Genomic DNA, 55,255 nt, shown 5'->3' on the forward strand with positions numbered 1-55,255 from the left:
CCCGGCCGGGCGGCTTGTGCGGGTGGTGGACGCCGCCGCGACGCGGCACCTGGCATCCGTCCGCCCGCGGCGCGTTGGATGTTCTGGCCCTACATGATAAGGGCGGGACGCCAGCCCGAAGCCAGCGTCCCGCCCAGCGGTCCCCTGTGTGGCCTGTGGCTACATCGCCATCGTGGTGGTCTGCACGTAGGCGCGGGTGGCGTACTCGCGGTCGAGGTTGAAGAGGCCGCGGGGGTCGTTGCCGAAGAGCTCGTAGTCCTTGATCATGTCGGAGGCGTTGGTCTCCTCCTCGCCCTGCTCCTTGATGAACCAGTCGAGCAGATTCATGGTGCGGTAGTCGTGGAGCTTGTGGGCGGCGGCGAAGCAGTCGTTGATCGATGCGGTGATGAACTGTTCGTGGCCGAGGCCAGCCTTGAGTACGCTGAGGTCGTCGGTGAGGGCCACGTCGGGCTTGGCGATGGTCTCCATGGTGGGGACGAAGTCGTTGTCGAGCAGGTAGCGGCGGAGGATCCTGGCGTGGTCGAGCTCCTCCTGGGACTGGATGACGTACCAGTTGGCATAGCCTTTGAGGCCGCGGTCCTCGAAGAAGTCGGCGAAGGTCATGTAGAGGTAGGCGGAGTAGAGCTCCTTGTTGATCTGCTCGTTGAGGCTGCTGGTGACGCTGGAATCGAGTGCCATGTGGTTCTTCCTTTCGAAGGGGCCTGCGTGTCGGTGCGGGCGACCGAGTCGGGGTCTCGCCCGCGCTGGCGTCTTGCGTACGTATGGCTTATACCCAAAGGGTGGGTGGCCTTGGTCGCTTGGCCGATTGACACGAAAACTCTTCCCGAGGAGGGGCCATGGGAGCGCGCGGCGACACCCCTGCGAGCACGCTGGTGGGAAGCGAGAGGCGCCTTGCGCCCCTGAGCTGGGGGGCCTGTCTTGGGGCATTGGCCCTCTCGGCCGCACTGCTGTGGAGGGCGGCGTGCGCGCCCGCAGACGCGCCTGGCCTCGCCTCCGGGCCTGCGTCCGCCGGTCTGGCGTCGCGCGCGGGGCTCTTCGCCTGCGTGCTCGCGACGTTGCTTCCCCAGCTGTGGAACCTCGTGGCGCTCGCCGCCGACCGGGGCAGGGCGAGCTTCGGCATGATTCCCTGGGCGCTCGCGTCGCTTGCCCCCGCCGGCCTGGCGTACCTCCTCGCCGGCGCACGCGGCGGATGGTGCCTCGTCGCCCTCGCGTCGCTCGCGCTGGGCGGGGCAGTCGGGCTCTTCCTGCTGGCGGGCCTCGCGGCGCTGCGTGCGGCGTACCGCTCCCGACCGGACGTCACCGGCATCCGTGCCGCCATAGTGCTGGGCGCCGGCGTGCGCGACGGTCGTCCCGGACGGACGCTCGAGCTCCGCCTCGCCCGCGCGCTCGGGCTCTGGCGCGCGCATCCCGAGCTGCTGCTGGTCTGCACGGGAGGCGCGGGGGAGGGTGGCCGGAGCGAGGCCTCGGTGATGGCGGATTGGCTGGGCGAGAGGGGCGTGCCCGCGTCGTCGCTGCTCGTGGAGGACGAGGCGGCCAACACCCGCCAGAACCTCGAGCTCTCGCTCGCGCTGCTGCGTCGGAGGGGCTGCGGCTTGGGAGAGCGCGTCTGCGTCGTGTCGAGCGACTGCCACCTGTTCCGCGCCCTGCGCGAGGCGCGAAGGCTGGGGGCCGACTGCGTGGGCGTCCCCGCCGCCACGCCCCTCGCGAGCCTGCCCCAGCAGTGGGCCCGCGAGCTTCTCACCCTGGCGCTTGGGCGCTGAGGCCCCGCCATCGCGCTCCTGGCGGCCCGTCGTCCGCTGCGATTGACGCCGCCGCTCGTGCCGTTCGCGTCGCCCGACGCCGCCGCCCGCGCCGCTCAGGCTCGTCCCAGCGCGACTCCGACCAGGGCCCGCTCGAGCCTCGGATGCTCGTGCAGGTAGCGCTTCGCCAGCGCCTCGACCTCCGATCTGAGCTTCGCCTCCTCGGCGGGCGTGAGGTAGCGGCCCATCACGCCCAGGAGCTCGCGATAGCTTCTGTGGCCCGTCTCCTCGCTCGCGTAGTCATAGAGCCGCTCTCCGTGCGCGCAGGTGTTGCGCACGGCCACGAGCTCCTCGAGGTCGTGGAAGACCCCCTTGCGGGTGAGCGGGCTCGTGCCCCCGCGCTCGCAGGCCTCCCAGAGCCTGCCGGTGGCCTCCTCCTGCTCCTCTCGCCTCATGAGGGCGTAGAAGTACTTGAGGTTGCCAAAGGTGAGCTCGTTGAAGAGCACCCAGAGGGGCACGCCGTCGTGGTTCTGCTGATAGTGGGCGACGCGCGCGTCCGGCCTGGCGTCACGTCGCTCCGGGCTGGCGGTCGCGCCCGCCCCTCCCTGCGCCTCCACGCCGCGGGCGTGGTGCTCGAGCGTGTTGATCATCCACTCGAGGTCTCCCTCGAAGCTCGCCTCCCCGCGCAGGTAGTCGCGCTGGCGGCTGTAGCTCTGGGGCCTGAGGTAGGCCTCGGTCTGCCGGTGGCGGTTGCAGAAGACGTACGAGAGCACCGATCGCATGAGGCCCTCGATGGACATCAGGCGGAAGAAGGTCGCCGCGCGGAGTTCGCGGTCGAAGCAGAAGAGGGCGTGGACGTCGTCCAGGCTGGTGCCGGGCAGGAAGCGGTCGTCGCCTGCCCTGCCGCTGGCCGCAGGGTCGAGAAAGGGCAGCCTGTAGCCGTTGACGACGGCGTAGTAGCCCTCGCGCAGGAGGAGGAGCTGGGCATGGGATCCGCAGCCCATGCCGCGTCTCCGTAGGAGCTCGACCTGCTCGTCCAGCGTTTTGAAGGGTTTGTCCATGCTCGTCCGCCCTTTTCCTGACCTTGCCCTCGGGGCCGCCCGTCCTTGCGGGCGTCGCTCGTGCCGCGGCCCCGCTCTGTTGGCATTATGCCGCGACGACCAGCGTGAATGCCAGGCCCGGGCCTTTTGCGGGGCCGCGGCTTTAAAAGCCCCCGAAGCCCTCGTATAGTGGTGGGTGTCTGATGAGTCCGGACTCACCGGGAGCTGCCATGCGTGCCACGTATTGCCCCAACTGCGCCTCTCCGCTCGACGATGGGGACGAGCGCTGCCCCTCCTGCGGCATCGTGCTCGCGGAGTGGCTGAGGCCGGAGCTGCTTGACGAGCCGGACGACCAGGCCCTTCAGGGCACGGCGTCGCTGAGGAGGCTCGAGGTGGACGAGCTCGCGGCGGATGCAGGGGCGCCTGCGGACGAAGGTGGGGCCACGGATGGCGTTGCGGAGGCGGTCGGCGAGCCAACGGCGGACGAGCTTCCGGAGGAGGGCGATGTCCTGGCCGAGGGCAACGCCCCGGCCGAGGATGACGCTCCTGCTGCGGGCGACGTCCCGGCTGAGGGCGAGGTACCAGACAAGGACGACGCCCCAGCTGAGGGCGAGGTGCCAGAGGAAGACGAGGCGCCAGAGGAAGACGAGGCCGTTCTCCCCCTTGACGAGGTGCTCACCAAGGAGGCGCCACTCTCCGTCCGTTACGCGCGGCGCGAGGAGGACGAGCCGGACGGCTGGAGCAGCGACCACAACCTGCCCCTGGGAATCCTTGTCGGCATGGTCGTGGTGCTCCTCCTGGTGCTCCTGGCGATGAGCCGTTGCGGCAACCGCTTCGTCGACCCCTACGCGCCCAGGATGGGCCAGCAGGCCTCCGGGCAGGCGACATCCCCGTCTGGCGACTCCGAGGCTGGCTCTCCGACGCAGGAGGGAGGCTCTGACGCCGACGGCTCGCAGGCGGCTTCCTCGGGCGGCTCGCAGGCGACTGCCTCGGGCAACCCCGTCGCAGACGGCGAGGACGAGCGAAGGCTTCGCCAGACCCTGGTCGAGCGCCAGTTCGAGCTCAAGAGCCTCGCCCAGAAGGTCGATGCCAGCGAGCGGGCCTTCGACGACGGCTACGCAGATCGCTGGGTCGAGCGCAACGCGCACGCGGCGGACGCCAACGCCCTCCTTGAGCAGGTCAAGTCTGCCTATCAGGATCTCTCGTCCCAGCAGGTGGAGGCGGACTCCAGCCTGCGGGGCCAGTACCTTCTCCTCCTGCGCTGCCATGCCGACCTCGTGGACCGCATGCAGATCGTGAGCGAGCTCTGGGAGCGCGACCTCTGGTACGACTACCCGCAGTACGAGCAGAAGACCATCCTCGAGCCCCGCACGAGCAAGACGGATGCGGACGGGAGGCTCGCGCCCAAGGCGGACTACGACGAGGCTCTGTCGCAGATCAGCCTCTAGCCGGCGCAGGGCGACCAGACTACTATCATCCTTGTTGACCAAACTGCGCGGGTGACGGGTGCCTGCGCGATGGGGGAGAGGTGCGGGCATGCCGGGCAAGCGATCTGACGTCATCTCGTGGGACGAGTTCTTCATGCGTGTCGCCTTCGCGGCGAGCCTCAGGAGCAAGGACCCCAAGACCCAGGTCGGGGCCTGCATAGCCGACGTCAACAACCGCATCCTCTCGGTGGGCTACAACGGCACGCCCATGGGCATCGGCGATGACGAGTTCCCCTGGGGCTCCCCCGAGGACGACCCGCTGCACGACAAGCACAGCTACGTGGTGCACGCCGAGGCCAACGCAATCCTCAACTATCGCGGATCGCTCAAGGACATGCAGGGCGCGACGATATACGTGACCCTCTTCCCCTGCCAGGAGTGCGCCAAGATGCTGGTGCAGGCGGGCATCGGCAAGGTGGTCTACCTGGACGACAAGTACCACGACACCCTGGGCGCGCAGATTTCTCGCACCGCGCTGGACAGCTGCGGCGTGAGCTACCGCCAGGTGCTCCTGCCGGAGGACGCCCTGCGCTAAAGCCATCGTGGCCGCCCTACAGCGCCTCGCGGCGCCCCCGCCGCGTCCGCGACTCTCCGCTCCGCCTCCGGTGCGTTCGCCACGCCACGTCCCGTGCTGCTTCTCGTTTCGTTCTCTATGCATTTCTCTGAAGTCAGGTCGACAAAAGGCCAGTTGAGAGACTTGCGATTTCAGAGATTGGCATAGAGAACGCCCCGACGGTTCAGGAGATGGCATAGAGAACGAGGTTGGGGGAGTTGCCGCGTCGTGCGCATGATGTGGCGTGCGTACGATGCGGCATGTACACCGCATGCGTGCGGCATGCATGTGGCATGTACGTGGCGCGCACGCGACGCAGGCGTGGACTGTAGCGTGCACGAATCGGACGCATGGTTGAAATCTAAGCGTCGATGCATGAGATTTTCTGACTTCTACGGTTTATGAGCCGCGCGTGGGGGTAGATTCTCTCCTGTATGAAAAAGCGATGCGCCACGTCGCCCGCCGCCAACGGCCTGACCCACCGGCTCGGTCCATCGGTCCGTCACCGGTCCACAGGTCCGTCGTCGGCCCGGTTCGCCACCGGTCCACAGGCTCGCCGCCATGCCCTGCCGCATGGGGCGGCCCCACGGCCGTTGCCGCAGCGGCGTCGCCATCGTCCGCCCACGACACGAAGGGAAGCCGTCCCCAATGAAGCAGTTCAAGACCGAGAGCAAGAAGCTCCTGGACCTCATGATCAACTCGATCTACACCAACCGCGAGATCTTCCTGCGCGAGCTCATCTCGAACGCCTCCGACGCCATCGACAAGCTCAGCTTCAAGAGCCTGACCGACCCCAGCGTGAAGCTGGACGCGGACTCCCTGGCGATTCGCCTCTCCTTCGACAAGGACGCGCGTACCATCACCGTGAGCGACAACGGCATCGGCATGACCCAGGAGGAGCTCGACCGCAACCTGGGCACCATCGCGCACTCCGGCTCCGAGCAGTTCAAGGAGGAGAACGCCGCCCACCAGGGAGACGAGATCGACATCATCGGCCAGTTTGGCGTGGGCTTCTACAGCGCCTTCATGGTGGCCGACCGCGTGCGCGTGGTGAGCCGCGCCTTCGGCTCCGACCAGGCCTACGCCTGGGAGTCCGACGGCGTCAAGGGCTACAGCATCGAGCCTGCGGCGGAGGGGGAGCGCTCGGGCGAGGACGACCACGGCACCGACGTCACGCTGTACCTGCGCGAGGCGGACTCCGACGACCCCGAGGCCGGGGAGTCCCCGGACCGCTTCCTGAGCGAGTGGGGCCTGCGCGACCTGGTGAGCCGCTACTCCAACTACGTGCGGCATCCGGTCCAGATGATGGTGAGCAAGAGTCGCGAGCTGCCGCGTCCGGAGGACGCCGGCGACGACTACAAGCCCCAGTACGAGGAGTACCAGGAGCTCGAGACGATCAACTCCATCACGCCCATCTGGAAGAAGCGCTCGAGCGAGGTCGAGCAGAAGGACTACGACGAGTTCTACCGCTCCGCCTTCCATGACTGGGTGGACCCCGCGCGCACCATCAGCTTCCACGCGGAGGGCTCGCTGAGCTACGACGCCCTGCTCTTCATCCCGGGACAGGCGCCCTTCGACCTCTACAGCAAGGACTACGAGAAGGGCCTGTCGCTCTACTCCTCCAACGTGCTCATCCAGGAGAAGTGCGCCGACCTCCTGCCCGACCACTACAACTTCGTGCGCGGCGTGGTAGACAGCCCTGACGTCACGCTGAACATCAGCCGCGAGACGCTGCAGCAGAACTCCCAGCTGCGCGCCATCGCCCGTCGCGTGGAGAAGAAGGTCACCTCGGAGCTCAAGGGCATGCTGCGTGACGACCGAGAGGCGTACGAGAAGTTCTTCGACAACTTTGGTCGCGGCCTCAAGTTTGGGATCTACAACTCCTACGGCTCGAAGGCCTCGGAGCTGGCCGACCTCCTGCTCTTCTGGTCGGCCCGCGAGGGGAAGATGCTGACCTTCGCCGAGTACGCCGAGGGCATGGCCGAGGGGCAGGACAAGGTCTACTACGCGGCGGGGGACTCCCGAGAGCGGCTCCAGAAGTCGCCCGTGGTGAAGAGTGCCGTGGACCACGGCTTTGACGTGCTGCTCTGCACCCAGGACGTGGACGAGTTCATGTTCCAGGCCATGCGCAGCTGGCACCAGGACGCGGTCGCGGGGGACTCCGAGCACAAGGGCACGGATGCGCGCGACCTCGAGCTGGTCAACGTGTCCACCGCCGACCTCGACCTCGCGACGGAGGACGAGAAGAAGGCCGCCGAGGAGGCGACCAGCGAGCACAAGGGCCTCTTCGACGAGCTCAAGGACGCCCTGGGCGAGAAGGTCACGGGCGTTCGCGCCGCAGCGGGCCTGGGCGAGGCGCCGGCGACCATCGCCGCGGAGGGTCCCGTCTCGCTCGAGATGGAGCGCGTCATCGCGCGGGGTCCCGAGGGCGAGATGGCTCCCAAGGCCCAGCGCGTGCTGCAGCTCAACGCCGCGCACCCCGTGTTCGGGAAGCTCGTGGCCGCCGAGGAGGCAGGCGACAAGGACCGCCTCAAGCTCTACGGCGACATCCTCTACGACCAGGCCCTGCTGGTGGAGGGGCTTCCCATCGACGACCCCGTGCAGTTCGCGAAGAACGTCACCGAGCTGATGTAGGTCCCTTGATGTAGGTCCCTTGATGTAGGTCCCTCTCGCCTCAGGGCATGTCCTCGCCCTGATTGGGCCCGGTAGCCACCTCGCGTGGTGCCGGGCCCTCTTCGTGGGGAGGCGCCCGTCGGCGCCGGGCCCAGCACCGTTCGCAGAATCTTGCCAGAATGCGAGCGTGGCCGACGTTTGGCCTGTTGAGGGAGCGATCCTCTCGTACGAACGGCGAATCATGCGAGAACGGCAGGGCATGCTACGAGGGGCCGCGCGGGCAGGCGCAGGGGCATCGTGGTGGGCCAAAACACGCAGCTTGACCTGTAATCCGGGTACATTTAACGACACTTATGAATAGCTTATTACGCGTCGAACCCATGACCTGCGCTTTTGTTCTATCCTATAAACGCAAGGCGTACGCGCGCCAGAAATGGTTGCATCGACGATTGGATTCACATGCGCAAGGTCAAGACGTTCGGCGGCAAGAGGCACACCTACGACACCGAGAAGGCCGAGCAGCTCGGTACCCGCAGCTTTGGCGAGTTCGGCGACCCCGCCGGCTATGAGGAGACCCTCTACAAGACCAAGCAGGGCCTCTACTTCGTGGTCGGCAAGGGCGGCGACCAGTCTCCCTACGCCAAGGGCGAGGACATCAAGCCCGTCTCTGCCGACGAGGCCAAGGCCTGGTAAACGGCCTGGGGATTCTGTCCTAGCACTACGCATTCTCGACCCCGTCACCTGCTGTGACCCTGCAGGCGGCGGGGTCTTGCCTTGTTTCGCGCAGGTGGACGTCGCCGGCGAACGCCTGACTACTCGCCAGTGACCGCCCGGCTACTCGGCGAACATGTTCCTCTCGGCGAACTCCGCCTGGACGGTGCGGAACATGAGGTCGACGTCCTCGAGCCCCAGGTGCTTCTCCTTCTCCGACGCCTTGAGCGTGCCGCGCCGTCGGGCCCAGCTCTCCAGCGCCGCCGGACGGGAGTCGTGAGGGAGCATCTTGTACTCGGGGTCGACCCTGCGGCAGATGTCACGCGTGTCTATGGGCACAATACGTCCCGCCTTGCGCGCCTCCGCATAGCCATCCAGCTGCAGCATGAACCAGGAGTCCTCGAATGCGGCGTTGTGCGCCATGTAGGGAAAGGCCTCCATGGCGGCGAGCAGCGCCTCCTGCATCTTGCGGTCCTGGCGGAAGGGCTTCCTGCCCTCGAGCTGCGCCCAGCCGATGTGGTGCACGAAGCTCAGGGGCACGCCCTTCTCGCGATACAGGTCGGGCAGGCCGCAGTAGCCCATGAAGGGCTTCTGGGGCTTCGCCTTGGGTGTGAGCTCCATGAACTCGAGGCCCACGTTGATGATGTAGCCACGGCTTGGGTCGCGGTCGGTGGTCTCGATGTCGATGCCCAGGATCGTGCCCGAGACGGGCGCCTCCACGTAGGCGGTGGCGAGGTCCCGCGCGTCCGGGCCGGCGCTGCGCGCGACCTCGTCGAAGCTGCGGTGCTGGAGCGCCGCAACGGAACGAATCAGGTCCTCGTCGCTGAGCTTGCGCGAAAGCGAGGTGGGCGGAAGGTCGCGTAGGAGCTCGGTGCCATAGCTGTCGCAGGTCGTGCGGTTGCGGTCTGCCAGGTTCCTCACGAGGTCGAAGGAGAAGGGCTCCGCCCCCGGCGCGCTCGTCCTCCATGCGTCCATGAGGAGCTGGATGGCCTCCTCGTTCTTCTGGCGCTCGGCGTTGAGCGCCTCGGCGTCGGTGAGGAAGCCGGGGAAGACGAAGGCGTTTGCGTGCTCTAGGGCCTGGCTGAGGTTCATGTGCCACCACTTCGCTCGCGATTGGGACTGACCCCCCAGTGTACACTGTGGCGGGCGCACCAAGGTCGCCACCATCGAACAGGAGGAGGACGCATGACAGACGCTGAGGTATCCGGCGAGCTCGTCGACTTCGTCGCGAGCAGCCCGAGCATGTTCCACAGTGCTCGCACCATCGCGAGGTACCTGGACGAGGCGGGGTTCGCCTTCCTGCCCGAGGGTTCGCGCTGGGAGCTCGAGCCGGGAGGGAGCTATTACACGACGCGAAACAACTCCAGCGTCGTGGCGTTTCGCGTGGGGGAGGAGCTCGACGGCTACCACTTTCAGCTGGCCGCGTCGCACTCCGACTCTCCCAGCTTCAAGGTGAAGAGCGTGCCCGAGCTCGAGGGTCCCGGCCCCTACCTCCGCCTCAACGTCGAAGGCTACGGTGGGATGATCGACTACAGCTGGCTCGACCGCCCCCTCTCGCTCGCCGGCCGCGTCATGGTGCAGGAGGGAGACTCCGTGCGCAGCGAGCTCTTCGCGCCGGACCGCGACCTGCTGCTCATCCCCAGCGTCCCCGTGCACATGAACCGCGACGTGAATGACGGCTACGCCTTCAACCACCAGGTCGACCTCTGCCCGCTGGCCTCCGCGGGCGAGCTTGGGGCGGGGTGGCTCGACCAGCTGGTCGCGGACGAGCTTGGCGTCGACGTCGGACAGGTCCTCGCGCGCGACCTCTTCCTCACGAACCGCGTGGAGGGGCGCGTGTGGGGTGCGACGGGGGAGTTCGTCTCGGCCGGGCACCTCGACGACCTCCAGTGCGCCTTCGCCTCGCTCAAGGGCTTCCTCGCCAGCGCCAACCCCCACGACGTGAGCGTCTACGCCTGCCTTGACAACGAGGAGGTGGGCTCCAACACCAAGCAGGGCGCGCTCTCCACCCTCCTGCGCGACGTGCTCGTGCGGGTGAACGCCGGCCTGGGCAGGGACGGGGAGGAGCTCGCGCGTGCGCTGGCGCGCTCCTTCATGGTGAGCTGCGACAACGCGCACGCCGTGCACCCCAACCACCCGGAGAAGTGCGACGAGGCAAACCGCAGCTGGCTCAACGGGGGCATCGTGGTGAAGGAGGCGGCGAACCAGAGCTACACCACGGATGCCTTCTCGCGCGCGGCCTTCCTCGCCATCTGTCGCCGTGCCGGCGTGCCCGTGCAGTGCTTCGCCAACCGCAGCGACAGCAGGGGTGGGTCAACCCTGGGCAACCTCTCCAACATGCAGGTCAGCATGCATGCCGTGGACGTGGGGCTGCCCCAGCTGGCCATGCACTCGGCCTACGAGACCGCGGGCGTCCGCGACACCGTCCACGCTATCCGCGCGCTCGAGGCCTTCTACTCCTGCGACCTCAGGATCGACGGGGCGGACGGCTTCACCCTGTCCTAGGCACGATGGGGGCGAGAGGGACGCCGCATTCTACGCCGAACGCGGCAGGGGCGGCTGCGGCCTGGTCATAACCGAGATCTGCTCCGTCAACGCGAGGCACGGCAGGGGAGACGCGCGCAACCTCCTGCTCGACTCCGACGACAAGATCCCCAGCTTCAGGAGGATGGTGGATGCCGTCCACGAGACCGGCGCCAAGTTCGCGCTCGAGATCTACCACCCGGGTTGTCAGGGCGTGCCCGCGCTCTGCGAGGACGGCATGCTGGTGAGCCCCTCGGGACAGGAGTCGAAGCTCCTGCACGCGCCGACCCGCGCCCTCTCGGCCGAGGAGGTGGAGGGCGTCGTCGAGGACTTCGTGAGCGCGGGCGTCCGCAGCTGGGAGGCCGGCTTCGACGCCGTCGAGCTGCACTGCGCCCACGGTTACCTGCTCTGCCAGTTCCTCTCGCCCTACACCAACCACCGTGACGACGAGTTTGGCGGCACGCCCGAGAGGAACGCCGAGGTCGTGCGTCGCATCATCAGGGGCATCCGCGAGCGCACGGCACCCGACTTCCCCATTCTGGTGCGCCTGACGGCCGACGAGTACCTGCGTGAGGTGGGCATCGACGACGGCATCACGCTGCCTCTCGCCATCGAGTACTGCCGGATGTTCGAGTCCTGGGGCGCCGACGCGATCGACGTCTCGGCCGGCAACTACGAGACCATGAACTGGGCCTGGGAGCCCGTGGGCTTCGACGAGGGCTGGAAGTCCGCCAACGGCAAGGCCATCGCGCGCGAGCTGGGCATCCCCGTGATCGCCTGCTCCGTCGTGCGCCATCCCGAGACGGCCATGGACCTGGTGGAGGGCGGCGTCTCCATGGTGGGCTCCGCCCGCCAGTTCTTCGCCGACCCGGAATGGGGCAACAAGGTGCGTGACGGCCGCGCCGACAGGATTCGCCCCTGCATCAGCTGCATGCGCTGCATCGAGAGCCTGATGGCCGCCCACGAGGACCCCTACACGCCCATGGTCTGCTCGGTGAACCCCGAGGCCGGGCGCGAGTGCGAGCTCGCCGCAATCGGGCGCGACGGGGAGGGGCGGCGCGCCGTGGTGGTTGGCGCCGGCCCGGCCGGGCTCGAGGCCGCCCGGGTGCTCGCCCTGCGCGGGTTCGAGACGACGCTGGTGGAGCGGGAGGGGCGCCTGGGCGGCCAGCTGGTCCTCGCGGAGCGCCCGCCTAAGAAGTGGCGCCTGGGCTGGCTCGTCGACTACTACCGCAACGTCCTGGGCAACCTGGGCGTCGGGCTGAGGCTCGGCTGCGAGGCGGCACCCGAACTCATGGACGAGCTCTCTCCCTCTGCCGTGGTGTGGGCGGCCGGGTCGGTGCCCGTGCTGCCCGCGAGCATCCCGGGCCTCGACCTTCCCTGCGTGCTCACGGCGCCGGACGCCATCATGGCTGACCCGGCCCTGCGTGACCAGCGCGTGTGCGTGGTGGGCTCGGGCATGACGGGCATCGAGTGCGCCGAGATGCTCGCCGAACAGGGCAACGAGGTGGGGCTGTACGAGATGGTCGACCAGATCGGCCCCGGCATCTTCTTCCAGAACATGATCGACATCATGGGCAGGCTGGACAAGACCAGCACGAAGCTCTTCCCCGGCCATAGGCTCGTCTCGGTCGAGGACGGTCGGGCGCGCTTCCAGAAGGTCGACGGGAGCGAGGTCGTGGCCGAGTTCGACCGCCTAGTCCTCTCGCTTGGGATCAAGGGCGTGCCAGTGCCGGAGTGGCTCGAGGGCCGCGGCTGCGAGCTGAGGGTGGCGGGTGACGCCCTGGGCATCGGGCGCATACAGGAGGCGGTGCGCACGGGCTACGACGCAGCCCGCTCCATCGCATAGCGTCCAGGGGAGAGTCGCGCCACGATCCCGGGCGGCTGGCCTGGGCCTGTCGGGGAAGGGGTTCGCAAAAGGTGCCCGTCCGAGCCTCGCGCTCGCGGCGGGCCCCTTGCATGTGGCGCCGTCATGCCTGATTGTTGGTCTCACACGTTGCGGATCGGAGGCGCGATGGGTCAGGCTGGGAGGGTACGGAAGGTGGCGAGCGGGCGGAGGGCGGCCCTCGCGCTCTTCCTGTTCGTGATGGCCTTCTTCGTCGAGGCGGCGCTTGGGGAGTCGCTCTCCGACGCGCTGGGCATCGACTACGACCTTGCCTACGTCGCGGCGGGCTCCATTGCCGCGACGGGCTTCGTCGCGCTCCTCGGGGGCTGGGAGATGCTCAGGCCCGACGTGGCGAGCATCAGGCGCATGCTGAGGCTGGGCTGGTGGCTCCTCCTGGTCGGCGCCGCGATGGGCGTCCTGGACCTCCACGACTTCGTCTCCTCGGGGATGGCGCCCGAGCCCGGGTGGGTGGGGCGCCTCGCGGGCGTGGCCCTGCTCTGCCTCCTCATCGGCATAGAGGAGGAGGCGATGTTCCGCGGCCTGCTGCTGCACGGCCTCCTCGCGCGAAGCGGACGCACGCGCGCGGGCGTCGTTCTCGCCTGCGTCGTCTCCTCGCTGCTCTTCGGCCTGGCTCACGTGTCCGAACTCGACGCGTCGGACCCCGTCCAGCTGCTCCAGGCGGCCCTCAAGGTCACGCAGACGGGGACCTATGGCTTCGTGCTCGCGGCCGCCACGCTCTCGGGCCGTCCTGACGAGTCGGACAGCCTCTTCGGCCCCGCGCTCTTCCATGGGCTTGACGACTTTCTGGCCATGTTCGTCTCCATCGGCCTGATGGGGGAGTCGAGTGAGGTCAGCTACGTGGCAACGGGGGCGGACGCCTGGCCCACGGTGACCCTCTATGCCGTCCTGACCATCCTCTACCTGCCGTCCGTCGTGAGGGCGGCGCTCTGGCTGCGTGCGTTGGACGTCCCCCAGCTTGGCGGGGTCGCCCGCGCGGAGGGCGGGCAGGCGCCGCCGCCGGTGCCGGACGGGGTGTGCCGGACGCAGCCCACGACATTGCCCGCGGCGTCACCTGTCGAGGGTGTGCCCGTCTTGCCCCAGGACAGCGACACGAACGGGGCGGGAGGGGACGGTCTGGAGGGCCGGCCGTCAAGGCCGTGGTAGAGCGCCTCGCCGACGTGCGATCGTGACGTTTGTGAGCAGCCTTGCACTTCATGCCTTGCTTTTCCTATATTAATAGCGTACAACTTAATTGTGCTCAATTTAACTACGTCAGGAGGGATTCATCATGGGCTTCTACGACTACAGCGTCACCGACCTGCAGGGCAACGAGGTCAAGATGTCCGACTTCAAGGGAAAGGTCGTGATGGTGGTCAACACCGCCACCGGCTGCGGCTTCACGCCCCACTACGAGCCGATCGAGAAGATGTACGAGGACTATCGCGACCAGGGCTTCGAGGTGCTTGACATCCCCTGCAACCAGTTCAAGGGCCAGACCCCCGGCACCGACGAGGAGATTCACGAGTTCTGCACCCTCAACTACGGCACGCAGTTCCCCCAGATGCACAAGTCCGACGTCAACGGCGAGAACGAGCTGCCCCTCTACACCTGGCTCAAGGGCCAGAGGGGCTTCGAGGGCTTTGGGCACGGCCCCAAGGCGCTGACCATGTCCGCCCTGCTCAAGACCATTGACCCCGACTACAAGAACAACTCCGACATCAAGTGGAACTTCACCAAGTTCATCATCGACCGCGCGGGTAACGTCGTCGCCCGCTTCGAGCCCACGGCAGACATGAGGGCCGTCGAGGAGTGCGTCAAGTCCCAGCTCTAGGGCTTGTTGGCGCGTTACGACGCCCCGCCTCGCGTGGTGCGCACACAAGGAGAGAGAGGCCCCCGGCTTCGTGGCTGGGGGCCTCTCTCCTTGTTGGACATGCCTTGCGCTGTCATGAGGCTAGGGTTCCGGCGGGGCACCAAAGACGCGGGCGACGGCGTCTGGGAGTTGCCCTGTCCTAGTCCACGGAGCTGGAGAGGAAGTGCCTCGTGCGCTCGTCGCGGGGGTTGCTCATGACCTGCTCGGGAGTGCCCTCCTCCACGATCTGCCCGTCGATGAGGAAGGCCACGCGGTCAGAGACCTCGCGGGCGAAGCCCATCTCGTGCGTCACGATGCCCACGGCCATGCCATCTCCCGCAAGCTCGCGGATGAGCGCGTGCATGTCCTCGGTGAGCCGGGGGTCTAGTGCGGAGGTCGCCTCGTCGAAGTAGATGATCTGGGGGTTCATGCAGAGCGCGCGGGCGATGGCGACGCGCTGCTGCTGGCCGCCCGAGAGCTGGCAGGGGACCTTGTCCGCCTGCTCTGCGATGTCGAGCCTGCCCAGGAGCCTGCGGGCCTGCGCCTCCACCTCGTCGCGTGGCCTGCCCTGCACCACGACGGGCGCGTCGACGACGTTCTGGAGCACCGTGCGGTGGGGGAAGAGGTTGAAGTTCTGGAAGACGATGCCGAAGCGCATGCGTGCCTGGCGCATCGCCTGGCGGTCGTAGGAGCTGCCGGAGCCGCCCTCATCCCCGTCCTTCGCCACGAGCACGTTGCCGTAGGCGAGCTCACCTTGGTCGAAGGTGTCCAGCAGCGTGAGGCACCTGAGGAGCGTGGACTTGCCCGCGCCGGAGGGCCCGATGACCGAGACCACCTCGCCTTTGTTGATGAGCAGGCTGATGCCCCTCAGGACCTCCCTGTCGCCAAAGGACTTCCTTCCTCCGCGCAGGTAGACCGCCGGCAGTCCCATGAAGGTGGCGAAGCTCTGGTCCGGGGTGGGGATTTCCTTGGGGTTGCTCGGGCTAATCATGATAGTAGGCCAGCTTCTTCTCGACGCGGCGGAGCACGAACTCGATGACCAGGCAGGTCAGCCAGTAGACGAGGGCGGCGATGGCGAAGGGCAGCATGGTGCGCTGCGATGCCACCAGGGCGCGGCCGGTGGTGAACATCTCCGCCACGCCGATGGAGAAGGCTAGGGAGGTGTCCTTCACCAGGGTCACCACCTCGTTGCCCATGGCGGGGAGGATGCGCTTCACGACCTGGGGCAGGATGATGCGCGCGAATGCCTGCGAGCGGGAGTAGCCCAGGACCTCGGCGGCCTCATACTGCCCGCGGGGCATGCTCTGTATGCCCGAGCGGTAGATCTCCGCGAAGTAGGCGGCGTAGTTGACCACGAAGGCGAGCATGACCGCCACGAACATGTAGCCAGGGCCGGTCTGCCGGCCAAAGACGTAGTAGGGGGCGAAGAAGACCGCGAACATCTGCAGCATGAGCGGGGTGCCGCGCATGACGGAGATGAAGAGCTGGCAGAGGAGAGAGAGGGGCTTGAAGCGCGAGAGCCTGCCCAGGGCAACGGGGATGCCCAGGGGTATGGCCCCGACGAGCGTCAGGGCGAAGATCTGCAGCGAGGTCACATAGCCCTGCAGCAGCATTCCTGTCATGGTCGAGACGTCCAACTGCTTCCCATCTCTCTCTTGGTCGGTCCTACGCGGTCGGTGGCTCGTCCCGCCTAGGCTTTGGGGAGGACCCACAGGTCGTACGATACCCCCTGGTCGGCATACTTCTCGCAGAGCTCCTTGACCTTGCCCTCGGCGTCGAGCGCCTGGAGGTCCCTCTGGACCTGGTCCGCAAGTGCCTGGCCGGCGTCGGTCCTTGCGAATCCCACGCCGAAGTGCTCGGAGTTGAGCGCCTCGTCCAGGATCTTGAAGCTGTCCTGCCTGCCCGCGATGTTGAAGCTCGCGACGGGGTAGTCCACCGCGATGGCGTCCACGGCGCCGCTCTCGAGCATCATGAAGGCGGTGTTGTAGTCGCCGATGGTCTGGAGCTGGGCGAAGCTCGCTGCGAGCTCCGCCTGCGCGCCGTCGGCGTTCAGCAGGTCGTAGGCTGCGGAGTCGGACTGGGTGACCACGTTCTTACCGGCGAGGTCGGCGAGGGTGGCAATCTGGGAGTCGGCGCGCGTCACCACGACCTGGCGATTCTCCATGTAGGGGTCGGTGAAGGCATAGTCGCCCTCGCGACCCTCGATCGTGAAGCCGTTCCAGATGCAGCTGATCTGTCCGCTGTTGAGGAGGCCGTCCTTGGCGTCCCAGGCGATGGGGCTGGGCTTGAAGGTCCAGCCCTCCCTCTGGCAGACGGCCTGGGCGAGGTCGAGGTCGAAGCCCGTGTAGGCGCCGTCGTTGCCAACGTATCCGTAGGGCGGGAACTCCTGGTCGAAGCCCACGACGAGGGTGCCGTCGAAACCTTCGACGCCGCTTCCGGACGCCGGGGCCGCCGCAGGGGAGCCGGCGGAGTCCGCGTTGGAGCATGCTGCGAGCGAGGCCGCCGCCGGCGCTGCCAGAGCCGCCGTCGCCATCTTGAGGAACTGCCTGCGACCCATCGTCACGTCGTGTGCCTTCATGTTCTCCTCCGCCCCGCCTGCCCTATGGTCAGGCATCAAATTGGCTAAGCACTTTAGTAGGGTGGAGTAAGTCTAGGACGCGAGGCGGACGCGTTCAAGCTCGGAAACCAGCTGTACTCATTCTCCCTCCGTTCCACAGACGGGCGAGAGGCGCGCTCGGCCTGGCTCGCAATAGACGACCAGGGTTCGCCAGGGTTGCCCAGACCAGAGGGAGCTGCAAGTGACGAGCGTCACGGCCCGCGTCGGCGCCTGGCAGAGGACTGCGGCGTCAGGGCTCTTGGCGGAGGAGGAGCGGCAGATCCCGCGCAGGAAGTCGGGGAGTGACGAGTCATCGCCGAAGTCGAAGCGTTGGACGTCCGGCCAGTCGCTGGGCACGCGCAGGGCGCAGAGGGCCCTGAGCCTTGACTCGCCCCGCCCGTCGGTCCAGATGAGGTCACGGCCCGCCAGCTCCTCGAAGTTTCGTGGGACGTGGGCGTCATGAAGGCAAGAGAACATGAGCGTCGTCCCGGCGAAGTGGTGGCCGTAGACGACGAGATGCTCCGACGTCGGCCCACAGCGCGCATCGACGAAGGGGCAGCCCAGCCGGGCGGGGTGCCCCCAGGGGTCATGGTCGAGGTAGAAGAGCGGGTCCCTCACGTCTGCCTGGGCAACGGGATAGTCGATAGGCGTCCCCTCGATGCGGAGCCATGCGCGCACGCCGTTCGGGAGCTGGCCCTGCGAGCGGCCCTGCGAGCCGCTTTCCGGGTTGCCTTGGTTGGCGGGCGGGCGCAGTCCCTGGGCCAGGACCTGGTAGCGTGCCTGTTCGATCAGGCCGAGGGCCGCTGGGATAAGAAAGGCAAGGAGCAGGGAGCCGCCCACGAGGAGGAGGGACGTGGCGGCGAGCCGGCGTGGCGTGCCACGATGCCCGCGACGCCGGGCCGGGATTCGCACGCAGGCCCTTCCGCCTGCGGCTTTGGGCGGTCTGACCCTTGCCATGTGAAGCCCCCGACACATTCGAGAGAAGTTTTTCAAATTGACCCTTGCATCCTGCAGCGAGTTTGGGCATGATAATCAAGCGCGTTACGAGGTGGGGCAAATGGTGGGTGTAGCTCAGTTGGCAGAGCGACGGACCGTGGCTCCGTAGGTCGAGGGTTCGAGCCCCTCTACCCACCCCATTCACAAACGCATATGGGTCGTTAGCTCAGTTGGTAGAGCAGGGGACTCTTAATCCCAAGGTCGAGGGTTCGACCCCCTCACGACCCACCACGAGAAGTCGCGGGCCATCAGCTCCAGCAGCTGGTGGCCCGCTTTCTTGTCTCTAGGGCAGCTTCCTCCCAAAGTCATCCGTACGGATGCGTGGGGGGATGCGTGGGGGCCGCCCGCCTGACTTGCCCATCGTGCGCTGCCGTCCTCCCTTGAGGAGGGCGTGTCCCCCGGCCGCGAGAAGCGCGCCTCCCACCAACAGGCCGAGGGCCTCGACGCCCACTCCAGTCTGGGGCATCGACCTGGACCCACCTCCGCCGGAAGACGAGTCCTGCCCTTGTTGCGGTGCCTGGCCTTGCTTGGGCTCTTGCAGAGTCACATAGAGCCCGGTCCTCCCCCTCGAGAAGATTCCCTCCTGCGCCCAGGCGGCTCGCGCCACGAGCCCCAGGGGCGCCAGGGCGAGCGCGGTCGCCAAGACGATCCTTGCCAGCCGGAATGTGCCCGCCGTCCTGGTGCGGCCACGGTCATCATCTCTCATCTCGAACTCACCCCCCTGGTCCTGAGGTCACCCGGGGCGACGGTCCAGTTGATGCCGCCCACCTGCCTCTCCCTCACGAGGAGGGTGGCGTCGCTCACGCGCCCCCGAAGCCCGTTGAGCGCGAGGCTCCGCTCCCTCTCGACGTTCCACTCCAAGGGGTTCTTCGGCGCCGAGGGACGCGCGTAGTCTCCGAGCCTGACGGCGCTTCCCCCCTCGGGGGTCATCTCGAGCTCCACCTCACCATCGCGTGGGTCAGAGGAGACGATCCTCACGCCGCCTCCCGAGTGGACGGAGATCTGGCTCACGTGCACTCCCATGTCGCTCTGGTTCGCGATCGCGACGACGCCGTCTGCGGGCCCATGGACGCTTCCGTCCTGCTTGGCCTCGTAATGGATCGCGACGGGGATCCTGACCTTGACGCGCTTGGGCTTCCACTGGGCGTAGAGCGTGACCTTCTCGTCTTCCTTGGACGATAGGTTGCGCACGCTTTGGCCGAGCTCGTACGACTTGCCCCTCCCGTCGGGTGCGGCGTTCCAGCCGACGAGGTCGAACACCTCGCGCTCGAAGCCGCCATCGGGGATGCGGACGTCCTCGTCGAATGTCGCCGCGAGGTCCCTCACCGACCCGTCGGCATCCTCGGCGTTGGGGTCGAAATGGATGGAGTAGCGAATCGCCTTCCACTGCGCCCGTACCGTCGCGTCTCCCTCGCCAAAGCGATAGCTCTCCCCGTCGACCCTGCCATCGCCTTCGAGCTTCCACCCCTGGAACTGGTAGCCTTGCCTCTGCGGTCGCTCGAGCGTGGTGCTGCTGCCGTATTCCTGCGTCAGGGTGGTGGGAGAGCCGCTCTTGCGCCAGGTCCCGCCCATGGGGTCCACGGTCAGGCGCTGGGACGACTTCTGCCAGACGGCATGGAGGCGCACCGTGCCCCCGTCCTTCTCGGACAGGTTCTTGACCTGCTGCCCCTCACCGTAGTCTGGCTTGGATGCCTTTGGGTCGCGGGCCCACCCCTTGAACACGTGGCCCGCGCGCTTGAACCCGCTCCTTGGCAGCGTGCTGGGCTCGTCGTAGCTTGCCTGCACGTTGGGCGTCCCACCCGAGGTGGCGCCGTTTCCCTCGAATGCGATGGTGTAGCGGTTCTTCCTGTAGCGGGCAGTCACGGTCACGTCAGCGGTGACGGGCTTGTAGTCGCCGTCCCACCTGAGGAAGGTCCTGCCACGCACCGTGGGCGGCGCGGGCGTGCTCGCGTTGGAGTGGTAGATGACCTTCTTCTTCTGGATGACCTTGCCGTCCTCGCCATTCACGAAGGTCACGGTATTTTCTTGGACGTCCAGGTAGATTACTATGCCGTCTGCGTATATGCCCTTATGCGAGACGTCTCCCTCGCTCACGGTCTTGCTCTGCTCCGCGCTCTCCAGCGGATGCATGCGGTACTTTACGCTGTAGTGCTTCAGCGCCTCCCCCTCGAGCCTTACGGCGAAGCCTATCGCGGAGCGCCCGCCCACGTTGTCCTGACCCGCCGTCTGGCCGTTCTTCGCCCAGGCGGAGTGGGACCCGTCCGAGTAGAGCAGCCTGTAGCTCACGGAACCGGCGGAGTCCGTGCCTCCGACCCATCTGACCTGCAGGCCGCTGAGGACTCCGTGGTCGATCCTCCCTCCCAGGACCCTTCCCGCGTCTGCCGGGACGTCGGTGTGGGAGTTGTCCGTCTTCGCGGTTGACCAGCCCGTCCAGCCGCCCTTGCGGTCGTTGGGGTTGCAGAAGTAGCCCCTGAAGCTGAGCTTGGGGTACACGTACTTGCTGTCTGTGGGCGCATACGCCGAGCTGACCCTCGCCATGCCCGCGACGAGTTCCTGGTAGCTGACGCCGATGGGTGCCAGCCCGTCATCCGAGGGCATCCCAGTCGCCTCGTCTTGGGCGGGGGCGGGGTCCTCCCGGCCGGCTGTGCCCTCAGTGGCTTCTTCCGGCTTTCCCATCCTCGGCTCGCCTTCCTGGCATACCTCCTTGTCACTGTCCAGCCCGTGATCGTTCCCTGCCGTCGTTCCCTCGCCAGCAGGCGCGACGGGCCTGTCGGACGGGCCTGCGCCGTGCCCGACCGACTTCCCGGTCCCGCCGTCGGATTCGTCCGGCACCGCTGGGGCGGGCCCCTCGCCTTCGGAGGCGGAGGGATTCGATGTCGTGTCGGTGTCGGGGGGTGTCTCTGGCTCCGCGCCGTCCCTCGCGGGCGATGGGGGCTCGGCAGCCGCTGCGGATGTCTCCCCGTCGCACGTGTCCGCCCCGTCCGCGGGAGGGTCCACGTCCTTCTCTCCGTCCCCTTCCCTCTCCGAGGCCTCGTCGCACCCGTCGGCGCCGCGCCCAAGACCGTCGCGCCCTGGCTCTCTGCCATCTGGCTGTCCCTGCCCTGGCGCCTCCCTTTCCTCGGTGTCGTCGAGCTCCGCCAGCGCCTCCTCGGGCCATTGGGCAAAGAGCGTCACCACGCCGTCCCTGGCATGGGGGAGCAGGTCCTCCAACTCTCCCTCGTCCACCTCGCCGTTGCCGTTCGCATCGTCCCAGAGGCTGGTCCCACGTAGCGGCGTCCCTCGTCTGACGAGCCTCCCCGTGCCCTCCTTGTCCAGGGCCCAGCCCAGCGGCTCATGGGGGCCAAGGCTGATGCCCGACGGGTCGAGTAGGGAGGCCCTCCCCGCGGCAAGGGGCTGGTCGGGGCTGCTTCCCCGTGCGAGCTCGGAGTTCTTGTCAAAGCTGAGCGTCAGTTCGTCCGTCGACTGTCGTCCCAGCGCCCCCGCCGCTGCCGGGATGCTCGCGAGGCCCATCGACGCCGAGATGACGCACGATATGGCGAGCCTCGTCGGACGTCTGCATGACCCGTAGGCCCAATGGGCCTTCGTGCACGGTGGTCTTCTCATCTGCCTCTCCTCTCCCTCCATTGGCCCTCCCGCGTCACGCGCCTCACACCTGCGCCTCGGATGGCTCGGCGTTGGTTCCCGGCCTCACGGTCCAGTGGATCTCTCCGACCTGGGTGTCCTTCGCGGGGTCGATTCCTCCGAAGCCCGAGATGCGGCCGGTCAGGCCGTTGAGGTAGAGCTTGTTGGCGTCGTCTGCGATGCGCTCCTCGCCCGAGGGCTTGGTTGACCTCGCGATGTTCCACTTGCCCGCCCGAAGGTCGCGCTCCCCTTTGTAGTCGCCCAGGTCGATGGAGTCGCCGTTCGAGTTGGTGAGGCTGAGCCAGATCGAGTCGGCCTTGCCCTCGCGCTCCGCCTGCTCCTCCTGCTCCTTCGTGACGATGGCCGCGCCGTTGCCGTCGCTCACGGACGCGCTCGCGACGTGGACGGGCATCGTGGAGTTGTTGGAGAACTTGATGACGTTGTCCTTGGGGCCGCTCAACGTCCCCGCGGAGTCGGCCACGTAATGGATGGCGACCGGGATGGTCACGCGGATTTGGTCCAACAGCCCGTCGGGGTCGTCCGGGTCCTTGCCCTCGGGGGTCGTCAGGGCGCTGGCGTCTGCCACGACGTAGAGCCTCGTCTCTCCCCTGGAGCTAGGCAGCGGCGAGCCCGCCGTCTCCTTGCCAGGCGCGGTTTCGGAGTCGGCGGGGGGCTGGGCCGTCCTCTCGCCCCCGTCCCCCTCGCCGTTCCTCTGGTCCGCACCCTCCGCCAGAGGCGCGGCGGCCGCGTCCGTCACGCTCGCAGGCGCGGCGTCCGCCCGCGCCTCCTCGGCCAGTGCCGCCAGGGGAGAGGAGAGCGCCAGCGCCACCCCCAGCCCGGCCATGACGGCCATCCGCGCGCAGCTCCTGCAAGTGTTGCCCATGTCCCGCATATTCCCGCCTTCCTCCGTGGTCCCTGTTGCCGCATCCGGGCGGACGCCCGCCCTGGTCGCCTATTCCTGGGGACGGCAGATGATGTCCACCTCCGCCGCGCACGACGCCCCGAAGCTGTTGTGTCCGAGCAGCCTGCCCTCGTTCGAGAGGAGCGACACGCCTCGCTCGTAGCCCTGGAACTCGACCACGGCATGATGTGTGCCCGCCTCGAGGGGGTGGCTCAGGTCGACGGTCTGCAGCTGCTCGCCAGGCGAGAGGGCGCCGGACTCGAAGAGCAGGTCGTCGGGCCTCTCCCTCTCGAAGATCCGTATGCGCTGGTCGCAGTGGTTGGTCGAGGGGTTCTCGAGGCGTGCCTCCACCGAGGTCTGTCCCTCCTCGAGCTCCATCGCCGCGGCACAGCTTATGTCCATGGAATAGGCGTCCGCCTCCGCCTGCCGGTCGAGGTCCCGCGCCTCGTCGCCCTCCCTTGCCAGGGCGTCGTAGGAGCCCAGGCTGACCCGTGGGTCCTTCCAGCCGGCCTCGAGCAACCGTGGGGCCTGGAGCGCCGCCGCCGCGAACGCCAGGCCGAGGACGACGAGCGCCAGCACCCTCGTCCCTCGTGGGTTCCGGGCCGACATGCCCCTGCGTCCCCGTGCCTTCCGCCTCTTCACCTAGTCCCTCCTCGTCCGTCGCCGAGGGAAGTGCTTCCCTGGCATGGCGGCCGCCCCGAGGGGCGCGTGAGACAATCGTCCGACGGGAGGGCGTCGGTGGGCCCGGGCTTTTAGATCGAGCTGGCAGCAAGCTGGCGCATAGCTCGCGCCAGTCTGCGGCGCCGCAGGTGGGAGGACGTGCATGGACGCACGCAGGCGGCCATGCCCCTCCATCCGCCGCCGTTGGCGGGCAAAGGGCGCCCGCAGGGGGCGGTGAGGCGAGCGGTGACGGAACTTTTATGCAGGGGGATGCCATGACGATGCGCCGCGTCGCCGCTTCGCGCACGCTCGCGCCGTGGGGACCGGCACCCTCGCGCGGCATGGCGGTCGTCGAGCCGGTCGAGCGGTTCCACGACCTCCGGTGGGGACCGGCTCGCCCGCGCGGCATGGCGGAGGGGCAGGCCGAAAACCAGTCCGGCCTGCCCCTCCGTCGTAACTTCCGTGTCGTGTCGCGATGTCTGGCTAGCGGGTTCCGCCCCTGTCTCCGGGATGCCTCCTGCCGCGCCTGGCGCCCGCTTCGCCACGGTCGGGAGAGAGGTTGAAGCCACTCTCCGCCGCCTTCGCCCTTCGACGGGACTGGGGGCGCGGCCTCTGGGTCGTGGCCGGCTTGGCTCCGCCGTCCTTCCGTGACGGGCGGCCGGACCCCTTGGCGCGGACCTGCCGGGAAGTGGCCTGCCCCGCCTTGTTGGTGCCTGGCCTGGGATGTTCGGTGGCCATGCCTGCCGCGGCCGGGCCTTCCGCCGCGGCCTTCCGCGCCCTGCGGGCGTCCGCCATCTTCTTGCGCGCCTTCTTTCCGGGGAGCTTCTCGTGCGGGTCGCGGCCGGGGTCCATCCTAACCGGGTCCCTGCCTAGGTCGAGTCCCTCGGCGCGCGGGAACGGGGGGATCACCCTGCCCATGAGCCCCTCAGTGTCGCGCAGGTCGAGGTAGTCGTCCTCGGTCACGAAGCTCAGCGCCCAGCCGCTCTCTCCCGCGCGGCCCGTGCGGCCGATGCGGTGGATGTAGTCCTCGGCGTCGCCCGGCACGTCGAAGTTGACCACGTACGAGACGTCGGGAATGTCGATGCCTCGGGCCAGCACGTCGGTCGCGACCAGGACGTCAACCTGCCCGTCACGGAAGTTTGCCAGCGCCCGCTCCCTCTGGTTCTGCGAGCGGTTGCCGTGGATGGGCGCACAGAGCACGCCCGCCTTCCTGAGCTTGCGGCAGATGCCGTCGGCGCGGTGCTTGCCGCGACAGAACACGATCACCCGCCGCGAGCCCTCGCGCCGGAGCAGCTCGGCGAGGACGGCGTTCTTCGCCTCGGGGGACACGGGGAGCACGTACTGGTCGACGGTCTCGGCCGCGGTGCCCTTGCGGGCGACCTCCACGCGGACGGGGTGCCTTACCAGCGACTTGGTGTTGGAGAGGACGTCGTCGTCCAGGGTGGCGGAGAAGAGGAGCGTCTGGCGCTGGCTCGGGGTCGCGGCGACGATGCGGCGCATGTCGGGGAGGAAGCCCATGTCGAGCATGCGGTCGGCCTCGTCCAGGACGAGGACGCGCACGGACGAGAGGTCCGCCTCGCGTTGGTTCATGAGGTCCTGGAGGCGGCCCGGCGTCGCGACGAGCAGGTCGCAGCCCCTCCTCAGGGCCTGCCTCTGGGGCTCGTAGCCGACCCCTCCCACCAGCACGACGGTCCTGTGCCCGGTGTGGCGGCAGATGAGCTCCGCCGCGTCCTCGATCTGCTGTGCCAGCTCCCTGGTTGGGGTCACCACCAGCATGAGGGGTCCCTCCCCCTTGCCCGCGTGCCCCAGCCCGTCGAGGGTCGGCAGCAGGAACGCCGCCGTCTTGCCCGTTCCCGTCTGGGCGGCCGCCATCACGTCCTTGCCGGCGATGACCTGGGGTATCGCCAGGCTCTGCACCGGCGTCGGCTCGTCGTAGCCCAGCTCCTCCACGGCCGCGAGGGCCCTCTTCGAGAGTCCAAGCCCCCCGAAGCCGTCCGAGTCCTCCCGGACGGCCGCCATGCCACGGCCGGACCGGCCGCCGTTCCGATTGCTCATGCGCTTCCCATCTGCTTGCTTCCGCGACCCTGCGCGGCGATCTTCCAAGGCGAGGGGGCCAGGCTGCAGGCACGGCCCCGACTCGCGACTACATGGTACGCATGGGCGCCGACCTGCGCGTCGCCGACCGCCCCGCTCTTCCAAATAAGCGCAACTCGGTATCATCGGGGTCGAACGGTCGTCTGCGTCGCCCGTCGGCGGGCGCGTCCCAGGGGAGGTGGTGCGCATGGACAAGCCGGAGGCGGCTGGCTTGGCGGGGGCTGGCGCAGGGGTCCGGGCCCGTCCGGACGAGGGTCCCCTCGCCCGCATCCGCAGACTCCTGGAGCCCGACCTCCGCCTGTGCGAGCGCGTCTGCTCGACGAGCGCGGAGTGGGAGGGGAGGGTCTTCTCCGTGGAGCTGCTCGACGTGGCCCTGCCGGACGGCAGCCACGGCAGGCGCGAGCTGGTGCGCCACCACGGCGGCGCCGGCGTCGGGGCCATCCGCGAGGACGGCTGCATCTGCCTGGTGAGGCAGTTCCGGGTGGCCCTGGGCAGGGTCTCGCTCGAGATACCGGCGGGAAGGCTCGAGCCGGGCGAGGACGGCCCCCGCTGCGCCGCGCGCGAGCTCGGCGAGGAGACGGGCCTCGTGGCCGGGAGGCTCGAGCCCGTGGCCCGCTCGCTGGGCTCGCCCGGCTTCACGGACGAGGCGACGCAGGTCTTCCTGGCGTACGAGCTGAGCGCCGGCAGCTCCCATCCCGACGAGGGGGAGCTCGTGGACGTCGCTTGGGTCCCCTTGGACGAGGTCCTCGCGGGGATACGGGCGGGCCTCATCGACGACGGGAAGACCATCGTCGCCGCCCAGGCGGCGGCCCTGTGGGCACACGGGCTCGCCTGATACCATCGAGGAAACGCCGCACCATCGAAAGGAAGGCCCATGAGCACAGCCAAGGACCCGTCTTGCTCCCCCGAGCGCGACCTCATCTTCGTCGAGCCCGTCTTCCACGGGAAGATCTGGGGGGGCAGGAGACTCCAGGAGGAGTTTGGCTACCAGATCCCCGACGGCCCGGTGGGGGAGTGCTGGGCGATTTCGGCGCATCCGGCGGGAGACTGTCGCGTCGCGTCGGGCGCCTTCGAGGGCAAGAGGCTCTCGGAACTCTGGGACGGTCATCGCGAGCTCTTTGGCGGCGCCACAGGTGACCGCTTCCCCCTCCTGGTCAAGATCCTTGACGCGGAGGGCGACCTCTCCATCCAGGTCCATCCGGACGACGCCTACGCTGCGGAGCACGAGGGCGGCTCCCTGGGCAAGTGCGAGTGCTGGTACGTGCTGCACGCGGACCCCGGTGCGACCATCGTGGTGGGGCAGCGGGCGAGGAGCCGCGAGGAATTCGCCCGCAAGGTGGAGGAGGGCGACTGGGACGGGCTCCTCAACGAGGTCCCCGTCCACACGGGGGACTTCTTCCAGATCGACCCGGGCACCGTGCACGCCATCAAGGCGGGGACCATGGTGCTCGAGACCCAGCAGTCGAGCGACGTCACCTACCGCGTGTGGGACTACGACCGCCTGCAGGCGGACGGCAGCAAGAGGGAGCTGCACCTCGCCCAGAGCCTGGACGTCATCGACTACGACGCCGAGCCCATCTCCTCCGGCCACGTCGACGCGAGGGAGGCCGACGGGGTGACGGAGCTCGTGAGCTGCGAGCGCTATGCCGTGGAGCGGGTCAGGGTCGCGGGTGAGAGGACCCTCCCTCCCTTCCGGGACTTCGCCTGCGCGAGCGTGGTGGACGGAACGGGCAGCGCGGGCGGGCATGCGGTGGGGAAGGGCGACCACTTCGTCGTCCCGAGCGGCCACGGCGGGCTCGCCCTTGCGGGGAGGATGGAGCTGGTCGTTTCGTACGTGCCCAGGTAGGCCGCCTCGGGTCCTCGCCTCCGGCTCGCGGGACCGAGCCGCCCCTCCGTGGTACCATGGTCGTGCCCTTTGCGTGCGCCCTTAGCTCAGCTGGACAGAGCATCGGTCTTCTAAACCGCGGGTCAGGCGTTCGAATCGCCTAGGGCGCACCACGATCCAGACGCGCGGGCCCACCCGGCAAGTTCCGGGCGGGCCCGCGACCTTTCCCAAGACGTGTCGCACGCTGCGAGCCCGACCCCGAATTGGAGCACGTTGGACGGTATTTCTCCTCCAGACACGGCCAATTAAGGCATAATGACCTTACATGATCAGTGGCCGAGAGGAGCACACGTTGATTTATACCGTCACGCTGAATCCGGCGATCGATTACGTAATGCACCCCCTTACGCTCGACATGGGCTTCACCAACCGCTCGTCGAGCGAGGAGCTCTACTGCGGGGGAAACGGAATCAACATCTCCACCATGCTCAACGAGCTCAAGGTCCCCAACGTCGCGCTGGGAATCGCTGCGGGCTTCACGGGCGACTACCTCATCAAGGAGCTGCAGAAGGGTGGCATCTCGTCCAACTTCGTAAGGCTCGAGCACGGCTTCACCCGTATCAACGTGAAGCTCAAGGGCATCGTCATGACCATCGTCAACGGCATGGGCCCCAAGATCTCGGAGAAGAAGGTGGACGAGCTCCTCGAGCGCATCGACTACATCGGCTCGGGGGACACGGTCGTGCTGACGGGCTCCATCCCCAAGTCGCTCCCCGAGGACATGTACGACGTCATCATGAAGCGCCTCGAGGGCCGTGGCATCCGCTTCGTCGTCGACGCGCCCGGGACCCTGCTGCTCGAGGCCCTCAACGCCAAGCCCTTCCTCATCAAGCCCAACAACCACGAGGTGGGTCGCATCTTCGACGCCCGCCCCGAGACCCCGGAGGAGTGCATCCCCTTCGCCAAGGAGCTCCACGAGCGCGGCGCCCAGAACGTCATCGTCTCGTGCGGCGGCCACGGTTCCCTGCTCTATGACGAGAACGACGAGGTCCACACGGTTCCCACCGCCAAGATCCGCCTGGTCAACGCCACTGGTGCCGGCGACTCGATGGTGGCGGGCTTCGTCGCGCAGGTCCAGGGCGGCGCCGACTATGAGACTGCCCTGCGCTTCGCATCCGCCTGCGGCACGGCCACCGCGGCGAGCAAGGCCATCGCGAAGCGTGCCACCGTCGACCGCGTCTACGAGCAGCTGAACAAGATCATCGCCGCACAGGCCTAGGGCCGGTGCCGTTCCATAGAACCACCTTCCTGGCAGCCAACGCGAAACCACATTATTGGGATCGAATCGTTTGGAGGACCCTATGTTCGAAGGCGTCAACGCATCAGACGGCTATGGAATCGGCGTGGCACAGGTCGCGGTTGCCCCAGACCTCAGCTTCACACCCAAGGTGCCCGAGGACGCGGGCGAGGAGAAGGCGCGCTACGACGCCGCGCTCGAGAAGTTCGTCGCGCAGACCAACGCCCAGATCGAGCGCATGAGGAAGAGCGTCGGCGACGAGGCGGCCCTCATCATGGGTGCCCACATCGAGTTCGCCGAGGACGAGGGCATCAAGGAGAAGGTCAACGGCTCCATCGACTCCGGCATGTGCGCGGAGCAGGCCGTGAGCGAGGCTTACGACATGTACTACAACATGTTCTCGAACATGGAGGACGAGCTCTTCCGCGAGCGTGCGGCTGACGTCGCCGACGTCAAGACCGGCCTCTTGGCCGACCTCCTGGGCAAGGAGGTCGTCGACCTCTCCACCCTGCCCGAGCATTCCATCGTCGTCGTCCACGAGCTCACCCCCTCGATGACGGCCGACATCGACAAGGAGAACGTCGCCGGCATCGTGACCGAGACCGGAGGTCGTACCTCTCACTCCGCCATCATCGCCCGCGCGCTCGAGATCCCCGCGGTGCTCTCCGTCGTAGGCGCCACCACCAACATCAAGACGGGTGACATGGTCGTCGTGGACGGCAGCAAGGGCAGGGTCGTCGCCCAGCCCACGGCAGGCGAGCTCGAGAAGTACCGCGCCAAGGCCAAGGCGTATGCGGACGAGAAGGCCGCGCTCGAGGCCTATCGCGGCAAGGACACCGTGACCGGCGACGGTGACAAGGTCCTGCTCGTCGCCAACATCGGCAATCCCGAGGACGCCAACAACGCCGCCGAGCACGACTGCGAGGGCATCGGCCTCTTCCGCTCGGAGTTCCTCTTCATGGACGCCTCCGAGCTGCCCAGCGAGGACGAGCAGTTCGCTGCCTACCAGAAGGTCGCCCTGCGCATGAAGGACCAACCGGTCATCATCCGCACCCTCGACGTGGGCGGCGACAAGGAGATCCCCTACCTGAACCTCCAGAAGGAGGAGAACCCCTTCATGGGCTTCAGGGCCATCCGCTACTGCCTCAACAACCCCGAGCAGTACAAGGTCCAGCTCCTCGCCCTCCTGCGCGCCTCCGCCTTCGGCGACATCAAGATCATGCTGCCGCTGGTGACCTCCCTCGAGGAGATTCGCCAGGCCAAGGCCCTCATCGAGGAGTGCAAGAGGGAGCTCGACGCCCGCGGCGTCGCCTACAACAAGGACATCGAGGTCGGCACGATGATCGAGACCCCCGCGGCCTCCCTCGTCGCCGACGACCTCGCCGCCGAGTGCGACTTCTTCTCCATCGGCACCAACGACCTCATCGGCTACACCATGTGCGCCGACCGCGGCAACGACTGCGTCGCCTACCTCTATGAGGTCTACCAGCCCGCGGTGCTTCGCTCGCTCAAGCGCATCATCACCGAGGGCAACAAGGCGGGCATCATGGTGGGCATGTGCGGCGAGGCCGCGGCAGACCCGCTGCTCATCCCCGTGCTCATCTCCTTCGGCCTGGGCGAGTACTCCGTCTCTGCCCCCTCGATCCTGCGCACCCGCCGCATCATCAGCGAGTGGACCAAGAAGGAGGCGGACGCCCTCACGGAGAAGGTCCTGAGCCTCAAGACCGCGGCCGAGGTCAAGGCCGTCCTGCAGGCGGCCGCCAAGTAGCTCTTGGCGCGTCATAGACTCCGTCGGGGGAGGGCCGCCGCCTTGGCGCCCTCCCCCTCCCTTTTGTGATGCCTCGCCCGTCTTGGCAGGGCCGACCGGCGCCAGGCCTGCTGGAACCCGGGCCATGGTGCCCTCGTGCTGGCTTCCACCTACAGGAGCGTGAACTGGTTCCTCTCGCTTTGCAGGACGCCCTCGTCGCGAAGGCGCGAGATCTCGCTCGAGAGGGCGCTCCGGTTGACCGAGAGGTAGTCCGCGAGCTGCTGGCGGGTGTAGGGGATGGCGAAGCTGGGACTGCCCTGGCGTGCCGACTCGTCGGAGAGGAAGGCAAGGAGCTTGTCGCGCGTGCTGCGCTGGCTGAGGTAGCGGAGCTTGCTTCCCAGCATGAGGTTCTTGGAGGCCATCTGCCCTACCAGGTTGGAGAGGAGGCGCAGATGGAAGGGGCAGGCGGACGAGCAGGTCCGCAGCATGCGGCGGACGTCCAGCCTGAGGAGCCGGACGTCCCTCACCACCACGACGGATACCGGGAGCTTGGCGTCTGGGGAGCAGGCATAGGCCTCGCCGAAGGACTCTCCCGGTCCGAAGCTGCCCTGGATGTTGCGATTGCCGAGCCAGTCCTCGCGGATCACGTGTACCTCGCCCGACTCGACCACCCACACGTGGGCGTCCCGCTCTCCCACGCGCAGGACGTACTCGCCCTCCTCGAACGAGACCATCCTCGCCCCGAGGCAGGGGAGCATGCGGGCGACCTCGAGTGCGTCCATGCCGGAGAAGAGCTGGGTCCTGCGTGCGGCCTCGACCTGGGGGAGAAGCTCCTTGGGCACGAGCGAGAGGCCCGTCGGGACCTTGGCCGTCTCCTTCTCTCTCGATTTTGTCATATTTCTTCCCTTTATGTTGTAAAAGCAACGGAAACGTTTGAATCATAGCAATACCCTTCTTCTCGAAGGACGGGGACGGCAGCCAAAGGGCCGTCAGGCAAGGAGGAGAAGAATGGTTCAAACCACGCTTACGCCCGAGAAGGTACAGGAGATGTTCTGCTTCCAGTGCGAGCAGACCGCGCGTGGGGTCGCCTGCAGCTCCAGGCAGGGCGTCTGCGGCAAGTCGGCGGAGGTCGCCCGACTCGAGGACGAGCTCACGGGCGCCATGGTGGCCCTTTCCCAGGCGGTGATGTCTGGCGCCACGCCCAACGCGCTCACGGACGATGTCGTCGTGCAGGGGCTCTTCACGACCATCACCAACGTCAACTTCGACGCTGACTCCGTTCGTGCCATGATCGCGCGCGTCCATGCCGCGAAGGACGGCATCGCGCCCGGCGATGACACGCCTGACTACGACCTGAACCTCGTGTGGCACGCCGAGGACGTCGACCTGCGCTCCCTGAAGTCGCTCGTGCTCTTTGGCATCCGTGGCATCGCGGCGTATGCCTACCATGCCGCCGCTCTCGGCCGCCGCAGCAAGGCGGTGAGCGCCTTCTTCTACAAGGCCCTGGCGGGAATCGCCGGTCTGGATGACGCGGACGCCCTGCTGGCGCTGGTCGACGAGGCCGGCGCCGTCAACCTGGAGTGCATGGCGCTCCTGGACGAGGCCAACACCTCGAGCTACGGGACCCCGGTTCCCACCGAGGTTCCGCTGACTGTCGAGCCCGGCCCCTTCGTCGTCGTGACGGGCCACGACCTCTGCGACCTCAAGGAGCTCCTCGAACAGACCGAGGGCACGGGCGTCAACGTGTACACCCACGGCGAGATGCTCCCCGCCCACGCATATCCCGAGCTCAAGTGCTACCCCCAGCTCAAGGGCAACTTTGGCACCGCCTGGCAGAATCAGCAGAGGGAGTTCGACGCCATTCCCGCTCCCGTGCTCTGGACCACGAACTGCCTGATGCCCCCTCGCGGCTCCTATGGCGACCGGGTGTGGACCACGGGGGTCGTGGAGTATCCCGGCTGCGCCCACGTGGAGGCTGACGAGAGGGGCCACAAGGACTTCTCGGCACTCATCGCACAGGCAAAGGAGCTGGGCGGCTATGCCGAACCCCAGGAGCTCACGGGCATCAACGGCGGCCATCGCGTGACCGTGGGCTTTGGCCACGCCAGCGTGCTGGGCGTCGCCGACAAGGTAGTCGACGCCGTCAAGGCTGGTCAGATCAGCCACTTCTTCCTGGTGGGCGGTTGCGACGGCGCCAAGCCCGGCCGCAACTACTACACCGACTTCGTCAAGGCGACGCCCGAGGACTCCGTGATCCTGACCCTGGCCTGTGGCAAGTTCCGCTTCAACGACCTCGATCTGGGCACCGTGGCCGGCCTTCCGCGCATCCTGGACATGGGCCAGTGCAACGACGCGTACTCAGCGATCCAGGTCGCGGTGGCGCTCGCGAAGGCCTTCGACTGCGGGGTCAACGAGCTGCCCCTCTCCTTCGTGCTCTCCTGGTACGAGCAGAAGGCGGTCTGCATCCTCCTGACGCTGCTGCACCTGGGCATCAAGGACATCCTGCTGGGGCCCTCCCTGCCCGCCTTCATCTCGCCCAACGTACTGGACGTCCTGGTGAGGAACTACGGGATCGCCCCCACCACCAACGTCGAGGACGACCTGGCGAAGTGCCTGGCCTAGGGCTCGGGACGGAGCCATGCCAAAGGGACGCCCGCATCCCCCCGAGGGGATGCGGGCGTCATTCTGCCGGGAAGGTCGAGCCGTCCGGAGCCGGCTGTCGCGACAACGCCAGGGGGCGCGCTCCCTGGCTCAGGGTGACTAGTCGCAGCTCACGCGTCCCTGACTCTGTTGTGGTCCTCGGCTCTCGCGCGGGTTCCAGTCAGTGAGGCCTGCGATCTCCTGCCTGTCGCGGACGATGTCCGCCAGGGTCTTGCTGTCCAGGTACTCGGCGGTGACCTTCCCGAGGTCCCGCCACATGGTGACGGTGGGACAGGTGTCGATGATGGGGCAGATCTCGCCGTTCGTGCAGTCGAGGCAGGCCACAGGCGCGAGCGAGCCCTCTGCCGCACGAAGGATCTGGCCGAGGGTGTACTCCTCGGGTCGCTTGCTCAGGCGGTATCCACCGCCCTTGCCGCGAAGGCTCTGCACGTAGCCCACCTTGTGCATGCGTGACACCACCTGCTCGAGGTACTTGCGCGAGATGTTCTGCCTGCGGGAGACGTCGCCCAGCGACACCCACCCGTCGTGCATGGCAAGGTCCGCCATGGCCCGCAGGGCGTACTTGCCCCTGGTGGAGAACATGCCAGCCATCCGTGCCTACCCCCTCTCGCCTCTGTCGCCTACCGTGGTCGTCCTACGCGTATGTGGGTGCGCGGGATGGGGACGTGGTGGTCCTCTCCCCAGGCGCCTGCCCTCGTCTAGTCGTTCGCCCCGTCGTGCTCGTGCGTGTGGAAGGGAACGGCCTCGCTGGCCTCCTCGCTCCCGGCCTCGAGCATCTCCTCGAGCGTGCGCCAGGCGAGCTCGGCGCACTTGACGCGCGCGGGCATGTGCGAGATGTCCCTGAGCGAGGCGGCCTCGTCCAGCTGCGCGAGCGTGTCGGCGTCGGTCTCCTCGCCGCGCACCATGCGACCGAACAGCTTGCAGAGCCCGATGGCCTCCTGGGGGGTCTTGTCCACCACGAGGTCGCTCATCATGTCCGCGGAGGCCTGGCTGATGGCGCAGCCGTGGCCCTGGTAGGCCGCCTCCTCTATCGTGCCGTCGTCCCCCAGGCGGACGTAGAAGGTGAGCTCGTCGCCGCAGGAGGGGTTCACGCCCTCGTGCGTGAGGGTGGCGTCCTCCAGCGGGTACTTGTAGTCGGGGTGGGACACGTGGTCCATGAACTGTGCGTTGTAGAGTGACGCGACGCTCGCATTAGCCATTGAAGACCTGCCAAACCGTCTTGAGGCCGTCGACCAGGCGGTCGATGTCCTGCTTGTCGTTATAGAACGCCACGCTCGCGCGGCAGGTGCTGCCCATGGCCACGTCGAGGTAGGAGAGGAGGGGCTGGGCGCAGTGGTGCCCGGCCCTGATGCAGACGCCCGACCCGTCCAGGATGGAGGCCACGTCGTGTGGGTGGACGCCACGTACATTGAATGCGACGGCACCGACGTGGCGGAAGCCGTCTTCGGGGCCTATGACGTCGACGAAGTCGAGGGCTGCCAGGCTCTCGGTCAGGTAGGCGGAGAGGAGCCTCTCTCGCGCCTCCAGGGCGGCGAAGCCCTTGGACTCGAGGTAGCCCAGGCCCGCGTCGAAGGCGTAGCTGCCCGCCGCGTCCTGCGTGCCCGCCTCGAACTTCTGTGGGACGGGCGCCCAGACCGCGTCCGTCTCGCTCACGGAGTCGATCATCTCGCCTCCCGTGAGGAAGGGGGGCATCTGGTCGAGGAGGGCGGCCTTGCCCCAGAGGACCCCGATGCCCATGGGGCCACCCATCTTGTGGGCGCTGAAGGCCAGGAGGTCGCAACCCAGCTCGCGGACGTCCACCTTGAGGTGCGGGACGCTCTGCGCCCCGTCGACCACCATGTGGGCGCCCATCTGGTGGGCGCGCGTGGAGATGGCGGGAATGTCGTTCTGCACGCCCAGCACGTTGGAGACCTGCGTCACCGAGACGATCTTCGCCTTGGGGCCGACCTTCGCCTCGAGCTCCTCCTGAGTGATGCGGAAGTCGTCGTCGAGCCTCAGGTAGACGAGGCGGGCGCCCGTCTGGGCGCAGACCTGCTGCCAGGGGATGATGTTGGAGTGGTGCTCCATGATCGAGACGACGACCTCGTCGCCCTCGTGCAGGACGCTCCTGCCCAGGGTCTGGGCGACGAGGTTGAGCGACTCCGAGGCGTTGCGGGTGAAGACCACCTCGCTGCCCTGGGGCCTTCCCTCGTCGTCCACCGCGCCGATGAAGCGGGCTATGTGGTCGCGCGCGCCCTCGATGGCCTGGGTCGCCTCGACCGACAGGCCGTAGAGCCCGCGCAGCGGGTTGGCGTTCATCTCCTCGTAGAAGCGCCTCTGTGCGTCGAGCACGGCCGCCGGCCGCTGGGAGGTGGCGGCGCTGTCGAGGAAGCAGATCTCGGGATGCTTGGCGAGCAGGGGGAAGTCATCCTTGTAGGGGTTCTCCGCGATGCTCGCGAGCTGGGATGCGTCGAGACTCATGCGGACACCTCTCTGGCGTCGGTGGTGGCAGGCGAGAGGCCCAGGCCCTCGGCCACGTCGCGGGCGGCCTCGGGCCCGAGCAGCTGTTCCGCACGGGCGAGTGCGGCCTCGCGGGAGCTCGCCTCGGGCGCGTGGATGGCGGCGTCGTCGAAGATGGCGCGCACGAAGAGGTCGTTGACCTCCTCCTCGCTGAGGCCGCGGTCGGTGAGGTAGCCGAGCTGCTCGGCGCTGACGGAGCCGATGGAGGCGCCGTGGTTGCCCTGGACGTCGTCCTCGTCGCAGAGGATGACGGGAAGGGTCTTGTTCACGACCTCGTCGCCGCCCATGAGGACGGTCTCGGTCTCGTTGCCGCGGGCGCCCTTGGCGCCGTGCGTGAGGTCGATGGTCTCGCGCATGGCCTTGTGGGCCCTCTCGCCCAGGAAGCCCGAGGTGACGATGTCACTGCGGCTGTTGCGGCCGAGCTGGCGCACGACGTGGTTCACGTCGAGCTCGTCGGCGTCGCGCACGACGTAGCGGCAGTCGAGCTGCAGGCGCGACGACGTGCCCCCGAGCTTGGTGGCAAAGCCCATGGCCAGGCTCTTGCCCCCCAGCGCGTACTGGCGCACCTCGATGCGGGCGCCCTCGGCGGCCTCGATGCCCACCCCCTCGAGGTGGGTGCTCCCACTGCCGGGAGCGACGACCTCAACGAGGTGGAGCCTGGAGCCCGCCTCGGCGATGACGCGGAGGAGGGAGGCGGAGTGGCCGCCCTGGCCGCGGACCGAGACCACGACGGTGGCCTCCGAGCCCTCGCGCAGCATCACGCCGGTGTCCTCGACGGCGAATCCGCTGGCGTCGACGTCCACGACGATAGGTTCCGCGCGACGCGTCCCCTGGGGGACCTCCACGTAGCGGGCGTCTCCCGCCACGGACTCGACCCAACTCACGGCCTCGTCGCCGATGCCGCACTCGAGCTGGGAGAAGATTCTAGGCAGGCGCGCGAGCACCTCTCCCTTGCGGGCGGGGGAGGGGAGACGGAGGCTGCACCCGTTGATCCTGAGGTGGTTCCAGGTCTGCGCGGGCGGTTGGTTCACGTGCTCGACGGCCGCGTACGACGGCGCCTCGGCAATCGTCTCTGCCATTAGCCGATCGCCCCTTCCATCTCGAGCTTGATCAGGTTGTTCATCTCGACGGCGTACTCCAGCGGGAGCTCCTTCGAGACGGGGTTGGCGAACCCGTTGACCACCATGGTGCGGGCCTCGGACTCCGAGCAGCCGCGGCTCATGAGGTAGAGCACGGTGTCGTCCGAGATGCGGCCGATGGTCGCCTCGTGCCCCACCTGGGCCGTGCGGTTGCGCACGTCCATGGCGGGGATGGTGTCAGAGCGGCTGATGTCGTCCAGCATGAGCGAGGAGCAGGACACCGAGGCGTTCGCCCTGTCGGCGTGGCGGCCGATCACCAGCGAGCTCCTGAAGGTGTTGATGCCGCCGTCCTTGGAAATGGACTTGGTGTCGACGGACGTCGTGCAGTCGGCGCCGTTGATGATCACCTTGCAGCCCGTGTCCAGGTCCTGCGTGGCACCGGCGAAGGTGATGCCGGTGAACTCGCAGCTCGAGCGGTCGCCCTGCAGGATGGTGGTGGGGTAGAGGTAGCTCACGTGGCTGCCGAAGGAGCCCGAGACCCACTCCATGCGCGCGTCGGAGCCGATGGTGGCGCGCTTGGTGTTGAGGTTGTACATGTTCTTGGACCAGTTCTCTATGGTGGAGTAGCGCAGGCGCGCGCCGTCCTTCACGTAGAGCTCCACGGCACCGGCGTGGAGGTTGGCCTCGTAGTACTTGGGCGCGGAGCATCCCTCGATGAAGTGCAGGTCTGCTCCGGGCTCGACCACGATGAGCGTGTGCTCGAACTGGCCGGCGCCGGAGGCGTTCAGGCGGAAGTAGCTCTGCAGGGGGTAGTCGAGCGTGACGCCCTCGGGGACGTACACGAAGGAGCCGCCCGACCACACGGCGTAGTGCAGGGCCGCGAACTTGTGGTCGCGCATGGGGATGAGCTTGCCGAAGTACTCGTGGACGACCTTCTCCCACCTGGGGTCCTGCAGGGCGTCCTCGATCGTGGTGTAGACCACTCCCTGCTTTGCGACCTCCTCGCGCATGTTGTGGTAGACGATCTCGGAGTCGTACTGGGCGCCCACGCCGGCCAGGCTCTCTCGCTCGGCCTCGGGGATGCCCAGGCGCTCGAAGGTGTCCTTGATGTCCTTGGGCACGTCGTCCCAGTCGCGGGCCTGCTTGGTCTGGGGGCTCACGTAGGTGGAAATGTGGTCCATGTCCAGGCCCGACACGTCCGGGCCCCAGTTGTCCGCCATCCTGCGCTCGTGGAAGACCTCCAGGGCCTCGAGGCGCAGGTCGAGCATCCAGGCGGGCTCGTTCTTCTTGGCGCTGATGGCGCGCACGATCTCGGGCGTGAGCCCGTCGGCGTAGCGCTCGTAGCCCTCCTCGCTCTTCACGAAGTCATAGAGGGAGCGGTCGACGTCGGCGACCTTTGAGCGGCCCCTCTCGTCCACCTCGCCCGCGTTATACCTCTCGCTCACCTTAGGCCTCGGCAATCTGCTCGGACTCGAAGCGGGCGAAGCCGTTGGAGTCGATCTCCTCGATGAGGGAGGCGGGGCCCTCGGCCACCAGGCGACCCCTGACCATCACGTGCGTGCGGTCGACGTCGAGCCTCTCGAGGATGCGGGTGTTGTGCGTGATCATGAGGAGCGCGCCGTCGCACTCGCTGCGGTAGGCCTCGATGCCGCGCGATACGATGGAGAGCGCGTCCACGTCCAGGCCGGAGTCCGTCTCGTCCAGGATGGCGAGCTTGGGGCGAAGGAGGAGGAGCTGCAGCATCTCGACCTTCTTCTTCTCGCCGCCGGAGAAGCCCACGTTGAGCTCGCGGGTGAGGAAGGCGTCGTCCATGTCGAGCTGCTCCGAGATCTGCGCCACGCGCTCGCGGAACCTGCGGGCGGTCATCTTGAGCTCGGGCCTCATCTGGCAGATGGTGCGCAGGAAGCTGTAGAGGGGCACGCCGGGCACCTCGACGGGCGCCTGGTACGAGAGGAAGATGCCCGCGAGGGAGCGCTTGTCGGGCGAGAGGGAGGTGACGTCCTCCCCGTCGAAGGCGATGCTGCCGGAGCTCACGCGGTAGCTGGGGTCGCCCATGATGACGTGGCCCAGCGTGGACTTGCCGGCGCCGTTGGGTCCCATGAGGACGTGGGTCTGGCCCGCGCCGACTTCGAGGTCGATGTCATGAAGGATGGGCTTGTCCTCGGTTCCGGCCGAGAGCCCGGAGATGCTGAGCAGCTGACTGGCCATGGTGCCTCTCTCTGGATGCGCGTCTGCGCGGTCGTTGGCGAGGCGTGCGGCCCCCGCCGCCATGGCCTCTCTCCAAATCCTACTTACCGGGGGGTATTTTACCCCGCCACGGGGAACGTAGGCCCCTCGATCGCAAAAAACGCTCGCAGCGCAACGACGCCGCGCTTCGGCTCGTCTAGCCCCGTGCGGCAGGCTCCACCAGCTCGCGCACGACCTCGGCGATGACGCCGTCGTCGTTGGTCGATCGGGCATGGTAGTCGGCCTCGAGCTCGATGCCGTCGCTGGCGTTGGCGACGGCCACGCCCACCCCGGCGGCACGGATCATGGCCAGGTCGTTCAGGGAGTCCCCGCAGCCTATGGTCTGCTCGATGCCCACGCCGAGCAGCTCCGCCAGGCGTCTGAGGCCGGCCCCCTTGTCCACGCCCTCGGGGTTGAACTCGAGGTAGCGGTGGCTCGAGAAGGTGGGCAGGGTCCCCTCCCAGAGCTCGCGTGGCATCTGGTCGAGGATGCGGTGCAGCTCGGGCAGGCCGTCGGGGAGGCAGTAGAGGATCTTTGCCAGGGGCACGTCGCGCAGGAAGTCGATCGACCCCTCCCGCAGCTCCTCGTGGCCCATGTGGCCCTCGAGATAGTCCCGCTCGTCCTGCTGCAGGCGGTAGGTCCACACCTTCCCGCCCAGCTCGTAGACGTGGAAGCTTAGCCCCGCCTGCTCGAGGCCGTACTCGAAGAGGGCGCGCACGCGCTCGAAGGGGAGGGAGTGCGACGAGAGCGGCGCGTCGTCCCCCACGCGGGTGATGCAGCCCCCGTTGTACGAGATGACGTAGGAGCCCTCGAGGAGGTCCGAGGGAAGCGCATGCAGGGACTCCATGATCGAGCCGTAGGCGCGCCCGGAGGAGGGGACGAAGAGGCAGCCCAGCTCGCGCAGGCGGCGGATGGCCTCGACGTTCGCCGCGGGGATGGTGTGGTCGCTCGCGAGGAAGGTGTCGTCCATGTCGCTGGCAACGATCTTGTACATGCGTCCCCCTTGTCCGGCACTGCATGGATTGTATCCCACACCGTTCTCCGCAGTGGTAGGGGAGAGTCCCTGCCGCCATTCACAGGCCGTCTCGACCGCCCTCTCGACCGGTGGCCGCTGCTGTACTGAGCATCGGCAAATACGCAAACTTGTGGAGGGTCTTTGGCAGAATTGTGTATACTTGGTGAGATTGTATTGGCAAGTCTGCGTCAGGCCGCCGGCTCGGTGGGCCTGCTGCGAGCCAGCAGTCCCTGCCGCCCCCAAGCGCGGACATCGCGAAGGGAGAGGTCCTATGAGGTATCTGCTCATGGTAAGCCACGGAACGATGGCGCCTGGGGTGAAGAGCGTCATCGACATGCTGCTGGGGCCGCGCGAGGACGTGCTCGCCCACAGCATGGAGGACGGCGTCGGCGCAGACGCCTACGTCGAGGGCGTGCGCAAGGTCATCGCCCCCATCAGGCCGGAGGACTCGGTCGTGGTCCTGGGAGACATCATGGGCGGCTCGCCCCTCACCAACGCCCTCAACACCCTCACCGAGGCCGGGCTCCTCGGCAACACCGTGGCCTTTGGCGGGCTCAACCTTGCCATGGCGATAGCCGCCCTCATGGGCTTCGACGACGGACTCGACGATGCCGCGCTCAAGGCGAGCATCCTGAACGACGGTAAGGAGGCGGTCAGGGAGATCCAGCTGCAGGTCGAGGACGAGGACGAGGACGACCTGTAGGCAATGCAGGCAGACAAGAGGAGTGGAAATGATTTCGTTCGTTCGCATTGACGACCGCATGATCCACGGTCAGACGGTCACGCGCTGGGCCCTCGAGCGGCCCTGCGACGGCATCATCGCCGTCAACGACGTGGCCGCGAGCAACTCCGTGCTCAAGGCCGCCTACAAGGGCGCCGCGCCAGACAAGAAGATCTTCGTCTGGACGATGGAGCACTTCCTCGAGAAGAAGGACACGGTCCTCTCCTCGGCGTCGCGCTACTTCCTCATCACGAAGAACCCCCTCGACATGAAGAGGATCCTCGTCGACGAGAAGTTCGTCCCCTCTGACGTCAAGAGCGTCGTCGTCGGACCCTGCAACGACCGTCCCGGCACCACCAAGCTGGGCAACAACCAGTCAATCACCGCCGAGGAGGCCCAGGCCTTCGAGGACATGGCCAAGGCTGGCTACGAGGTCAAGTTCGCCCTGCTCCCCGACGTATCCATTGGTGACTGGCCCAAGTTCCGCGGCCAGTTCGACGTCCACTAGCGCTCGGGCGAACCACAAACTGGGAAGGTGGGTTTGACTATGACGATCAGCATCTTCCAAGCCGTCTTGCTTGGAATCTTCGCGTGCCTCGCATCCCTTCCGGGCATGGGTGGCACGACCATCGGCAACTACACCCTGGGCCGTCCCCTCGTGGGTGGCCTCGTCGTGGGCATCATCCTGGGCAACCTGCAGCTCGGCATCATCGTCGGCGCCGCCATCCAGGTCGTCTACATCGCGCTCGTGACCCCCGGCGGGACCGTCTCGGCCGACGTGCGCGCCGTGACCTACATCGGCATCCCGCTGGCCATGCTCTCAATCTCGGCGCAGGGCCTCGACCCCTCGTCCGACGCCGCCACCGGCCTCGCCGCCGCCCTGGGCGCCGCAGTCGGCACCCTGGGAACCGTCCTCTTCTATGGCACCGCGACCCTGAACCTCGTGTGGCAGGGCATCGGCTGGAAGGCCGTCGAGGGTGGCAGGTGGGACAACATCAAGAAGACCATCCCCATGGTCGAGACGGTGCTCCCCTGGGTCTCCCACATCCTGTTCTCCTTCATCCCCACCGTGGTCATCTGCATGGCAGGTCCCACGATGGTCGACCTCATGAAGGAGTACCTCCCCATGGATGGTCTCGCGATGAAGACCCTCTTCACCGTGGGCTCGCTGCTCCCCGCAGTCGGCGTCGGCATCCTCTGCAAGCAGGTCATCACCAAGCCGCTTGACTGGGTCACCTTCGCTGTGGGCTTCCTGCTCGCCGCGGTCATGGGCTGCAACCTCATCGCGTCCGCCATCATCGCCGTCTTCTTCGCACTTATCAACTTCGAGATCCAGTCCGTCAAGACCAACCGCCCGGCCCTGGCTGCCCAGGCGGCGTCGGTCGACGACGACGATGAGGAGGACATCTAATCATGGCAGAGCTCAAGAAGACCTCCGAGTCCGCGCGCAAGGCGTCGTTCCTCCACTGGATCTACGGCAACCTGACCTGCTTCTCGCAGGAGCACATGCAGACCTTCGGCTACCTGTGGGCCATGCTTCCCATCGTCGACGAGCTGTACGAGAGCGACGATGAGAAGGTCGAGGCGCTGCGCACCTACACCACCTTCTTCAACACCGAGCCCCAGATCGGCACCATGGTCGTCGGCCTGACCGTCGGCCTCGAGGAGGCGCGCGCCAACGGCGAGCCCATGGACGCCGAGACCATCAACGGCATCCGCGCCGGACTGATGGGCCCGCTCGCGGGCCTCGGCGACTCCATCATCGTCGGCACCTTCATCCCCATCCTGCTGGGCATCGCCCTGGGCCTCTCCACCGGCGGCAACCCCCTGGGCCCGATCTTCTACATCGTCGCCTGGAACGTGCTCATGTACTTCGGCATGAAGTTCGCCTACAACCAGGGCTACTCCCTGGGCGGCTCGGCGGTCGAGGCCCTCGTCGGTCCCCAGTCCGCGGCCCTGCGCAGCTCCATCGTCATGGTGGGCACCATGGTCATCGGCGCCGTCGCGGCGACGTGGATCAACATCTCGACCTCCTTCGCGGTCGAGTTCGGCGCGGACTCCTCCTTCGCGCTTCAGAACACGCTTGACGGTATCATGCCCAAGGCCCTGAACTTCTTCTTCGTCTGGCTGTGCTGGTGGCTCATGACCAAGAAGAAGATCTCGCCGACCATCGTCATGCTGATCCTGGTCATCGTCGCACTCGTGGGCTGCATCACGATCCCTGGCATCAACACCTCCATCTTCAACCCCGGCCTCTCCTACTAGGCGCGGGCGGCTGGGAGCGCAGATGGCGAAGGCGGACGGCAGGCAGTCACGGAGGGGTGGGCGCGCTCCCGCGCGCGACGCCCTGCTCAGGGAGGCGGAGCTGCAGACCCAGGCGATCATGCGCCTGGAGACCTGGAAGCGCCTTGCCTACTCTGGCCTGGCGGTTGGTGCCATCCTCGTGGGATGGGGCTTCTACGGGGCCGGAGACAGGCGGGCGGGCGTGGCGGGAATAGCCCTCCTCGTCCTTTCCGTGCCTGCGTCAGTGGTGCTCCACCTGGGCATCCGCAACGCCAAGCGCAACGTGGACCGCATGATAGAGGCCTACGAGTCGGAGCACGGCAAGGTCCCCATCGACCCCAAGAGCTCCAGCAGGCGCTACGCGTAGCCCAGACCGATGCTTGGCAGACGGGGCGGCCCGTGACCGGAAGGTTGCGGGCCGCCCCTCTCTTCGCGGTGCGCGCCGACGCTTGGCGTAGGATGTTCCTCCGTGGAGAGGGGCGTCGCATGGCTAGGTGGCAGGCCTTTGGCAGGTTCATCGCAGGGCATATGATCTACATCGTGCCCTTCTGCCTTGCGGGAGGCATCTTCCTGCCGGGAGTGTTCTCCCGCCTCAACCCCGTGGTGCCGGCGCTGTTCGCGCTCATGACCTTCCAAGGCTCCCTCACGATCGGCTTCGACGACCTCCTCGCCTGCCTGAGGAGGCCGCTTCCCCTCATCGTCGCCCTCCTGGTGACCTCGGTCGCCATGCCGGCGGTCGCCTGCGCGCTCGGCCAGGCGATCTTTCGGGACCCCCAGACCACCTGCGGCCTCGTGCTCGAGTACAGCGTCCCCATCGGGGTCGTCTCCATCATGTGGGTCGGCCTCTTCGAGGGGGACGTGACGCTCGGCCTGGCGACGCTCATGGCCTCCACGCTCCTCTCGCCGCTCAGCATCCCGCTCACGCTCTCCGTTCTGGTGGGCGCGACCGTGAGCATGGACCCGCTGGCCATGATGCAGGAGATGCTCCTCATGATCGCGCTGCCCGCCGTGGCCGGGATGGCCGTCAACCAGCTGAGCCGCGGCTGGGGAGGCGAGGTCCTCTCGCCCGCGCTTTCCCCTGCCTGCAGGGTGATCCTCGTCCTCATCATCGCGGCGAACTCCACGGGGATATCCGACTACATGCTGCACCTGAGCCCGCGCCTGCTGGGGATCACGCTCTTCGTCGGCTGCTTCGCCAGCGCGGGGTTCGTCGTCGGGCTCCTGCTGGGGAAGCTGATGGGGCTGGAGAGGCCCCAGGCGGTGACGCTCACCTTCGACTGCGGGCTGCGCAACATCAGCGCCGGTGCCGTCATCGCAGAGCGCTTCTTTGGCCCGGCCGTCATGTTTCCCGTCATGATGGGGACGCTGTTCCAGCAGTTCCTCGCTGCCGCCTTCGGTTCCCTCCTCGGGCGTCGCTTCGGCGGCGAGGGGGAGCCCTCCCCGGAGGCGTAGCCACGCCCGCGGGAAAGCGTGGGAACTTCACACCTCTCCGCCACCGCTTGGATAGGATGGGGGAGTTCGCGCCCAAGGGGGCGCCCTCTGTGACGGGCGGTGGTGAATGAAGGCACGAGGCAAGAGGAAGCTCGGTGGCGTCAGCATGCGCGTCGAGGCACGACGCGCGCGCAAGAGGAGCGGTAACCGCTACCCCTTCCTCGACCTGGACTTCGACGAGGACGAGCCCCCCACCCCTGCCGAGCGGGCGCTCTATCTGCTCGCCACCGTGGCGTGCTTGGTCCTTGCCGTCATAGGGGCGATCTTCCCGGTGCTGCCCGCCATCCCCTTCTGGGTGCTCGCCGCGATATCGCTCTCGCACGCCTTCCCGTCCTTCGGGCGCTTCCTCAGGTCGACCAGGATCTACCGCTGGCTCATCGAGAAGCTCAACGAGCCCCAGGAAAAGGCGAGGCGTCCCGTCATGGCGCACCGTCGCAAGGACGTCGTAATGACGAGGATCTCGGTGGGGATGGCGCTGCTCCTGGCCTCCTCGCTCGTCCTGCCCATCGCGCGCTACGTCCGCTGGGGGCTTCGCATCGTCGTGTCGCTCGCATGGGTCGTCAGCTGGTGCTACCTCTACCTGTACGTGCGCGACCCCGAGGCTACGATCAAGGGCGGCGGGCGCTAGCGTCACGCCGCCACGGGCCAACGTCCAAGGGAGGAACCCATGTCCAAGCGTGACCTGCTGGTCCTTTGCCACCCGCGCTGCTCGACCTGCAAGAGGGCCCTGAGGTGGCTCGACGACCACGGCATCCCGTACGAGCTCAGGGACATCGTGCGGGACAACCCCAGCGCGGAGGAGCTTGCCGCCTGGCATCGCCTGAGCGGCCTTCCCATCCGCAGGATCTTCAACACCAGCGGCACGCTCTACCGCGAGCAGGGCGTGAGGGCTCGGCTCGACGCCGGAATGACGGACGAGGAGTGCTACGGGCTTCTCGCCACGAGCGGCATGCTGGTGCGGAGGCCCCTCGTGGTGGGCGACGGCTTCGCGCTCGTCGGCTTTCGCGAGCGGGAGTGGGAGGGCCGCCTCCTCTAGGGATGCCTGGCACGGCCCGTGCCCGCCTTTTGTCGTGCGGGGTGCGTGGCGCGCCGACTCCATGTCCGCCCCGCCTCGTCCCTGCGCTATCCTCTGAGCTGACGTCTGCGCCACGGCAGGGTGGCGCCCGAGGGAGGGGTGTTGGCTCATGGGCATCATGAAGCGCTTGTGCCTGTTCGTGTTCTCGCTGGCCGGGCTACTCGCCCTGGCCGCGCTGGTGCTGCCCTGGTGGGGTCCCTGGACTCGCGAGGCGACGGCCCTCATGGGAGTCGACGTCTACTACTACGTCGTGGAGGGCATGGTCGCGGTCCTTGCCGGCGGCCTCCTCCTCTTCCTGCTTCGCTCCATCTTCGCCCAGCACCGTCGTCCGACGGTCGAGGTCGCGCGCGAGGGATCCGACCACGTGAGCGTGACCCGCGATGCGATCGCCTCCCAGGCAACCCACGTCATCGAGGAGGGGGACTTCCTCAGGGCCAAGAGGGTCGACGTGCGGATCGGCAGGCGCGGGAAGGTCAGCGTGGCCGCGCGCGTCCAGCCCGTGCACACGGTTGACGTGGCACAGGCTGGGTCCGACCTCCACGAGAGGCTCGCGTCCGGGCTGCGCGTCGTCTGCGGGGACAACGTCGACTCCATAGACCTGGAGTTCCTCGACGCGAGCGAGTACCAGAGCGAGTCCGAGCTCGCGGATGCCCGGGCCATCGCAGCCGAGCCGTCCCTCGAGCCGCCGGCGGAGCCCGAGCCGATGGGTGCCGTCACGGTGGCCAAGACGGACCTTGGGCAGGACGCCCTGGCGCATCGGCCCGCCGACCCCACGTCCGCCGACTCGGGCGACACGTCAGAGATCACGGTTCCCATGGGTCGCGCGGCCCATGGGAACGAGGACGCACCGTCCGTCCCGAGGGAGGGGTAGCCCATGGCAGAGAAGAGGCCACGGCTCGCAATAGAGGATGCGAGCGACGAGGAGCCGCAGGTGAAAGGTACTCCCAATGGGGAGGAGGGAGACCTCTCGCCCGAGGTGCGCACAGGCCAGGGCCCCAATGAGGAGACCTCCGCGCGAGCTCGGAAGTTCGCTGCGACGGATGGCAAGGGGGCACGAGCGAGCGGTCGTGGGAGGGCTCGCCGGCCTCTGCGTCGCGGTCCTCGTCTTTGCCCTGGGGCTGTGGAGGGCCCTCTTCGTCGCGCTCTGCGTGGCCGTCGGAGTGGTGGTCGGGCAGAGCCTCGATGGCGACACCCGGGCGCTCGACGCCATCAAGCGCGTCCTGAGGGGCAACCAGGGCTAACGTGATGAACCCCCATTGACCAGCACAGGCATCCGAGAGGAGACAGCCATGTCCGAACCCAAGACCCAGAAGCCCGACGCCATCACCGAGGAGGTCGTTGACCTGGCGGGGGGAACCCCCGCAGACGAGGCCGACGAGGCGCCCGCGCCCGTGGAGCCGATCGCCGCCGAGGTCGTCCCCACAGACGAGGGGCCGGCCGAGGGCCAGGCCGTACAGCTGGCGGGAGAGGACGAGGACCTCGACTCGGAGGACTCCCTCACCTTCTCGAACGGCGTGATCGAGAAGATCGTCGCCATCTCGATGCGCGACGTGCCCGGCGTCATCGGTATGAAGGGCGGGTGGCTCAACCGCATCCAGGACGTGCTGGGCGCCAGCGACGCGCGCAAGGGGGTGACCGTCGAGGTCACGCCGGACTCGGCCGTGCGCGTGAACATCTCGGTGCTGATCGAGTACGGCGCCTACGCGCCCCAGGTGTTCGAGGACGTCAAGCGCACCGTGGTCAAGCAGGTGACGGGCATGACGGGACTGGAGGTCGCGGGGGTCAACCTGCGCATCGAGGACGTTCTCACGCCCGAGGAGTATGCCGCCAGCAAGTCCGAGGAGTCCCGCCAGGACGCCGTTGCCGAGGCGACGGAAGAGGACGGGCGCTAGTGTCGGTCAGAAGCGCCCTTGCCACGGGCGCGGGCAGGCTCGCCCACTGGGGCCTCTCGAGCGTGCTCCACCGCAACGCCTCCCAGCTTCCAGGGAGGCTCGCCCTGGCCATAGACCCCCAGCTCATGGGGGAGCTTGCCCGCAAGGCCAGGCGCGCCTCCGTCGTCGTCTGCGGGACCAACGGCAAGACCACGACCAACAACGTGATCGCCGCGGCGCTCGAGGGGGCGGGCAACGTGGTGCTCTGCAACCGCGTCGGCGCCAACATGGCGCCCGGCGTCGTCTCGGCCCTCCTGCCCGGCAGGGAGGCCGACTTCGCGGTCATGGAGGCCGACGAGCTCTCGACCGTGCACATCCTCCCCCAGCTGAGGCCTGACTACCTCGTCCTCCTCAACCTGTTCCGGGACCAGCTCGACCGCGCGGGAGAGATAGACCGCGTCCAGGACACCATCGTCCGGGCCCTGCTCGGGTCCTCGGGCACCACCCTGGTCGTGAACGGGGACGACCCCCTGTGCGTGAGCGTTGCCATGAGGGCCGCAGCGGGCGGCACGAGGGTCCTCTCGTTTGGCATAGGGGAGGACCTTGGACTTCGCCAGGACAGGGTGCCCGAGGCGCGCTTCTGCCAGGTGTGCGGCGCGGAGCTCGAGTACCTCTACCGCAGCTATGCCCAGCTTGGTGCGTTCCGTTGTCCCAACGGCGACTTCGCGCGGCCGACGCTCGACTTCGTGGCCACCGGCGTCGAGGTCGGGCGCGAGGGGGTGTCGTTCGACGTCTCTGGTCCGGGCATTGCCCCGGGCTCCCGCGTCAGCGCGGGCTTCGGTGGCACCTACATGGTCTACAACCTCCTGGCCGCCTTCGCCGCGACGAGCCTTCTTGGCGTGGACGTCGCCGACTTCCAGAGGACCCTCGACGGCTACCATCCCGAGAACGGCCGCCTCCAGCGCTTCGAGGTGGGCGGCAGGGAGGTCGTCCTCAACCTGGCGAAGAATCCTGCCGGGCTCAACCAGAACCTGAGCCTGCTCGAGCAGGACGAGCGCGAGAAGGCCCTCTTCGTCCTGGTGAACGACAACGCCAACGACGGGACGGACGTCTCGTGGATCTGGGACGTCGACTTCGAACGGATGGTGGAGGGCGGACGCGCGCCACTCGTCTTCGCCGGTGGCACGCGGGCGAACGACGTGCAGGTCCGCATGAAGTACGCGGGAATCGACGCCCAGGTCTGCGAGAGCGTCTCGGAGGTGGTGGGCAGGCTCTCTGGGGTGCCGACCGACCGCCCTCTCTACGTGCTGGCAAACTACTCAGCGCTCTTCCCCGCCAAGGAGGAGCTGGAAAGGCAGGGTGGGCGCCGATGAGCCATGCGCATGGCGTGCGCATCGCGCACCTCTTCCCCGAGCTCCTCAACCTCTATGGAGACTCGGGCAACATGCTCGTGCTGCGACGCCGCCTTGCCTGGCGCGGCCTTGGCTGCGGCATCACCGAGGTGCACATGGGCGACAGGCCGAGCCTCGTCGACTTCGACATGGTGTTCATAGGAGGGGGAACCGACCGCGAACAGCGCATCGTGTGCGAGCGCCTGCTCGACCAGCGTGCGGAGCTCGAGTCGTTCATCGAGGACGGCGGGGTCCTCGCGGCGGTCTGCGGTGGCTACCAGCTCCTCGGCCACAGCTACGAGATGGGGGGCGAGAAGGTCGAGGGCCTCTCGCTCGTCGACCTCGAGACGACCCGTGCCACCCCCCGGCTCATCGGCAACGTGGCGGTGCGCAGCCGCATCAGCCCCCAGCCCATCGTGGGCTACGAGAACCATGGGGGCAGGACCCACCTGGGACCCGGCGTCGAACCCCTGGGCGAGGTGGTGAGCGGCTTCGGCAACGATGGGAAGAGCGGCTTCGAAGGCTGCCTCTACAAGAACGTCGTGGGCACCTACGTGCATGGGCCGCTGCTGCCCAAGAACCCCGGGGTTGCCGACCACCTCCTCCTGCGCGCCCTGGAGCGCAGGTACGGCACGGCGGAGCTGGAGCCGCTCGACGACTCGGAGGAGCTCGCCGCCAATCAGGTGATGCTCGATCGCATGCTGGCCCACGCGACACCAAGGATGTGACCGACGGGCCGCAGGCGGATAGACGCTCGCGACACGAGGCGACGCGCCGCCGGAATCGGAATGGCGGGACGCACGCGCGGGGAGGCACGCAGGCACGTACCGACAGGACGTCCGTCGTCCCAGACGTCTGGACGGCGGCCGTCCTGCGGCTCGCGCCGTTGGTGCGTGGGGGCCTCACATCCCGCTCGACGCATGCATTGCAGTGTAATTCGATGCAGTTTTTTCGATGGCGTGCGTGGTGACCGCAAGGGACTATCCAAGATTTCTCCCAAAGTCTGACACGATGGGAAAGCTGCTTGAGACGACAGGGCGAACCTGCGTCTACCAGCACGGACGTGATCCATGAGCGTGTGCCGGGGAAATTACGAGCAAGACTGCAGCATATACGCAACAGCCGCCCGTCGTGCACAAAAAAATGCTTGTGAGCGACGAGCATTTTTAAGGCGAGGAAAAGAAAGGTAGGAAACCCTGCCGCTTGCCAATGAATTTACGCCGCTCACCCCCTTGGCCCGTTCCGTTTGAACGTGCCGCGCAAGAGCCCTTGACCTTCCCCAAGGGGCAATCCCTAAAACGAGTCCCAATTACCGCCGAACGCATTGGTGCGGCGGCTCCTTGCCACGTGCGCAAGGAGCGGTATGTGACGAATCGATTCTGGAAGGGTGGGGGGAATGGCTGAGGGATCCACGACGGTCGCCAGCGACTCGCTGGCAGCAGAGAAGAAGAGGCAGCTCGACCAGAACTTCTTCAAGAAGGGAATCCTGGTCGCTCTGTTCTCGGGTCTTCTGTATGGCTTCTACACGGCCTTCATCACGGCCGCACAGAACACGGGAGCATGGGTGGGGTGGGCGACCACCGTCACCGCGGGAAGCTTCCTCGCCGTGTTCATCCTCCCCGCCATCGCCTCCACGCTCAACGACAGCATCAGCGCGGTCTGGGCGCTCATCATCACCGCTGCCCAGGGCAAGCTCGCCGACTTCGGTCGCACGCTCAAGACCAAGCCGGGCGTCATCATGATCTGCGCCGCAGCCGTCGGAGGCCCCATCGCCAGCGTCGCCTACGTCATCGCGCTGAGCCAGGCCGGCACCCTTGCCGTGCCCATCGCCGCGCTCAACCCCGCCGTCGGCGCCATTCTCGCCCGCGTCCTCTACAAGCAGCCCCTCAAGCCCCACATGGTCGCAGGCATCGTGGTCTGTGTCATCGCGGGAGTCATGATCGGCTCCACCGGGCTCACCGGTGACGTGCCCGCTGGCACCGGATTCGGACTGGCGCTCGCCTTCCTGGCCGCCGTAGGCTGGGGTGCGGAGGGCTGCATCGCCGGCTATGGCACCGCGATGATCGACTCGCAGATCGGCATCACCATCCGTCAGACCACCTCGGGCATCCTCAACCTCATCGTGGTGCTCCCGGTCCTCACCCTCGTCGGGGCAGGTTCTCTTGGCGAGACCTTCGGTTACGTGGGTGACGCCCTCACTGACCTCCCCTCGCTCGTCTTCTTCATCCTGAGCGGCCTGTGCGCGTACCTTTCGTTCGCCCGCTGGTATCGCGGCAACTCCATGTGCGGCACCGCGCTGGGCATGGCTTGCAACGGCACCTACACCTTCCATGGACCCTTCTTCACCTGGCTGATCGTCGGGCTTGCCATGGGCATCAACGGCTACGCCCTGGCGCCCATCGCATGGATCGCCGCGGCGGTCATGGTCGTCGGCATCTTCCTGGTCGCCGTCAACCCTGCGGACTACCTGTCTAAGAAGGAGCAGTAAGCATGAGCAGGCCATTGAACTACGCGATCCTCAAGCACTTCACCACCGTCGACGAGGCGTGCGCGGACGACGTCCTGGAGGCCCTCGAGGGCGAGTACTCCGGCTTCGCCGCCTTCACGAAGGACAAGGTGCAGGAGGCCCTGATGACGGCAGAGAAGAACGCCCTCATCGAGGAGTCTCGCTTCGACCTCGACCCCGCCGGCGATCTGCGCGTCTACTACCGCGCGACCGACGAGCAGCGCAAGACGATCGATTCCTACATCAAGTAGCGAGGAGCAGCCCATGCGATACAGGGGAGAGCAGGCAATCGGTCTCATAGAGACCATCGGGATGGTCCCCGCGCTCGAGGCCGCCGACAAGATGCTCAAGGCGGGTGACACCGAGCTCGTGTCGTACGAGAACGTCGGTTCGACCTTGGTGACCGTCGTGGTGACGGGCGACGTCGCCGCCTGCGAGGCGGCCGTCAAGGCGGGGGCAGAGGCGGCCGCCCGCATCGGAAAGCTCACTGCCCACAACGTGATGAAGCGCCCCGTGCCAGAGATCGGCGACGTCGTCTCGGTGCACGACGTGGACTACTAGGAGGATCCCGTGTCTGATTCTGCTATGAACGCGCTCGGCGCCATCGAGACCTTCGGCCTGGTGTGGGTGCTCGAGGCGGGTGACGCGATGTGCAAGGCGGGAGACGTCAGGCTCATCGGTTACGAGAACACCGCCTCCGGCTACATCTCGATCCTCGTCGAGGGCGACGTCGCCGCCTGCGAGGCCGCGGTCACCGCCGGCGTCAAGGCCGTCGAGGCCCTGGGGGCGGAGGTCTACAGCTCCGTCGTGATCGCCCGCCCCCACCCCAGCCTCAAGAAGATCACCGACAAGTACACCGTCGAGAAGCTCCTGCCCTACTAAGGGGGTGCCCATGTCTCTCATCGACAACGACCTTCTCTCCATCCAGGAGGCGCGCATCCTCCTGGAGCGTGCCGCGGACTCCGCGGAGGTCCTCGAGGGGCTCCCGGGCACGCTGGTCGACGACTTCCTCCAGCACCTGCGGGAGGGACTGCTCCCCAAGGCGGGGGAGTACGCGGAGGAAGCCTTCGCAGAGAGCGACTACTGCTCTCCCGAGGACGAGGCGGGCCTCACGAAGTGGGTCCTCACCGACCTTCTGGGGGAGGTCAGCGCCCAGACGCCCGTGCAGAGGATCGTCCGCTCCAGCAACGGCTCGGCGGAGGTCTGCCTTCCCAAGGGCGTCGTCGTCTCGCTGCTCCCCGACTGGCTCTCGGTACCCACCATGCTGAGCCAGCTCGTCATGGCGGTGCGCTCCAAGAGCCCCGTCGTGTTCTCGGCGAGCGCGCGCGTGCACGAGACCTGCGCGATGGTCATGGGAGACGTGCTCAAGATCGCCGAGTTCTGCCACTATCCCGCCGAGGCGCTCGGGTACCTGAGCATCTTCTGCCCCGAGGGCGAGGAGTGGGTCTGCTCCCAGCCCTGCGTGCGCGTGGTCATCGACTCGCGCGAGGACGGCTCGGACCCCCGGCGCTTCGACGCCGCAGGCAAGGACGTCTACTTCGCGACGCTGGGCAACAACCCCGTGTTCGTGGAGTCCACGGCAGACCTGAGCGCCTGCGCGGACGAGGTGGTGCTGGGCAAGTCGTACTGCTACGGCATGCTCCCTGGAGCCGAGCAGAGCGTCGTGGTGGAGCGCGCCGTCGACACACGCTTCCAGGAAGAGCTGCGCCGTCGCGGCTGCCACTTCCTGAGCGACGAGGAGGCGGAGCGGCTCGTCTCGTCCCTCTTCATGCCCGACGGCCGCCCCTACCGCGAGCTCATCGGCAAGAGCGCCTTCGACCTCGCCCGTCGGGCTGACGTCGAGGTCCCCGAGTCCACCAAGGTCCTGGTCGTGGAGAGGCCCTACGTGAGCGAGGGGAGCCTCTTCTCGAGGGCGAAGTTCGGGCCCGTGCTCTCGTACTTCGTCGAGGACGACTGGCGCCACGCCTGCGAGAAGTGCATAGAGCTGATCCTGGGCAGCGGGAGCGGGAACGCCCTCGCCATCTTCTCGAAGGACCCAGAGGTCATTCGCCAGTTCATCCTCAAGAAGCCCGTCGGCAGGGTCCTCGTGAACGTGAGCACCGCGCTGGGATGCATCGGCTGCCACAGCGACCTTCCCAAGACGCTCACGGTGACGGGCTGGAACAGTGCCACCACGTCCAGGCTCGGCGTCACCTACGAGGACTTCGTACGAAGGCGCCAGGTGGGCATATCGGGCGGGGAGGCCGAGCGGGCCCTTCTCGACAAGGCGGGGTCATGCGACCACACGCCCGTCGTCATCAAGGTTCGCCTTCCCGACCCCGACGGGCCGGGCGGAACGCGGCGGGAGGTCGCCGCAGGGTCAGGCAAGGAGCCGCAGGACTGGTTCTCTGGCGTGGTGCAAGCAATGAAGAACGATTTCGTGGAGGAGTGAGAATGGACATCAAGGAGTTCGCGAAGGAGCTTTCCGAGGCGACCAAGGACATGTCTGACGAGCAGCGCGCCACCGTTCGCCGCATGTTCGAGAAGGTGGCCGACCAGCTCGAGGTGCCGCTGTCCGAGGGGCACGCGGCCACTGCCGGCTCGCACGATCCCTACGACGTGCCCGACGGCCCCACCGACCGCCAGCTTCGCCTGAAGGACAACTTCCTCAAGCAGGTCCCCACCATCACCATGCACCGCGCCCGCGCGGTCACCGAGACCATGAAGGCCAACCCGGGCATGCCCAAGATCGAGCTGCGCGCCAAGGCCTTCCGCCGCTGCTGCGAGACCGCCCCTCTGGTCATCCAGGACGACGAGCTCGTGGTGGGAGCTCCCTGTGGCGCGCCGCGAGCGGGCGCGTTCTCGCCCGACCTCGCCTGGCGCTGGCTGCGCGACGAGCTCGACACCATCGGTGACCGCCCCCAGGACCCCTTCTACATCTCGGAGGAGGACAAGCAGTATTGCCGTGAGGTCCTCTTCCCCTTCTGGGAGGGCAAGTCCCAGGACGAGGTCTGCGAGGACCAGTACCGCGAGGCGGGGGTGTGGGAGCTCTCCGGCGAGTCCTTCGTCTCTGACTGCTCCTACCACGCCATGAGCGGCGGCGGCGACTCCAACCCCGGCTATGACGTCATCCTCATGAAGAAGGGCATGATCGACATCCAGAACGAGGCGAAGGAGCATCTCGCCCATCTGGACTACGCCAACCCCGACGACCTCGACAAGATCTACTTCTACAAGTCGGTCATCGACACCACCGAGGGCGTCATGACTTACGCCAAGCGCATGAGCGACTACGCCCACGAGCTTGCCTCCGCCTGCCACGACGCCAAGCGCAAGGCCGAGCTCGAGCAGATCTCGACGATCCTCTCGCACGTTCCCGCCCACAAGCCCAGCACCTTCTGGGAGGCGGTGCAGTCCGTCTTCGTCATCGAGAGCCTGCTTCCGGTCGAGGAGAACCAGACCGGCATGTCACTCGGCCGCGTCGACCAGTACATGTATCCCTTCTACAAGGCTGACATCGAGGCGGGACGCCTCACCCCGTACCAGGCCTTCGACATCGCCGGCTGCATGCTCATCAAGATGAGCGAGATGATGTGGGTCACCTCCCGCGGGCAGTCCGAGTTCTTCGCCGGCTACCAGCCCTTCGTCAACATGACGCTGGGCGGAGTCACCCGCCAGGGGCACGACGCCACCAACGAGCTCACCTACGTCCTCATGGACGCCGTGCGCCACGTGAAGGTCTACCAGCCCTCCATCGCCTGCCGCATCCACAACAAGTCGCCCGAGAAGTACATGCGCAAGATCGTCGACATCGTGCGCTCCGGCATGGGCTTCCCCGCCTGTCACTTCGACGACACCCACATCAAGATGATGCTCGCCAAGGGCGTCTCGGTCGAGGACGCGCGCGACTACTGCATGATGGGCTGCGTCGAACCCCAGAAGTCCGGCCGCCTCTACCAGTGGACATCCACCTCCTACACCCAGTGGCCCATCTGCATCGAGCTCACGCTCAACCACGGCGTCCCCCTGTGGTACGGCAAGCAGGTCACGCCGGACCTCGGCGACCCCTCGCAGTACAAGACCTTCGAGGAGTTCGACGAGGCGGTCAAGAAGACCATCTACTACGTGACCAAGTGGACCGACGTCGCCACGGTCATCTCGCAGCGCGTCGCGCGCGACGTGGCTCCCAAGCCCCTCATGTCCATCATGTACGAGGGCTGCATGGAGAGCGGCAAGGACGTCTCGTCCGGTGGCGCCATGTACAACTATGGCCCCGGCGTCGTGTGGACGGGCCTTGCGACCTATGCCGACTCCATGGCGGCAA

General features: G+C 67.4%; 52 protein-coding genes, 3 tRNA genes and 1 pseudogene (1 of these 56 running past the window's edge). 37 read left to right on the forward strand and 19 right to left on the reverse strand.

What is annotated here, in order from left to right:
• Positions 1-159 precede the first annotated feature (159 nt).
• Positions 160-678 (reverse strand): ferritin, encoded by a 519-nt coding sequence (locus HMPREF1868_RS04575; RefSeq protein WP_062530837.1) that lies wholly within the window; start codon positions 676-678, stop codon positions 160-162.
• Positions 679-836: 158 nt separating this feature from the next.
• Between HMPREF1868_RS04575 and HMPREF1868_RS04580 the strand changes: the two genes are divergently transcribed.
• Positions 837-1,760: a YdcF family protein gene (locus HMPREF1868_RS04580; protein WP_062530839.1), complete on the forward strand. Its 924-nt coding sequence runs from the start codon at positions 837-839 to the stop codon at positions 1,758-1,760.
• A 95-nt stretch (positions 1,761-1,855) separates the two neighbouring features.
• On the opposite strand, the gene HMPREF1868_RS04585 is transcribed toward HMPREF1868_RS04580, so the two are convergent.
• A complete protein-coding gene (locus HMPREF1868_RS04585) occupies positions 1,856-2,800 on the reverse strand; it encodes an Abi family protein (protein ID WP_062530841.1) in 945 nt (314 codons plus the stop codon).
• Positions 2,801-3,009: 209 nt separating this feature from the next.
• Between HMPREF1868_RS04585 and HMPREF1868_RS04590 the strand changes: the two genes are divergently transcribed.
• From HMPREF1868_RS04590 to HMPREF1868_RS04605, 4 genes are all read left to right on the forward strand, one after another.
• On the forward strand, positions 3,010-4,227 hold the full coding sequence (locus HMPREF1868_RS04590; protein ID WP_062530842.1) for a zinc ribbon domain-containing protein: 1,218 nt from the start codon (positions 3,010-3,012) through the stop codon (positions 4,225-4,227).
• 88 nt (positions 4,228-4,315) lie between these two features.
• The gene (locus HMPREF1868_RS04595; RefSeq protein ID WP_062530844.1) at positions 4,316-4,801 is read left to right on the forward strand and encodes a deoxycytidylate deaminase; all 486 of its coding nucleotides are present in this window, start codon (positions 4,316-4,318) and stop codon (positions 4,799-4,801) included.
• 666 nt (positions 4,802-5,467) lie between these two features.
• A complete protein-coding gene (htpG, locus tag HMPREF1868_RS04600; RefSeq protein ID WP_062530846.1) occupies positions 5,468-7,453 on the forward strand; it encodes a molecular chaperone HtpG in 1,986 nt (661 codons plus the stop codon).
• 438 nt (positions 7,454-7,891) lie between these two features.
• On the forward strand, positions 7,892-8,125 hold the full coding sequence (locus HMPREF1868_RS04605; RefSeq protein WP_009278915.1) for a hypothetical protein: 234 nt from the start codon (positions 7,892-7,894) through the stop codon (positions 8,123-8,125).
• Positions 8,126-8,266: 141 nt separating this feature from the next.
• Here the strand turns inward: HMPREF1868_RS04605 and HMPREF1868_RS04610 are convergent, their stop codons facing one another.
• Entirely contained in the window at positions 8,267-9,235 is a 969-nt protein-coding gene (locus HMPREF1868_RS04610; protein WP_062530848.1) for a 3'-5' exonuclease family protein, read from the reverse strand.
• Positions 9,236-9,328: 93 nt separating this feature from the next.
• On the opposite strand from HMPREF1868_RS04610, the gene HMPREF1868_RS10005 reads away from it, so the two are divergent.
• The 5 genes and pseudogenes from HMPREF1868_RS10005 (at position 9,329) to HMPREF1868_RS04630 (ending at position 14,379) form a co-directional block, all read left to right on the forward strand.
• The gene (locus HMPREF1868_RS10005) at positions 9,329-10,648 is read left to right on the forward strand and encodes a M18 family aminopeptidase (RefSeq protein WP_062530850.1); all 1,320 of its coding nucleotides are present in this window, start codon (positions 9,329-9,331) and stop codon (positions 10,646-10,648) included.
• A gap of 25 nt (positions 10,649-10,673) precedes the next feature.
• Positions 10,674-11,561: pseudogene (locus HMPREF1868_RS10135) on the forward strand (NADH:flavin oxidoreductase); the annotation flags it as partial.
• 87 nt (positions 11,562-11,648) lie between these two features.
• Complete coding sequence (locus HMPREF1868_RS10140) at positions 11,649-12,512, forward strand: FAD-dependent oxidoreductase (RefSeq protein ID WP_255353940.1); 864 nt, start codon at positions 11,649-11,651, stop codon at positions 12,510-12,512.
• Between the two features lie 192 nt (positions 12,513-12,704).
• Positions 12,705-13,712 carry a CPBP family intramembrane glutamic endopeptidase gene (locus tag HMPREF1868_RS04625; RefSeq protein ID WP_062530853.1) on the forward strand — a complete coding sequence of 336 codons (1,008 nt, stop codon included), beginning with the start codon at positions 12,705-12,707 and terminating at the stop codon, positions 13,710-13,712.
• Positions 13,713-13,836: 124 nt separating this feature from the next.
• The gene (locus HMPREF1868_RS04630) at positions 13,837-14,379 is read left to right on the forward strand and encodes a glutathione peroxidase (RefSeq protein ID WP_062530855.1); all 543 of its coding nucleotides are present in this window, start codon (positions 13,837-13,839) and stop codon (positions 14,377-14,379) included.
• A gap of 178 nt (positions 14,380-14,557) precedes the next feature.
• On the opposite strand, the gene HMPREF1868_RS04635 is transcribed toward HMPREF1868_RS04630, so the two are convergent.
• The 4 genes from HMPREF1868_RS04635 to HMPREF1868_RS04650 all read right to left on the reverse strand — a co-directional run bounded on the left by HMPREF1868_RS04635 (position 14,558) and on the right by HMPREF1868_RS04650 (position 17,950).
• Positions 14,558-15,388 (reverse strand): amino acid ABC transporter ATP-binding protein, encoded by an 831-nt coding sequence (locus tag HMPREF1868_RS04635; protein WP_304437895.1) that lies wholly within the window; start codon positions 15,386-15,388, stop codon positions 14,558-14,560.
• On the reverse strand, positions 15,381-16,019 hold the full coding sequence (locus HMPREF1868_RS04640; RefSeq protein ID WP_009278922.1) for an amino acid ABC transporter permease: 639 nt from the start codon (positions 16,017-16,019) through the stop codon (positions 15,381-15,383). Before HMPREF1868_RS04640 ends, HMPREF1868_RS04635 begins: the two co-directional genes overlap by 8 nt.
• Before the next feature lie 68 nt (positions 16,020-16,087).
• Positions 16,088-16,975 (reverse strand): transporter substrate-binding domain-containing protein, encoded by an 888-nt coding sequence (locus tag HMPREF1868_RS04645; protein WP_156439420.1) that lies wholly within the window; start codon positions 16,973-16,975, stop codon positions 16,088-16,090.
• A gap of 117 nt (positions 16,976-17,092) precedes the next feature.
• Positions 17,093-17,950 carry a class B sortase gene (locus HMPREF1868_RS04650; protein ID WP_156439421.1) on the reverse strand — a complete coding sequence of 286 codons (858 nt, stop codon included), beginning with the start codon at positions 17,948-17,950 and terminating at the stop codon, positions 17,093-17,095.
• Between the two features lie 103 nt (positions 17,951-18,053).
• On the opposite strand from HMPREF1868_RS04650, the gene HMPREF1868_RS04655 reads away from it, so the two are divergent.
• Positions 18,054-18,129 (forward strand) — tRNA-His (locus HMPREF1868_RS04655).
• Positions 18,130-18,144: 15 nt separating this feature from the next.
• A tRNA-Lys gene (locus HMPREF1868_RS04660) sits at positions 18,145-18,220 on the forward strand.
• 471 nt (positions 18,221-18,691) lie between these two features.
• On the opposite strand, the gene HMPREF1868_RS04670 is transcribed toward HMPREF1868_RS04660, so the two are convergent.
• The 4 genes from HMPREF1868_RS04670 to HMPREF1868_RS04685 form a co-directional block, all read right to left on the reverse strand.
• Positions 18,692-21,592 (reverse strand): InlB B-repeat-containing protein, encoded by a 2,901-nt coding sequence (locus tag HMPREF1868_RS04670; RefSeq protein WP_197414949.1) that lies wholly within the window; start codon positions 21,590-21,592, stop codon positions 18,692-18,694.
• A 43-nt stretch (positions 21,593-21,635) separates the two neighbouring features.
• On the reverse strand, positions 21,636-22,493 hold the full coding sequence (locus HMPREF1868_RS04675) for a hypothetical protein (protein WP_156439423.1): 858 nt from the start codon (positions 22,491-22,493) through the stop codon (positions 21,636-21,638).
• A gap of 69 nt (positions 22,494-22,562) precedes the next feature.
• Complete coding sequence (locus tag HMPREF1868_RS04680; protein ID WP_009278928.1) at positions 22,563-23,153, reverse strand: hypothetical protein; 591 nt, start codon at positions 23,151-23,153, stop codon at positions 22,563-22,565.
• Positions 23,154-23,654: 501 nt separating this feature from the next.
• Entirely contained in the window at positions 23,655-25,226 is a 1,572-nt protein-coding gene (locus HMPREF1868_RS04685; protein WP_062530865.1) for a DEAD/DEAH box helicase, read from the reverse strand.
• 226 nt (positions 25,227-25,452) lie between these two features.
• On the opposite strand from HMPREF1868_RS04685, the gene HMPREF1868_RS04690 reads away from it, so the two are divergent.
• From HMPREF1868_RS04690 to ptsP, 5 genes are all read left to right on the forward strand, one after another.
• The gene (locus HMPREF1868_RS04690) at positions 25,453-26,100 is read left to right on the forward strand and encodes an NUDIX hydrolase (RefSeq protein WP_062530867.1); all 648 of its coding nucleotides are present in this window, start codon (positions 25,453-25,455) and stop codon (positions 26,098-26,100) included.
• A 39-nt stretch (positions 26,101-26,139) separates the two neighbouring features.
• Positions 26,140-27,111, forward strand: coding sequence for a type I phosphomannose isomerase catalytic subunit (locus HMPREF1868_RS04695; protein WP_062530869.1), 972 nt, complete (start codon positions 26,140-26,142; stop codon positions 27,109-27,111).
• Between the two features lie 75 nt (positions 27,112-27,186).
• A tRNA-Arg gene (locus HMPREF1868_RS04700) sits at positions 27,187-27,263 on the forward strand.
• Positions 27,264-27,442: 179 nt separating this feature from the next.
• Positions 27,443-28,369: a 1-phosphofructokinase gene (gene pfkB, locus HMPREF1868_RS04705; RefSeq protein WP_062530871.1), complete on the forward strand. Its 927-nt coding sequence runs from the start codon at positions 27,443-27,445 to the stop codon at positions 28,367-28,369.
• An 82-nt stretch (positions 28,370-28,451) separates the two neighbouring features.
• Positions 28,452-30,155 (forward strand): phosphoenolpyruvate--protein phosphotransferase, encoded by a 1,704-nt coding sequence (gene ptsP / locus HMPREF1868_RS04710; protein ID WP_062530873.1) that lies wholly within the window; start codon positions 28,452-28,454, stop codon positions 30,153-30,155.
• A gap of 149 nt (positions 30,156-30,304) precedes the next feature.
• Here the strand turns inward: ptsP and HMPREF1868_RS04715 are convergent, their stop codons facing one another.
• Positions 30,305-31,030 (reverse strand): Crp/Fnr family transcriptional regulator, encoded by a 726-nt coding sequence (locus HMPREF1868_RS04715; protein WP_062530875.1) that lies wholly within the window; start codon positions 31,028-31,030, stop codon positions 30,305-30,307.
• Between the two features lie 112 nt (positions 31,031-31,142).
• Between HMPREF1868_RS04715 and hcp the strand changes: the two genes are divergently transcribed.
• Positions 31,143-32,756 (forward strand): hydroxylamine reductase, encoded by a 1,614-nt coding sequence (gene hcp, locus HMPREF1868_RS04720; RefSeq protein ID WP_082719533.1) that lies wholly within the window; start codon positions 31,143-31,145, stop codon positions 32,754-32,756.
• Between the two features lie 138 nt (positions 32,757-32,894).
• On the opposite strand, the gene HMPREF1868_RS04725 is transcribed toward hcp, so the two are convergent.
• The 7 genes from HMPREF1868_RS04725 to HMPREF1868_RS04755 form a co-directional block, all read right to left on the reverse strand.
• Entirely contained in the window at positions 32,895-33,386 is a 492-nt protein-coding gene (locus HMPREF1868_RS04725; RefSeq protein WP_062530878.1) for an RrF2 family transcriptional regulator, read from the reverse strand.
• Between the two features lie 107 nt (positions 33,387-33,493).
• Positions 33,494-33,994, reverse strand: a complete 501-nt coding sequence (gene sufU / locus HMPREF1868_RS04730; protein WP_062530880.1) for a Fe-S cluster assembly sulfur transfer protein SufU — start codon at positions 33,992-33,994, stop codon at positions 33,494-33,496.
• The gene (locus HMPREF1868_RS04735; protein ID WP_062530882.1) at positions 33,987-35,255 is read right to left on the reverse strand and encodes an aminotransferase class V-fold PLP-dependent enzyme; all 1,269 of its coding nucleotides are present in this window, start codon (positions 35,253-35,255) and stop codon (positions 33,987-33,989) included. The genes sufU and HMPREF1868_RS04735 overlap by 8 nt, the downstream gene beginning before the upstream one ends.
• Positions 35,252-36,373, reverse strand: coding sequence for a SufB/SufD family protein (locus tag HMPREF1868_RS04740; RefSeq protein WP_062530884.1), 1,122 nt, complete (start codon positions 36,371-36,373; stop codon positions 35,252-35,254). The genes HMPREF1868_RS04735 and HMPREF1868_RS04740 overlap by 4 nt, the downstream gene beginning before the upstream one ends.
• Positions 36,373-37,791, reverse strand: coding sequence for a Fe-S cluster assembly protein SufB (gene sufB, locus HMPREF1868_RS04745; protein WP_062530959.1), 1,419 nt, complete (start codon positions 37,789-37,791; stop codon positions 36,373-36,375). The genes HMPREF1868_RS04740 and sufB overlap by 1 nt, the downstream gene beginning before the upstream one ends.
• A 28-nt stretch (positions 37,792-37,819) precedes the next feature.
• Positions 37,820-38,581: a Fe-S cluster assembly ATPase SufC gene (gene sufC / locus HMPREF1868_RS04750; protein ID WP_062530961.1), complete on the reverse strand. Its 762-nt coding sequence runs from the start codon at positions 38,579-38,581 to the stop codon at positions 37,820-37,822.
• 175 nt (positions 38,582-38,756) lie between these two features.
• On the reverse strand, positions 38,757-39,593 hold the full coding sequence (locus HMPREF1868_RS04755; RefSeq protein WP_062530885.1) for a Cof-type HAD-IIB family hydrolase: 837 nt from the start codon (positions 39,591-39,593) through the stop codon (positions 38,757-38,759).
• 292 nt (positions 39,594-39,885) lie between these two features.
• Here HMPREF1868_RS04755 and HMPREF1868_RS04760 point away from each other — a divergent pair, with 292 nt between their 5' ends.
• The 19 genes from HMPREF1868_RS04760 to cutC all read left to right on the forward strand — a co-directional run.
• Positions 39,886-40,317 (forward strand): PTS sugar transporter subunit IIA, encoded by a 432-nt coding sequence (locus HMPREF1868_RS04760; protein WP_009278943.1) that lies wholly within the window; start codon positions 39,886-39,888, stop codon positions 40,315-40,317.
• A 28-nt stretch (positions 40,318-40,345) separates the two neighbouring features.
• Positions 40,346-40,843: a PTS sugar transporter subunit IIB gene (locus HMPREF1868_RS04765; protein ID WP_009278944.1), complete on the forward strand. Its 498-nt coding sequence runs from the start codon at positions 40,346-40,348 to the stop codon at positions 40,841-40,843.
• A 39-nt stretch (positions 40,844-40,882) separates the two neighbouring features.
• Positions 40,883-41,746, forward strand: a complete 864-nt coding sequence (locus HMPREF1868_RS04770) for a PTS mannose/fructose/sorbose/N-acetylgalactosamine transporter subunit IIC (RefSeq protein ID WP_062530887.1) — start codon at positions 40,883-40,885, stop codon at positions 41,744-41,746.
• A 2-nt stretch (positions 41,747-41,748) separates the two neighbouring features.
• Positions 41,749-42,600, forward strand: a complete 852-nt coding sequence (locus HMPREF1868_RS04775; RefSeq protein WP_062530889.1) for a PTS system mannose/fructose/sorbose family transporter subunit IID — start codon at positions 41,749-41,751, stop codon at positions 42,598-42,600.
• A 22-nt stretch (positions 42,601-42,622) separates the two neighbouring features.
• Entirely contained in the window at positions 42,623-42,985 is a 363-nt protein-coding gene (locus HMPREF1868_RS04780; protein ID WP_062530890.1) for a hypothetical protein, read from the forward strand.
• Positions 42,986-43,104: 119 nt separating this feature from the next.
• Complete coding sequence (locus tag HMPREF1868_RS04785) at positions 43,105-44,070, forward strand: bile acid:sodium symporter family protein (RefSeq protein ID WP_062530892.1); 966 nt, start codon at positions 43,105-43,107, stop codon at positions 44,068-44,070.
• Positions 44,071-44,176: 106 nt separating this feature from the next.
• The gene (locus tag HMPREF1868_RS04790) at positions 44,177-44,737 is read left to right on the forward strand and encodes a DUF454 family protein (protein WP_062530894.1); all 561 of its coding nucleotides are present in this window, start codon (positions 44,177-44,179) and stop codon (positions 44,735-44,737) included.
• Positions 44,738-44,776: 39 nt separating this feature from the next.
• Positions 44,777-45,145 carry an arsenate reductase family protein gene (locus HMPREF1868_RS04795; protein ID WP_062530896.1) on the forward strand — a complete coding sequence of 123 codons (369 nt, stop codon included), beginning with the start codon at positions 44,777-44,779 and terminating at the stop codon, positions 45,143-45,145.
• Between the two features lie 148 nt (positions 45,146-45,293).
• Positions 45,294-46,055 carry an alkaline shock response membrane anchor protein AmaP gene (gene amaP / locus HMPREF1868_RS04800; RefSeq protein ID WP_062530897.1) on the forward strand — a complete coding sequence of 254 codons (762 nt, stop codon included), beginning with the start codon at positions 45,294-45,296 and terminating at the stop codon, positions 46,053-46,055.
• 169 nt (positions 46,056-46,224) lie between these two features.
• Positions 46,225-46,425 carry a DUF2273 domain-containing protein gene (locus tag HMPREF1868_RS04805; RefSeq protein ID WP_062530899.1) on the forward strand — a complete coding sequence of 67 codons (201 nt, stop codon included), beginning with the start codon at positions 46,225-46,227 and terminating at the stop codon, positions 46,423-46,425.
• A gap of 48 nt (positions 46,426-46,473) precedes the next feature.
• A complete protein-coding gene (locus HMPREF1868_RS04810; RefSeq protein WP_082719535.1) occupies positions 46,474-47,076 on the forward strand; it encodes an Asp23/Gls24 family envelope stress response protein in 603 nt (200 codons plus the stop codon).
• Complete coding sequence (locus HMPREF1868_RS04815; protein ID WP_062530901.1) at positions 47,076-48,428, forward strand: MurT ligase domain-containing protein; 1,353 nt, start codon at positions 47,076-47,078, stop codon at positions 48,426-48,428. The genes HMPREF1868_RS04810 and HMPREF1868_RS04815 overlap by 1 nt, the downstream gene beginning before the upstream one ends.
• A complete protein-coding gene (locus HMPREF1868_RS04820) occupies positions 48,425-49,174 on the forward strand; it encodes a type 1 glutamine amidotransferase (RefSeq protein WP_062530903.1) in 750 nt (249 codons plus the stop codon). The genes HMPREF1868_RS04815 and HMPREF1868_RS04820 overlap by 4 nt, the downstream gene beginning before the upstream one ends.
• Positions 49,175-49,842: 668 nt before the next feature.
• Entirely contained in the window at positions 49,843-50,934 is a 1,092-nt protein-coding gene (locus tag HMPREF1868_RS04825; RefSeq protein WP_062530904.1) for a hypothetical protein, read from the forward strand.
• A gap of 2 nt (positions 50,935-50,936) precedes the next feature.
• Entirely contained in the window at positions 50,937-51,203 is a 267-nt protein-coding gene (locus tag HMPREF1868_RS04830) for a hypothetical protein (protein WP_009278957.1), read from the forward strand.
• Between the two features lie 13 nt (positions 51,204-51,216).
• Positions 51,217-51,513, forward strand: coding sequence for a BMC domain-containing protein (locus tag HMPREF1868_RS04835; RefSeq protein ID WP_062530906.1), 297 nt, complete (start codon positions 51,217-51,219; stop codon positions 51,511-51,513).
• 9 nt (positions 51,514-51,522) lie between these two features.
• Positions 51,523-51,834: a BMC domain-containing protein gene (locus HMPREF1868_RS04840; RefSeq protein WP_304437896.1), complete on the forward strand. Its 312-nt coding sequence runs from the start codon at positions 51,523-51,525 to the stop codon at positions 51,832-51,834.
• 10 nt (positions 51,835-51,844) lie between these two features.
• Positions 51,845-53,383: an aldehyde dehydrogenase family protein gene (locus HMPREF1868_RS04845; RefSeq protein WP_062530910.1), complete on the forward strand. Its 1,539-nt coding sequence runs from the start codon at positions 51,845-51,847 to the stop codon at positions 53,381-53,383.
• Between the two features lie 2 nt (positions 53,384-53,385).
• Positions 53,386-55,255, forward strand: partial view of a choline trimethylamine-lyase gene (gene cutC / locus HMPREF1868_RS04850; protein ID WP_062530912.1) — the 5' portion only. 677 nt of this gene lie beyond the right edge of the window; only the first 1,870 of its 2,547 coding nucleotides appear in the window; it begins with the start codon at positions 53,386-53,388; the stop codon falls past the right edge of the window.

The organism is Olsenella sp. DNF00959, assembly GCF_001553055.1.
In the GTDB taxonomy this organism is placed as follows: Bacteria; Actinomycetota; Coriobacteriia; order Coriobacteriales; family Atopobiaceae; genus Olsenella_I; species Olsenella_I phocaeensis.

Bases quoted from the DNA above. Each gene is read 5' to 3' on its own strand.
- HMPREF1868_RS04575 (WP_062530837.1), bottom strand. From the start codon at position 678: ATGGCACTCGATTCCAGCGTCACCAGCAGCCTCAACGAGCAGATCAAC.
- HMPREF1868_RS04580 (WP_062530839.1), top strand. From the start codon at position 837: ATGGGAGCGCGCGGCGACACCCCTGCGAGCACGCTGGTGGGAAGCGAG.
- HMPREF1868_RS04585 (WP_062530841.1), bottom strand. From the start codon at position 2,800: ATGGACAAACCCTTCAAAACGCTGGACGAGCAGGTCGAGCTCCTACGG.
- HMPREF1868_RS04590 (WP_062530842.1), top strand. From the start codon at position 3,010: ATGCGTGCCACGTATTGCCCCAACTGCGCCTCTCCGCTCGACGATGGG.
- HMPREF1868_RS04595 (WP_062530844.1), top strand. From the start codon at position 4,316: ATGCCGGGCAAGCGATCTGACGTCATCTCGTGGGACGAGTTCTTCATG.
- htpG (WP_062530846.1), top strand. From the start codon at position 5,468: ATGAAGCAGTTCAAGACCGAGAGCAAGAAGCTCCTGGACCTCATGATC.
- HMPREF1868_RS04605 (WP_009278915.1), top strand. From the start codon at position 7,892: ATGCGCAAGGTCAAGACGTTCGGCGGCAAGAGGCACACCTACGACACC.
- HMPREF1868_RS04610 (WP_062530848.1), bottom strand. From the start codon at position 9,235: ATGAACCTCAGCCAGGCCCTAGAGCACGCAAACGCCTTCGTCTTCCCC.
- HMPREF1868_RS10005 (WP_062530850.1), top strand. From the start codon at position 9,329: ATGACAGACGCTGAGGTATCCGGCGAGCTCGTCGACTTCGTCGCGAGC.
- HMPREF1868_RS10140 (WP_255353940.1), top strand. From the start codon at position 11,649: ATGGTCTGCTCGGTGAACCCCGAGGCCGGGCGCGAGTGCGAGCTCGCC.
- HMPREF1868_RS04630 (WP_062530855.1), top strand. From the start codon at position 13,837: ATGGGCTTCTACGACTACAGCGTCACCGACCTGCAGGGCAACGAGGTC.
- HMPREF1868_RS04635 (WP_304437895.1), bottom strand. From the start codon at position 15,388: ATGATTAGCCCGAGCAACCCCAAGGAAATCCCCACCCCGGACCAGAGC.
- HMPREF1868_RS04640 (WP_009278922.1), bottom strand. From the start codon at position 16,019: ATGACAGGAATGCTGCTGCAGGGCTATGTGACCTCGCTGCAGATCTTC.
- HMPREF1868_RS04645 (WP_156439420.1), bottom strand. From the start codon at position 16,975: ATGAAGGCACACGACGTGACGATGGGTCGCAGGCAGTTCCTCAAGATG.
- HMPREF1868_RS04650 (WP_156439421.1), bottom strand. From the start codon at position 17,950: ATGGCAAGGGTCAGACCGCCCAAAGCCGCAGGCGGAAGGGCCTGCGTG.
- HMPREF1868_RS04670 (WP_197414949.1), bottom strand. From the start codon at position 21,592: ATGAGAAGACCACCGTGCACGAAGGCCCATTGGGCCTACGGGTCATGC.
- HMPREF1868_RS04675 (WP_156439423.1), bottom strand. From the start codon at position 22,493: ATGGGCAACACTTGCAGGAGCTGCGCGCGGATGGCCGTCATGGCCGGG.
- HMPREF1868_RS04685 (WP_062530865.1), bottom strand. From the start codon at position 25,226: ATGAGCAATCGGAACGGCGGCCGGTCCGGCCGTGGCATGGCGGCCGTC.
- HMPREF1868_RS04690 (WP_062530867.1), top strand. From the start codon at position 25,453: ATGGACAAGCCGGAGGCGGCTGGCTTGGCGGGGGCTGGCGCAGGGGTC.
- HMPREF1868_RS04695 (WP_062530869.1), top strand. From the start codon at position 26,140: ATGAGCACAGCCAAGGACCCGTCTTGCTCCCCCGAGCGCGACCTCATC.
- ptsP (WP_062530873.1), top strand. From the start codon at position 28,452: ATGTTCGAAGGCGTCAACGCATCAGACGGCTATGGAATCGGCGTGGCA.
- HMPREF1868_RS04715 (WP_062530875.1), bottom strand. From the start codon at position 31,030: ATGACAAAATCGAGAGAGAAGGAGACGGCCAAGGTCCCGACGGGCCTC.
- hcp (WP_082719533.1), top strand. From the start codon at position 31,143: ATGGTTCAAACCACGCTTACGCCCGAGAAGGTACAGGAGATGTTCTGC.
- HMPREF1868_RS04725 (WP_062530878.1), bottom strand. From the start codon at position 33,386: ATGGCTGGCATGTTCTCCACCAGGGGCAAGTACGCCCTGCGGGCCATG.
- sufU (WP_062530880.1), bottom strand. From the start codon at position 33,994: ATGGCTAATGCGAGCGTCGCGTCACTCTACAACGCACAGTTCATGGAC.
- HMPREF1868_RS04735 (WP_062530882.1), bottom strand. From the start codon at position 35,255: ATGAGTCTCGACGCATCCCAGCTCGCGAGCATCGCGGAGAACCCCTAC.
- HMPREF1868_RS04740 (WP_062530884.1), bottom strand. From the start codon at position 36,373: ATGGCAGAGACGATTGCCGAGGCGCCGTCGTACGCGGCCGTCGAGCAC.
- sufC (WP_062530961.1), bottom strand. From the start codon at position 38,581: ATGGCCAGTCAGCTGCTCAGCATCTCCGGGCTCTCGGCCGGAACCGAG.
- HMPREF1868_RS04755 (WP_062530885.1), bottom strand. From the start codon at position 39,593: ATGTACAAGATCGTTGCCAGCGACATGGACGACACCTTCCTCGCGAGC.
- HMPREF1868_RS04760 (WP_009278943.1), top strand. From the start codon at position 39,886: ATGAGGTATCTGCTCATGGTAAGCCACGGAACGATGGCGCCTGGGGTG.
- HMPREF1868_RS04765 (WP_009278944.1), top strand. From the start codon at position 40,346: ATGATTTCGTTCGTTCGCATTGACGACCGCATGATCCACGGTCAGACG.
- HMPREF1868_RS04770 (WP_062530887.1), top strand. From the start codon at position 40,883: ATGACGATCAGCATCTTCCAAGCCGTCTTGCTTGGAATCTTCGCGTGC.
- HMPREF1868_RS04775 (WP_062530889.1), top strand. From the start codon at position 41,749: ATGGCAGAGCTCAAGAAGACCTCCGAGTCCGCGCGCAAGGCGTCGTTC.
- HMPREF1868_RS04780 (WP_062530890.1), top strand. From the start codon at position 42,623: ATGGCGAAGGCGGACGGCAGGCAGTCACGGAGGGGTGGGCGCGCTCCC.
- HMPREF1868_RS04785 (WP_062530892.1), top strand. From the start codon at position 43,105: ATGGCTAGGTGGCAGGCCTTTGGCAGGTTCATCGCAGGGCATATGATC.
- HMPREF1868_RS04790 (WP_062530894.1), top strand. From the start codon at position 44,177: ATGAAGGCACGAGGCAAGAGGAAGCTCGGTGGCGTCAGCATGCGCGTC.
- HMPREF1868_RS04795 (WP_062530896.1), top strand. From the start codon at position 44,777: ATGTCCAAGCGTGACCTGCTGGTCCTTTGCCACCCGCGCTGCTCGACC.
- amaP (WP_062530897.1), top strand. From the start codon at position 45,294: ATGGGCATCATGAAGCGCTTGTGCCTGTTCGTGTTCTCGCTGGCCGGG.
- HMPREF1868_RS04805 (WP_062530899.1), top strand. From the start codon at position 46,225: ATGGCAAGGGGGCACGAGCGAGCGGTCGTGGGAGGGCTCGCCGGCCTC.
- HMPREF1868_RS04810 (WP_082719535.1), top strand. From the start codon at position 46,474: ATGTCCGAACCCAAGACCCAGAAGCCCGACGCCATCACCGAGGAGGTC.
- HMPREF1868_RS04820 (WP_062530903.1), top strand. From the start codon at position 48,425: ATGAGCCATGCGCATGGCGTGCGCATCGCGCACCTCTTCCCCGAGCTC.
- HMPREF1868_RS04825 (WP_062530904.1), top strand. From the start codon at position 49,843: ATGGCTGAGGGATCCACGACGGTCGCCAGCGACTCGCTGGCAGCAGAG.
- HMPREF1868_RS04830 (WP_009278957.1), top strand. From the start codon at position 50,937: ATGAGCAGGCCATTGAACTACGCGATCCTCAAGCACTTCACCACCGTC.
- HMPREF1868_RS04835 (WP_062530906.1), top strand. From the start codon at position 51,217: ATGCGATACAGGGGAGAGCAGGCAATCGGTCTCATAGAGACCATCGGG.
- HMPREF1868_RS04845 (WP_062530910.1), top strand. From the start codon at position 51,845: ATGTCTCTCATCGACAACGACCTTCTCTCCATCCAGGAGGCGCGCATC.